The organism is Rhodococcus tukisamuensis NBRC 100609, assembly GCF_001894985.1.
GTDB classification, from domain to species: Bacteria; Actinomycetota; Actinomycetes; order Mycobacteriales; family Mycobacteriaceae; genus Rhodococcus_G; species Rhodococcus_G tukisamuensis.
Window position 1 is genome coordinate 1 of record NZ_BCXG01000006.1, and the last position, 56,229, is coordinate 56,229.

54 protein-coding genes and 3 pseudogenes (1 of these 57 only partly in view) are annotated in these 56,229 nt (G+C 70.5%); 26 read left to right on the forward strand and 31 right to left on the reverse strand.

Annotated features, from left to right (window positions below; genetic code table 11):
* The first annotated feature begins 292 nt into the window (after positions 1-292).
* Positions 293-2,836, forward strand: a complete 2,544-nt coding sequence (locus RT2_RS25040; RefSeq protein ID WP_169888224.1) for a beta strand repeat-containing protein — start codon at positions 293-295, stop codon at positions 2,834-2,836.
* 102 nt (positions 2,837-2,938) lie between these two features.
* Here the strand turns inward: RT2_RS25040 and RT2_RS08445 are convergent, their stop codons facing one another.
* Positions 2,939-3,121, reverse strand: a complete 183-nt coding sequence (locus RT2_RS08445) for a hypothetical protein (RefSeq protein WP_072844595.1) — start codon at positions 3,119-3,121, stop codon at positions 2,939-2,941.
* A 208-nt stretch (positions 3,122-3,329) separates the two neighbouring features.
* On the opposite strand from RT2_RS08445, the gene RT2_RS08450 reads away from it, so the two are divergent.
* From RT2_RS08450 to RT2_RS08460, 3 genes are all read left to right on the forward strand, one after another.
* The gene (locus tag RT2_RS08450; RefSeq protein WP_072844292.1) at positions 3,330-4,247 is read left to right on the forward strand and encodes a cutinase family protein; all 918 of its coding nucleotides are present in this window, start codon (positions 3,330-3,332) and stop codon (positions 4,245-4,247) included.
* Between the two features lie 127 nt (positions 4,248-4,374).
* Complete coding sequence (locus tag RT2_RS08455) at positions 4,375-4,668, forward strand: putative quinol monooxygenase (RefSeq protein ID WP_072844294.1); 294 nt, start codon at positions 4,375-4,377, stop codon at positions 4,666-4,668.
* A 137-nt stretch (positions 4,669-4,805) separates the two neighbouring features.
* The gene (locus tag RT2_RS08460; RefSeq protein WP_072844296.1) at positions 4,806-6,131 is read left to right on the forward strand and encodes a PucR family transcriptional regulator; all 1,326 of its coding nucleotides are present in this window, start codon (positions 4,806-4,808) and stop codon (positions 6,129-6,131) included.
* Here the strand turns inward: RT2_RS08460 and RT2_RS08465 are convergent.
* The 4 genes from RT2_RS08465 to lysX all read right to left on the reverse strand — a co-directional run bounded on the left by RT2_RS08465 (position 6,091) and on the right by lysX (position 12,160).
* A complete protein-coding gene (locus RT2_RS08465; RefSeq protein WP_245709080.1) occupies positions 6,091-7,176 on the reverse strand; it encodes an alpha/beta hydrolase in 1,086 nt (361 codons plus the stop codon). The two genes, RT2_RS08460 and RT2_RS08465, sit on opposite strands and share 41 nt — an antisense overlap.
* Positions 7,177-7,412: 236 nt before the next feature.
* A complete protein-coding gene (locus RT2_RS08470; protein ID WP_072844298.1) occupies positions 7,413-8,027 on the reverse strand; it encodes a histidine phosphatase family protein in 615 nt (204 codons plus the stop codon).
* Between the two features lie 9 nt (positions 8,028-8,036).
* Positions 8,037-8,789, reverse strand: coding sequence for a DUF998 domain-containing protein (locus tag RT2_RS08475; protein ID WP_072844300.1), 753 nt, complete (start codon positions 8,787-8,789; stop codon positions 8,037-8,039).
* Positions 8,786-12,160: a bifunctional lysylphosphatidylglycerol synthetase/lysine--tRNA ligase LysX gene (gene lysX, locus RT2_RS08480; protein WP_072844302.1), complete on the reverse strand. Its 3,375-nt coding sequence runs from the start codon at positions 12,158-12,160 to the stop codon at positions 8,786-8,788. The genes RT2_RS08475 and lysX overlap by 4 nt, the downstream gene beginning before the upstream one ends.
* 229 nt (positions 12,161-12,389) lie before the next feature.
* On the opposite strand from lysX, the pseudogene RT2_RS26325 reads away from it, so the two are divergent.
* Positions 12,390-12,809 (forward strand): annotated as a pseudogene (locus tag RT2_RS26325) (L,D-transpeptidase); the annotation flags it as partial.
* A 59-nt stretch (positions 12,810-12,868) separates the two neighbouring features.
* Positions 12,869-13,090, forward strand: a complete 222-nt coding sequence (locus tag RT2_RS08490) for an RNA-binding S4 domain-containing protein (RefSeq protein WP_072844304.1) — start codon at positions 12,869-12,871, stop codon at positions 13,088-13,090.
* Positions 13,091-13,175: 85 nt separating this feature from the next.
* On the opposite strand, the gene rraA is transcribed toward RT2_RS08490, so the two are convergent.
* The 6 genes from rraA to RT2_RS08520 all read right to left on the reverse strand — a co-directional run bounded on the left by rraA (position 13,176) and on the right by RT2_RS08520 (position 19,541).
* Positions 13,176-13,655, reverse strand: coding sequence for a ribonuclease E activity regulator RraA (gene rraA / locus RT2_RS08495; protein WP_072844306.1), 480 nt, complete (start codon positions 13,653-13,655; stop codon positions 13,176-13,178).
* 47 nt (positions 13,656-13,702) lie between these two features.
* Positions 13,703-14,092: a DUF5313 family protein gene (locus tag RT2_RS08500; protein WP_072844308.1), complete on the reverse strand. Its 390-nt coding sequence runs from the start codon at positions 14,090-14,092 to the stop codon at positions 13,703-13,705.
* A 97-nt stretch (positions 14,093-14,189) separates the two neighbouring features.
* Entirely contained in the window at positions 14,190-14,969 is a 780-nt protein-coding gene (locus RT2_RS08505; protein WP_245709082.1) for a MerR family transcriptional regulator, read from the reverse strand.
* A gap of 47 nt (positions 14,970-15,016) precedes the next feature.
* Complete coding sequence (locus RT2_RS08510; RefSeq protein WP_072844310.1) at positions 15,017-16,501, reverse strand: adenylate/guanylate cyclase domain-containing protein; 1,485 nt, start codon at positions 16,499-16,501, stop codon at positions 15,017-15,019.
* Positions 16,501-18,012, reverse strand: coding sequence for an adenylate/guanylate cyclase domain-containing protein (locus RT2_RS08515; RefSeq protein WP_072844312.1), 1,512 nt, complete (start codon positions 18,010-18,012; stop codon positions 16,501-16,503). The genes RT2_RS08510 and RT2_RS08515 overlap by 1 nt, the downstream gene beginning before the upstream one ends.
* A complete protein-coding gene (locus tag RT2_RS08520; RefSeq protein WP_072844314.1) occupies positions 18,012-19,541 on the reverse strand; it encodes an adenylate/guanylate cyclase domain-containing protein in 1,530 nt (509 codons plus the stop codon). The genes RT2_RS08515 and RT2_RS08520 overlap by 1 nt, the downstream gene beginning before the upstream one ends.
* A gap of 143 nt (positions 19,542-19,684) precedes the next feature.
* Here RT2_RS08520 and RT2_RS08525 point away from each other — a divergent pair, with 143 nt between their 5' ends.
* The 4 genes from RT2_RS08525 (at position 19,685) to RT2_RS08540 (ending at position 23,978) form a co-directional block, all read left to right on the forward strand.
* Positions 19,685-21,304 (forward strand): acyl-CoA synthetase, encoded by a 1,620-nt coding sequence (locus RT2_RS08525; protein ID WP_072844316.1) that lies wholly within the window; start codon positions 19,685-19,687, stop codon positions 21,302-21,304.
* 41 nt (positions 21,305-21,345) lie between these two features.
* Positions 21,346-21,939, forward strand: a complete 594-nt coding sequence (locus RT2_RS08530; RefSeq protein WP_072844318.1) for a hypothetical protein — start codon at positions 21,346-21,348, stop codon at positions 21,937-21,939.
* A gap of 38 nt (positions 21,940-21,977) precedes the next feature.
* On the forward strand, positions 21,978-23,531 hold the full coding sequence (locus tag RT2_RS08535; RefSeq protein WP_072844320.1) for a succinic semialdehyde dehydrogenase: 1,554 nt from the start codon (positions 21,978-21,980) through the stop codon (positions 23,529-23,531).
* Positions 23,532-23,660: 129 nt separating this feature from the next.
* Positions 23,661-23,978 (forward strand): SRPBCC family protein, encoded by a 318-nt coding sequence (locus RT2_RS08540; protein ID WP_083577202.1) that lies wholly within the window; start codon positions 23,661-23,663, stop codon positions 23,976-23,978.
* A 7-nt stretch (positions 23,979-23,985) separates the two neighbouring features.
* On the opposite strand, the gene RT2_RS08545 is transcribed toward RT2_RS08540, so the two are convergent.
* Entirely contained in the window at positions 23,986-24,420 is a 435-nt protein-coding gene (locus RT2_RS08545) for a protein-tyrosine phosphatase family protein (protein ID WP_072844321.1), read from the reverse strand.
* A gap of 11 nt (positions 24,421-24,431) precedes the next feature.
* Positions 24,432-25,298: an SDR family NAD(P)-dependent oxidoreductase gene (locus tag RT2_RS08550; RefSeq protein WP_072844323.1), complete on the reverse strand. Its 867-nt coding sequence runs from the start codon at positions 25,296-25,298 to the stop codon at positions 24,432-24,434.
* A gap of 198 nt (positions 25,299-25,496) precedes the next feature.
* On the opposite strand from RT2_RS08550, the gene RT2_RS08555 reads away from it, so the two are divergent.
* Entirely contained in the window at positions 25,497-27,137 is a 1,641-nt protein-coding gene (locus RT2_RS08555; protein ID WP_072844325.1) for a DHA2 family efflux MFS transporter permease subunit, read from the forward strand.
* A gap of 12 nt (positions 27,138-27,149) precedes the next feature.
* Here RT2_RS08555 and RT2_RS08560 read toward each other — a convergent pair whose 3' ends face one another.
* From RT2_RS08560 to RT2_RS08585, 6 genes are read right to left on the reverse strand one after another with little or no spacing between them, the layout of a single operon-like run.
* Positions 27,150-27,509, reverse strand: a complete 360-nt coding sequence (locus RT2_RS08560) for an MmcQ/YjbR family DNA-binding protein (RefSeq protein ID WP_072844327.1) — start codon at positions 27,507-27,509, stop codon at positions 27,150-27,152.
* A 32-nt stretch (positions 27,510-27,541) separates the two neighbouring features.
* On the reverse strand, positions 27,542-28,495 hold the full coding sequence (locus RT2_RS08565; protein WP_072844329.1) for a CopD family protein: 954 nt from the start codon (positions 28,493-28,495) through the stop codon (positions 27,542-27,544).
* Between the two features lie 5 nt (positions 28,496-28,500).
* Positions 28,501-29,028: a copper resistance CopC family protein gene (locus tag RT2_RS08570; RefSeq protein ID WP_072844331.1), complete on the reverse strand. Its 528-nt coding sequence runs from the start codon at positions 29,026-29,028 to the stop codon at positions 28,501-28,503.
* Positions 29,025-29,681 (reverse strand): YcnI family copper-binding membrane protein, encoded by a 657-nt coding sequence (locus RT2_RS08575; RefSeq protein WP_072844333.1) that lies wholly within the window; start codon positions 29,679-29,681, stop codon positions 29,025-29,027. The genes RT2_RS08570 and RT2_RS08575 overlap by 4 nt, the downstream gene beginning before the upstream one ends.
* 49 nt (positions 29,682-29,730) lie before the next feature.
* Positions 29,731-30,264, reverse strand: coding sequence for a hypothetical protein (locus tag RT2_RS08580; RefSeq protein ID WP_072844335.1), 534 nt, complete (start codon positions 30,262-30,264; stop codon positions 29,731-29,733).
* Positions 30,265-30,293: 29 nt separating this feature from the next.
* Entirely contained in the window at positions 30,294-30,914 is a 621-nt protein-coding gene (locus RT2_RS08585; protein WP_072844337.1) for a DUF6474 family protein, read from the reverse strand.
* 197 nt (positions 30,915-31,111) lie between these two features.
* On the opposite strand from RT2_RS08585, the gene RT2_RS08590 reads away from it, so the two are divergent.
* The gene (locus RT2_RS08590) at positions 31,112-32,707 is read left to right on the forward strand and encodes a TM0106 family RecB-like putative nuclease (protein ID WP_072844598.1); all 1,596 of its coding nucleotides are present in this window, start codon (positions 31,112-31,114) and stop codon (positions 32,705-32,707) included.
* A gap of 154 nt (positions 32,708-32,861) precedes the next feature.
* Here the strand turns inward: RT2_RS08590 and RT2_RS25785 are convergent, their stop codons facing one another.
* Both RT2_RS25785 and RT2_RS08595 read right to left on the reverse strand, forming a co-directional pair.
* Positions 32,862-33,008 carry a hypothetical protein gene (locus RT2_RS25785; RefSeq protein WP_169888227.1) on the reverse strand — a complete coding sequence of 49 codons (147 nt, stop codon included), beginning with the start codon at positions 33,006-33,008 and terminating at the stop codon, positions 32,862-32,864.
* 322 nt (positions 33,009-33,330) lie between these two features.
* Positions 33,331-34,098, reverse strand: a complete 768-nt coding sequence (locus tag RT2_RS08595) for an SDR family NAD(P)-dependent oxidoreductase (protein ID WP_072844339.1) — start codon at positions 34,096-34,098, stop codon at positions 33,331-33,333.
* A gap of 309 nt (positions 34,099-34,407) precedes the next feature.
* Here RT2_RS08595 and RT2_RS08600 point away from each other — a divergent pair, with 309 nt between their 5' ends.
* Both RT2_RS08600 and RT2_RS25365 read left to right on the forward strand, forming a co-directional pair.
* A complete protein-coding gene (locus RT2_RS08600) occupies positions 34,408-35,055 on the forward strand; it encodes a hypothetical protein (RefSeq protein ID WP_072844341.1) in 648 nt (215 codons plus the stop codon).
* Between the two features lie 1,615 nt (positions 35,056-36,670).
* Complete coding sequence (locus RT2_RS25365; protein ID WP_139191097.1) at positions 36,671-36,982, forward strand: hypothetical protein; 312 nt, start codon at positions 36,671-36,673, stop codon at positions 36,980-36,982.
* An 87-nt stretch (positions 36,983-37,069) separates the two neighbouring features.
* Here the strand turns inward: RT2_RS25365 and RT2_RS08610 are convergent, their stop codons facing one another.
* Entirely contained in the window at positions 37,070-38,503 is a 1,434-nt protein-coding gene (locus RT2_RS08610; RefSeq protein ID WP_072844345.1) for an FUSC family protein, read from the reverse strand.
* A gap of 58 nt (positions 38,504-38,561) precedes the next feature.
* Here RT2_RS08610 and RT2_RS08615 point away from each other — a divergent pair, with 58 nt between their 5' ends.
* On the forward strand, positions 38,562-39,056 hold the full coding sequence (locus RT2_RS08615) for a MarR family winged helix-turn-helix transcriptional regulator (RefSeq protein WP_072844347.1): 495 nt from the start codon (positions 38,562-38,564) through the stop codon (positions 39,054-39,056).
* A gap of 937 nt (positions 39,057-39,993) precedes the next feature.
* On the opposite strand, the gene RT2_RS08625 is transcribed toward RT2_RS08615, so the two are convergent.
* A complete protein-coding gene (locus RT2_RS08625) occupies positions 39,994-40,347 on the reverse strand; it encodes a TraR/DksA family transcriptional regulator (protein WP_072844351.1) in 354 nt (117 codons plus the stop codon).
* A gap of 452 nt (positions 40,348-40,799) precedes the next feature.
* Here RT2_RS08625 and RT2_RS08630 point away from each other — a divergent pair, with 452 nt between their 5' ends.
* Positions 40,800-41,495, forward strand: a complete 696-nt coding sequence (locus RT2_RS08630) for a hypothetical protein (RefSeq protein ID WP_139191098.1) — start codon at positions 40,800-40,802, stop codon at positions 41,493-41,495.
* Positions 41,496-41,858: 363 nt separating this feature from the next.
* Entirely contained in the window at positions 41,859-42,524 is a 666-nt protein-coding gene (locus tag RT2_RS08635) for a hypothetical protein (RefSeq protein WP_139191099.1), read from the forward strand.
* 62 nt (positions 42,525-42,586) lie between these two features.
* Here the strand turns inward: RT2_RS08635 and RT2_RS08640 are convergent.
* Positions 42,587-43,016, reverse strand: a pseudogene (locus tag RT2_RS08640) (TMEM165/GDT1 family protein); the annotation flags it as partial.
* 535 nt (positions 43,017-43,551) lie between these two features.
* On the opposite strand from RT2_RS08640, the gene RT2_RS08645 reads away from it, so the two are divergent.
* A complete protein-coding gene (locus tag RT2_RS08645; RefSeq protein ID WP_139191100.1) occupies positions 43,552-44,286 on the forward strand; it encodes a hypothetical protein in 735 nt (244 codons plus the stop codon).
* A gap of 82 nt (positions 44,287-44,368) precedes the next feature.
* On the opposite strand, the pseudogene RT2_RS25050 reads toward RT2_RS08645, so the two are convergent.
* Positions 44,369-44,633, reverse strand: a pseudogene (locus tag RT2_RS25050) (TMEM165/GDT1 family protein); the annotation flags it as partial.
* A gap of 60 nt (positions 44,634-44,693) precedes the next feature.
* Here RT2_RS25050 and RT2_RS08655 point away from each other — a divergent pair.
* Positions 44,694-45,539: a hypothetical protein gene (locus RT2_RS08655; RefSeq protein ID WP_139191101.1), complete on the forward strand. Its 846-nt coding sequence runs from the start codon at positions 44,694-44,696 to the stop codon at positions 45,537-45,539.
* 6 nt (positions 45,540-45,545) lie between these two features.
* Here RT2_RS08655 and RT2_RS08660 read toward each other — a convergent pair whose 3' ends face one another.
* From RT2_RS08660 to RT2_RS08675, 4 genes are all read right to left on the reverse strand, one after another.
* On the reverse strand, positions 45,546-46,250 hold the full coding sequence (locus RT2_RS08660; RefSeq protein ID WP_072844361.1) for a TMEM165/GDT1 family protein: 705 nt from the start codon (positions 46,248-46,250) through the stop codon (positions 45,546-45,548).
* A 266-nt stretch (positions 46,251-46,516) separates the two neighbouring features.
* Positions 46,517-47,044, reverse strand: coding sequence for a peptidase (locus RT2_RS08665; RefSeq protein ID WP_072844362.1), 528 nt, complete (start codon positions 47,042-47,044; stop codon positions 46,517-46,519).
* A 107-nt stretch (positions 47,045-47,151) separates the two neighbouring features.
* Positions 47,152-48,006: an SMP-30/gluconolactonase/LRE family protein gene (locus RT2_RS08670; RefSeq protein ID WP_072844364.1), complete on the reverse strand. Its 855-nt coding sequence runs from the start codon at positions 48,004-48,006 to the stop codon at positions 47,152-47,154.
* Positions 48,007-48,106: 100 nt separating this feature from the next.
* Positions 48,107-48,730, reverse strand: a complete 624-nt coding sequence (locus RT2_RS08675) for a superoxide dismutase (RefSeq protein ID WP_072844366.1) — start codon at positions 48,728-48,730, stop codon at positions 48,107-48,109.
* Positions 48,731-48,988: 258 nt separating this feature from the next.
* Here RT2_RS08675 and RT2_RS08680 point away from each other — a divergent pair, with 258 nt between their 5' ends.
* The 3 genes from RT2_RS08680 to RT2_RS25370 all read left to right on the forward strand — a co-directional run bounded on the left by RT2_RS08680 (position 48,989) and on the right by RT2_RS25370 (position 51,606).
* Complete coding sequence (locus tag RT2_RS08680) at positions 48,989-50,206, forward strand: acyltransferase family protein (RefSeq protein ID WP_083577255.1); 1,218 nt, start codon at positions 48,989-48,991, stop codon at positions 50,204-50,206.
* A complete protein-coding gene (gene msrA, locus RT2_RS08685; protein WP_072844368.1) occupies positions 50,155-50,865 on the forward strand; it encodes a peptide-methionine (S)-S-oxide reductase MsrA in 711 nt (236 codons plus the stop codon). The genes RT2_RS08680 and msrA overlap by 52 nt, the downstream gene beginning before the upstream one ends.
* Before the next feature lie 153 nt (positions 50,866-51,018).
* Positions 51,019-51,606, forward strand: coding sequence for an Rv1733c family protein (locus RT2_RS25370; protein ID WP_139191102.1), 588 nt, complete (start codon positions 51,019-51,021; stop codon positions 51,604-51,606).
* Between the two features lie 52 nt (positions 51,607-51,658).
* On the opposite strand, the gene RT2_RS08695 is transcribed toward RT2_RS25370, so the two are convergent.
* A complete protein-coding gene (locus RT2_RS08695; RefSeq protein ID WP_072844372.1) occupies positions 51,659-52,588 on the reverse strand; it encodes an LLM class F420-dependent oxidoreductase in 930 nt (309 codons plus the stop codon).
* A gap of 241 nt (positions 52,589-52,829) precedes the next feature.
* Here RT2_RS08695 and RT2_RS08700 point away from each other — a divergent pair, with 241 nt between their 5' ends.
* Genes RT2_RS08700 through RT2_RS08715 form a run of 4 tightly spaced genes read left to right on the forward strand, consistent with a single transcriptional unit; the run spans position 52,830 to position 55,884 of the window.
* Positions 52,830-53,174 carry a rhodanese-like domain-containing protein gene (locus tag RT2_RS08700; RefSeq protein WP_072844599.1) on the forward strand — a complete coding sequence of 115 codons (345 nt, stop codon included), beginning with the start codon at positions 52,830-52,832 and terminating at the stop codon, positions 53,172-53,174.
* Positions 53,175-54,185 (forward strand): DUF4328 domain-containing protein, encoded by a 1,011-nt coding sequence (locus RT2_RS08705; RefSeq protein ID WP_083577210.1) that lies wholly within the window; start codon positions 53,175-53,177, stop codon positions 54,183-54,185.
* On the forward strand, positions 54,182-54,946 hold the full coding sequence (locus RT2_RS08710) for a glycerophosphodiester phosphodiesterase (RefSeq protein ID WP_072844376.1): 765 nt from the start codon (positions 54,182-54,184) through the stop codon (positions 54,944-54,946). The genes RT2_RS08705 and RT2_RS08710 overlap by 4 nt, the downstream gene beginning before the upstream one ends.
* 23 nt (positions 54,947-54,969) lie before the next feature.
* Positions 54,970-55,884, forward strand: coding sequence for a DUF5926 family protein (locus tag RT2_RS08715; RefSeq protein WP_072844378.1), 915 nt, complete (start codon positions 54,970-54,972; stop codon positions 55,882-55,884).
* Positions 55,885-55,973: 89 nt separating this feature from the next.
* Here the strand turns inward: RT2_RS08715 and RT2_RS08720 are convergent, their stop codons facing one another.
* Positions 55,974-56,229, reverse strand: the 3' portion of a protein-coding gene (locus tag RT2_RS08720; protein ID WP_072844380.1) for a carboxymuconolactone decarboxylase family protein. It continues 203 nt past the right edge of the window; only the last 256 of its 459 coding nucleotides appear in the window; the start codon falls outside the window, past its right edge — the gene reads right to left on this strand; it ends in the stop codon at positions 55,974-55,976.

Genomic DNA, 56,229 nt, shown 5'->3' on the forward strand with positions numbered 1-56,229 from the left:
CTGAGCGTGGCTAGGTAGTGCCGCACGAGAGATGGAGTGCGCCGTCGGCAGACGGCCGTCGGCGCACTCCGTGGGTTCGATGTGCGGTACCGCGACATCATGGGCAGATGTCCAGATCGATCGGGTCGAGTGCCCAGAGCCTTCGAATCGTCCCGGTCATTCAGGTAGTACACGGCAATCACCAACGCCGCGTGGCGGCGAGGATCCGGAGATACCAGTGCGTCCATCGATACGTCGCGTTGCGACACCACTGACCGCGGCAGCGGCCGCCGCCGGTCTGATCATGCTGGGCGTGAGTCCGGCCTCGGCAGATCCGGGGTCGACCAGCAACCAGGGCTCGACCAGCAACCTCATCTACAAGAAGAGCGTGGTCGGGGGGACTGCCGGCGCCACCCTGCACCCCGGCGACACCGTGACCTACAAGAACGAGGTCATCCACAATGGCGGGGTCGAGCGTTACGTCACCAAGATCCGGGACATCCCGCCGGCCGGCTTCGTGTACCAGAGCGGCTCGGCGACCGGTACCGGTAGCGGTTCCTCCATCTCGCAGCAGGCCGACGGCAGCGTGTTGGCCACGTGCTCTGGTGGTTGCAGCTTCCTGGGCGGCGGATTCGTGGTCAAGAGTGGCCAGTCCCTGAATTACACGGTGACCTACAAGGTGCCGGCCGCCGCTCCTCTGGGTGTGTTCAACAGCGGCATGTTCTTCGACGTGTACACCTTTGGCAGTACACAGGGATTCAACCCGGCCAACGTGAACGTCGAGGTGGTCGCGCCGAACGTGGCCACCACGACAACGCTGTCGGCTCCCGCTCAGGCTGTCACCGGTACGCCGGTCGACCTGACGGCAAACGTCGGACCGGCCAACTCCGTCGGCACCGTGCAGTTCAAGGATGGTGGCGTGAACATCGGTTCGCCGGTTGCGGTTTCGGGTGGTGTGGCGACGTTGTCGCACACATTCGACACGGTCGGCTCGCACTCGATCACTGCGGCGTTCACTGCGGGCCCCGGATTTGTCAGCTCCACATCTACGGCTTCCGCGGTAACTGTTGCGGCTCCGGCTGTGGCGACCACGACGGATCTGGCGGTTCCCGCGGCTGCTGTCACCGGTACTGCGGTTGACCTGACCGCGACTGTCGGTCCGGCCAACTCGGTGGGCACGGTGCAGTTCAAGGACGGTGGCGTGAACATCGGTGCGCCGGTTGCGGTTTCGGGTGGCACTGCGACTCTGTCGCACACGTTCGACACGGTCGGGTCGCGCTCGATCACCGCTGAGTTCGTTGCGGGTGCCGGATTTGTCGGTTCGACGTCGGCGGCGCATGCGGTCGAGGTGTCGGCTCCGGCGGTGGCGACCACGACGGATCTGGCGGTTCCCGCGGCTGCTGTCACCGGTACTGCCGTTGACCTGACCGCGACTGTCGGTCCGGCCAACTCGGTGGGCACGGTGCAGTTCAAGGACGGTGGCGTCGACATCGGTGCGCCGGTTGCGGTTTCGGGTGGCACCGCGACTCTGTCGCACACATTCGACACCGTTGGTTCGCATTCGATCACCGCGGCGTTCACGGCTGGTGCGGGCTTCGTCGACTCGGTCTCTGCCGCGCAGGCGGTGGATGTTGCGGCTCCGGCGGTGGCCACCACGACGGATTTGGCGGTTCCTGCGTCTGCTGTCACCGGTACTGCGGTTGACCTGACCGCGACTGTCGGTCCTGCGGATGCGGTGGGCACCGTGCAGTTCAAGGACGGTGGCGTGAACATCGGTTCGCCGGTTGCGGTTTCGGGCGGCGTGGCGACGTTGTCGCACACGTTCGACACTGTTGCTTCGCATTCGATCACTGCTGAGTTCGTTGCGGGTGCCGGCTTTGTCGGTTCGACGTCGTCCGCGCACGCGGTCGAGGTATCCGCACCGATCGTGGAGACCAGCACCATCCTGTCGGCTCCGGCTGACGCCAAGACCGGCACGTCGGTCGATCTGACCGCGACCGTCACCCCGGCCACGGCCACGGGTTCGGTTCAGTTCAAGGACGGTGGCGTCGACATCGGTGCGCCGGTTGCGGTTTCGGGTGGCACTGCGACCCTGGCCCACACGTTCGACACTGTTGCTTCGCATTCGATCACCGCTGAGTTCGTTGCGGGTGCCGGCTTCAGCGGGTCCACCTCGGCGGCTTCGGTCGTAGACGTGACCGCTCCGGCCGCGGACACCACTACCGTCCTGTCGGCTCCGGTCGACGCCAAGACCGGCACGTCGGTCGATCTGACCGCGACTGTCACCCCGGCCACGGCCACGGGTTCGGTTCAGTTCAAGGACGGTGGCGTCGACATCGGTGCGCCGGTTGCGGTTTCGGGTGGCACTGCGACCCTGGCCCACACGTTCGACACTGTTGCCCAGCACAGCATCACCGCGGTCTTCAGCGGCGGTGCGGGCTTCAACGACTCGACATCCACGGCATCGGTCGTCGACGTGACCGCCCCGGCGGCGAATGACGTGGAGACCTCCACCACGCTCGACACGATCGGCAGCGTCGCGAAGGGCGACACGGTCGAGCTCAAGGCGACGGTCAACCCGGCCACCGCCAACGGCACCGTGCAGTTCAAGGTCGCCGGTGTGGCGGTCGGTTCCCCGGTCGCTGTCGTCGACGGCGTGGCGACCGCGTCGCACACCTTCGCCGATGCGGGCACCTTCGCTGTCACGGCGGAGTTCGTCGGTGCGGAGGGCTTCACCAATTCGGCCGCAGCGCCGCAGTCGGTGACCGTTCCGGGCGTCACCGATCCCGGTGACGGGACGGGCAGCACCGGCAGCCTGGACGGACTGGGCAGCCTCACCAGCATCTTCGGGTCCTGATCCGCGGGTGATCCGGGCGAAGTAGTACCGGCACCGAAGATGGAGTGCGCCGTCGACACACAGTCGGCGGCGCACTCCGGCGTGTACGGAGGCGAGCGGGGGCTAGACGCCGGCGGTCAGTGCGACGGCGAGGGGAACGACCGTCAGGAAGCACAGGGCGGCGACGAACAGCGCGATGACGCCGACGCGGTTCCAGCCTCCTCGGGCCCCGCTGGCAGCGGTAACCATCAGGACGAACCCGATGCAGACGGAACCAATTGTGACGATCACGGACATGTCCAGCATGTGGTGGATTCTGCCCGGTCGGCCCCGGTGCTCGACGTCCGGCCGCCCCTTCCAGCCGCCCCGGCCGGATGACAGTTCGGTCCGCCAGGCGAATGTCATATCTCTGAGGTAACTTCCCCTTACCGTTTGTGCATCATTTGGGTACGTCCGACGGCAGAATGGCACACGCCGCAGCCTGGATTCGGATATGAGTGAGGGGTCAGCTCCAATGCGCCTGAAGAAGATCGTTGCCGTCGCCGCTGCCTCCGCGGCCGCCGCCGGAATGTTGGCATCCGGTGCGGTGGCGCAAGCCGCACCCCAGGGCGAGTGCCCCACGATGTACGTCGTTGCCATTCCCGGAACGTGGGAGACCTCGACCGCGGCGGACCGGGCCCCGACACCGGGCATGTTGGCCGGGGTCACCGACCGACTCCGCGGGACGGACATCCGCACCGACTACGTCACCTATGCGGCCACGGCCTTCCCTTGGGAGGGGGATGTGTACGGCGCGTCGAAGAAGCAGGCCCACGACAACGCGCGCGGCATGCTCGAGGCGATGCAGCAGCGTTGTGGGGACACCAAGTTCGGGATCATCGGTTACAGCCAGGGTGCGGACGCCGCGGGTGATCTGGCCTCCGAGATCGGCACCGGCACGAGCACCATCCGCCCGGAGAAGGTCGCGGCCGTCGGCCTGCTGTCCGACCCGCGACGCTCCGCGAGCGACGCCCTGATCGGCCCCCGAGTGCCCGGCGACGGCGCCGGTGGCGCGCGGATCGGCGGCTTCGGTTGGATCAGTGACCGGACGGTGACCTTCTGCGCCGAGGGCGACCTGTACTGCTCCACGGAGGACGACGACTACGTGACCCGGCTGGCGGGCTTCGCCGCTCAGAACTCCGACGCGGGGTCCTCGGACACCCCGCGGTCAGGTGCCGAGGCCCGCGAAATCTGGAACGACCTGAACATGGCCGGCGGCATCCCCGCGCTGCAGGGCCAGTTGACCGATGACGCCAACGAGAAGCGGGTCGCGCAGCTCGCCCAGTTCTACGGGTCGGGCGCACACCAGACCTACCAGGGCTATGCCGTCGACAGTGCCGGCAACACGCCGGCCACCTGGCTCGCGACCTGGCTGCGGGACAAGGCCGCCTGACCCGCGGGGTCGGCTGCGGTCGGAATTCCGCAGCCGACAGCGGTGTCGATAGTCGAGACACCCAGCCCCGGTGCTGGATACGGTTGCTCGCGCTGCCGCGCGGCGGCCGTCAAGAAGGGAACACCAGATGTCTGATCTCCACGTAGTTGCCACGATCGTCGCGAAGGCCGGTTCCGAGGACGAGGTGCGGTCGGCGCTGTCGTCGCTGGCCGCGGCCAGCCGAGAGGAGGCCGGCTGCGTCTCCTACGACCTCTTCGAGTCCGCAGGTGCGCCCGGCACCTTCGTCACCGTCGAGATCTGGGCTGATCAGCAGGCGCTGCAGGCGCACGTGACGTCGCCGCACTTCACTGCCGCGGCCGGTTCGTTCGGTGCGCACCTCGCCGGTGCCCCGCAGATCCACACCTTGACGCCGGTCGCCTAGCCGAAAGGGCACCGTCCGGGGTGCTGATCTACTAGCGTGATCCCGCTCGGCCCGTTGCTCACCGGGTGGGCGCCGAGCGGGGCACGCGTCTGTGGCCGGACAGGGCCACATGACCGGGAGCGAGGAGGATCGCCGCCATGCGACTGTCAGGTGACTCGGCCTCGGCCGCCCGCGATCTGGTGCTGGCGCTGGCCTCGGTGATGGAGGTGCGGAGCGAGGAACTCCAGGCGCGGGTGATCGACCGGCTGACCTCCGAGATGGAAGAGGCGCGAGATCCGCTGATCGCGTCGATGCAGGCCGCCGCCACCATGGAGTCGATGGCGTCGATCCGCGAGATCCTGCAGGGCAGGTTGGAGGCTGGGCGCACCGATGCACCGGCGGCCGCGCTCGAGCACGTGCGGCGGCTCGCCCAGCGCGGTGTCGCCCCGTCCGCGTTGGAGCGGGCCAACCGGCTGTCCTCCGACACCGTGATGCGGTGGTGCTTCGAGCAGATGGAACTGCTCACCGATGACGCGGCGGTGATCGCCCAGGCCGCGGTGCTGATCATGACCGACTCCGCCGGCTACGCGGATCGGGTGGCTCACCAGTTGGCGAGCGCCTTCGAGTCCGAGCGTGAATTGTGGCAGCGCAGCAGTAACGCCGCCCGTGAGAGCTGTATCGGGCAGCTCCTCGCGGGCCGGGAGGTCGACGTGCACACCGCCGAACTCACCCTCGGGTACCGGCTGTCGCAGCGGCATCTGGCCATCGCGGTGTGGACCGCCGAGACGCAGTCCCGCGACGACCAGATGAAGTTTCTCGAGCGTTCGGTGGGCGCCCTCGCGGAGCGGCTCGGATGCGCCGGCCCACCGCTGGTCCTGCCCCGCGCCGACAACGAGGTGTGGGCATGGTTGCCCGTCGGGCCGTCGGCCGACATCTCGGTGATCGGATCGGTCGTGGCGGGCTGGGAGCGACTGGTCAAGGTCGCGGTCGGGGCGCCGGCGGACGGTGTGACCGGATTCCGGCGCACCCACCAGCAGGCGATGTCCGCGCAGGTGGTGGCCCAGAACTCGGCGCGCCCCGGCCCGCTTGTCGTCTCCAGTACGGATGTCGGGCCGATCGCCCTGATGTGTGCGGACATGCCGGCCGCGCGAAGTTGGGTGCGCGACGTGCTCGGCCCGCTGGCCGTGGAGGATGTCGCGAGCGAGCGCCTGCGCGAGACGATCCGCGTGTTCCTGGCCAACGGTTCGAGCTACACCGCGACAGCGGACCAGCTGAACATGCACAAGAACTCGGTGGTGTACCGGCTCCGCAAGGCGGAGGACCAGCTCGGACACAAGCTCCGCGACGGCCGCCTCGACCTCGAGGTCGCGTTGGCTCTGTGCCATTGGCTCGGCGCGGCGGTGCTCGGGGCGGGTCCGGACGGGCCCGCCCCGGCGCGGATGGCTAGTGGGCGGCACTCGCCGGTTCCGGCGTCGCCGTCCTGATGAAGTAGGCGACCTCCTCGATCGCCCGCTGCGCTTCCGGCACCAGGTCGGCCGCCGCCTGGAACACGTGCACCTGGTGGCGCCACACCTGGAGCTCGCAGGGCACGCCCGCCTCGGCGAGACGATCGGCCATCAGTTCGGAATCCGGCAGCAGCAGTTCGTGCGACCCGACCTGGATCAGCACCGGCGGCAGGCCCCGCAGGTCGCTGTCGACCGGGCACAGGCGCAATCGGTCGCGGCTCGACGCCGACCGGGAGTCGCGCAGGCCGGAGATCCGGGCGAGTTCGTCGAGCGCATTGCTCGGGAGCATGGCGTCGCGACCGGCATTGCGGTGTCCGGTCTTGCGGGCGGGGTCCATCTCGGTCAGCGGTGAGAGCGCCACGATGCCGGCCGGACCGGGCAGGCCCTGTGCGCGGATCGCGAGCGGGACCATGAAGGACAGGTAGCCGCCCGCCGAGTCCCCGGCGATCACGATCTGGTCGGGCCGGTAACCCTTGGCCAGCAGCCAGCGGTAGCCGTCGACCCCGTCGTCGACGGCATCGCTGATGCTGTGGTCGGGGAGCATGCGGTAGTCGACCATCAGCACGGGCGCCTGCGCGGCGGCCGAGATCCGCGAGACCAGACGCTGGTGGGTGCCGACCCCGCAGAACATGAATCCGCCACCGTGCAGGTAGAGGACGACGCGGTCGTCGTCGGCGCCGTCCGCTCGGAGCCACTGCGCGTTGCAGTGGTCGAGCAGGATGGTGTGGCTGCGGGTCCCCTCGATCGGTGGGTGGACCCGGGCGCTCACGTCGTCGAGGAACTTCATCGGCCAGGGCAGGGCCGACGCCTTCGCCCACATCGAGATGACCGGGCGGACCGTCATCCGCAACGTGTGGGCCAACAGGTGCGACTGCACGCTGGTGCTGCGGATGTCCTGGCGGTCCACCGTCGTCGGGAGGTGGCCCGGGAAGGGCGTCGCGGCGCCACCCATGAACGGCACTGCCGCCGCCCCGAACTCGCGGTTGCCGACATTGACAAATTCCACAACTTCATTGCTGGTCACGTGGGACATCCTTGGACTTCGCAGGGAACGCGATCGTCATCGGTGCGCATGGTGCGTTGTCGATTTGCGCGGTCGTTATGTGATGGCGGTCACTGGCATTCCCAAGGAGCGTAGGTCGGATCCCCAGGCCTGCCACCGGGCTGACCGCACGAGAATTCGCCCCGCGTCTGTACCGAGCGTCCAGTACGTGTGTACCGAGCGTCCAACTTCGGTACTTTTCGTCGTTTCCTGCCGGATTACGACGGCCGTCGCGAGGTCAGCAGGTCGCGCACGTGGCCGGTCTCGTTGACCGAGGCAGTTCGCGTACTGCCGTTGCGCGAGATCAGCACCCGCGTCACCGACGTGTAGTCGATCGGGAAGGTCAGCGGCCGTTCGAGCCCGAGCAGGTGCTGCAGGTACACGTTGATCACGCCGCCGTGCGCGAACACCGCGACGGTGTCCTCGTGGTGAGCGGCGTCGACGATGCGGCCGAACCCGGCCAGGACGCGGGCCCGGAAGGCCGGTTCGTCGACGAAGTCCGGTAGATGCCCCGCGAGAATCTGAGCGTAGGCATCCGGCGCGATGTCCTTGGCCTCGTGGATGGGGATGTAGTGCGAGCGACCGTGGTCGTACTCGGCGAGTCCCGGGTCGATGCCGACGGGCAGGCCGAGGGCCTCGGCCACCGGGGCCGCGGTGGCCAACGCGCGCCGCTGGGGGCTGCTGACCAGGGTGGAGACCTGGTACGGGGCGAGCGCCAGCGGCAGGCGCTTGGCCTGTTCGGTGCCCTCGGGCGTCAGCGCGGGGTCCGCGACGCCGTCGTCGGTGGCGAGGACACGTTCGGGCAGGGCATGTCGGACCAGGAGCAGTTGCACCAGGTCACCCTAGCCACATGGCGTTGAACGTTTCACGTGGAACCCTGTCCGTCGCTCCCATGCCGCGATCAGGGCCAGGTAGACGAGCCAGCCGGTGACCGCGACCAGTTGCAGGCGTTGGGCGTAGCCGAGCAGCCAGACCTCGTCCCCGCGGCCGTCCATGTCGATGGCGAAGAGTGTCCACGCGTTGCCGACCAGGTACGTCACCACCACCGCCAGCCCGCCCCAGCGGGTCCAGCGCGGCCAGTCGTAGCGGAAGGACGCGACGATGAAGGCGAACACCGAGACCGCGGCGGCGGTCGCGGCGATCGTGCTGGTCGAGGCGTGCAGGAAGCGGGACTCGTCGAGCAGGCCGGCCTGCTCGCGTGCCGCACAGGCGGCGCTGGCGTGGGCGGCGCAGTCCAGTGGCATCCGGGAGTCCAGGATCGTCGCGACGGCGAACACCCCGAGGCCGACCCAGCCGACTGTGGTCAGCGGCCGGCGCGGCCGCAGCCACAGCGCGAGCAGCGCCGCGGCGGTGAGCACGATGCCGGTCAGCAGGTCGCCGGTCCGGTAGAACAGGCCCCACGGCTGGTCCAGTGCGGCCAGTTCGCTGGCGTAGGCGCGGGACTGGTCGAGGTGCGAGCTCAGGAACCAGCCGAGCAGCCACGTCGAGTACAGCACCGGGCCGAGCGCCAGCAACGCCACCAGCAGCGTCCGCTCCCGGTGTCGCCCGTCGCGGTCGGTCGCCTCGACGGGTGACGCCGTGACACCGTCGGTCATTGGCGCGGCTTCGCCAGGGGGAACGCCAGGGTCTCGCGGATGCTGCCGCCGGTGATCAGCATGACGACGCGGTCCACGCCCATGCCGAGGCCGCCGGTCGGGGGCATCGCATGCTCGAGTGCCTGCAGGAAGTCCTCGTCCAGTTCCATGGCCTCCTCGTCGCCGCCCGCCGCCAGCATCGACTGCTCGGTGAGCCGTCGGCGTTGGTCCACCGGGTCGGTGAGCTCGCTGTAGGCGGTGCCGAGTTCGATGCCCCAGGCCACCAGGTCCCACTTCGCGGCGACGCCGGGGATCGTCGGGTGCGGCCGGGTCAGGGGCGACATCGAGGTGGGGAAGTTGGTGTAGAAGGTCGGGAACTCCGTGTGGTCCTCCACCAGGTGCTCGTACATCGCCTGCGCGACGGCACCGGCGTCGGTGCTCGGCTGGTGCGGGATCTGGTGTTCCTCGCACAGTCGGAGCAGTTCGCGGACCGGGGTGGCCGGGGTGACCGCGACGCCGAGCTTCTCGGTGACCGCGTCGTGCATGGTCTTGACGGGCCACTCTCCGGAGATGTCGACCTCGACCGGGGTGCCGTCGGGTCCGGGGCGCAGGATGACCTCCCGGCCGTGCGCGGCGACCGCGGCGGCCTGGATCAGCTCGCGGCACAGCACCATCATCTTCTCGTAGTCGCTGTGCGCCTCGTACGCCTCGAGGATCGTGAACTCCGGGTTGTGCTTGAAGTCGACGCCCTCGTTGCGGAACACCCGGCCGATCTCGAAGACCCGTTCCATGCCGGCCACGCAGAGCCGCTTGAGGTACAGCTCCGGGGCGATCCGCAGGTACAGGTCCAGGTGGTAGGCGTTGATGTGGGTGTGGAACGGCGCCGCGTTGGCCCCGCCGTGCACCTGCTGCAGGATCGGGGTCTCCACCTCCAGGTACTGCCGCTGCGACAGCGAGTCGCGCAGGGACTTCACCACCGCGCTGCGGGCGACGAGGAGGTCGCGGGCCTCCCGGTTGACGGCGATGTCGACGTAGCGCTGCCGCACCCGGGACTCCGGGTCGGACAGGCCCTTCCACTTGTCCGGCAACGGGTGCAGGCACTTGCCGTTCATCCGCCAGTCCGCGGCCAGCAGCGACAGCTCGCCCTTGCGGCTGCGGCCGACGGTCCCGCTCACCTCGATCAGGTCGCCGAGGTCGAACTCGGCGGTGAACGCGTCGAGCCGGTCGCCCACGGTGGTGCGGTCGAAGAGCACCTGGATGTCGCCGGACCAGTCCCGGACCACCGCGAACGCGACACCGCCGTACGAGCGGATCCGGATGATCCGCCCGGCCGCCCGAACCCTGGTGCCCTCCGGCGCACCGAGCGCCCCCGCGACGGTGTGGGTGGGTGGGTACGCGACCGGGTAGGCGTCGACACCCGCCGCGGTCAGCCGGTCCAGCTTGTCCATCCGCACCCGGACCTGCTCCGGCCGCCGGTGCCCGTTCTCGACGACCGTGCGGCCGCCGCTGCCGGCGCCGGTCGCGTTGGGCTCGTCGGGTGCGCTGCCGTCGGCGTGCAGCAGCCCCGTCGCCGTCAGCGCCGCGGGCACGGACTGGTGAGTTCCGGTGTGCTTGCTGATGTCTCGGCGGCCGAACCGGGGGAGGGTGACGAAGCCCTCCGCCACCGCGGAGGCCATGCCGACCTTCGGCAGCACCCGGTTGTCGGCGAAGCACAGGTATCGCGGTGCCCACTCCGGCTGGTACTTCACGTTGGAGCGGTACAGCGCCTCGAGCTGCCACCACTTGGAGAAGAAGAGCAGCACCGAGCGCCACACCCGCAGCACCGGACCGGCGCCGATCCGGGCGCCCTCCTCGAACACCGACCGGAACACCGCGAAGTTCAGCGAGATCCGGGTGATCCCGAACTTGTCGGCACCGGTCGCCAGTTCGGTGACCATGAACTCCATGACGCCGTTGGGGGACTGGGGGTTTCGGCGCATCAGGTCCAGTGAGGCGCCGGTGGTGCCCCACGGCACCAGCGACAGCATGCCCACCACGGTCTCCTCGGCGCCGTCGACCGCGGGGTCGGCCGGGGCGACGGCCTCCACCAGCAGGCAGTCGCCGTCGGTGGGGTCGCCGAGCCGGCCGAGGGCCATCGAGAACCCGCGCTCGGTCTCGGTGTCGCGCCAGGCGTCGGCGCGGGCGATCACCTTCGCCATGTCCTCCGGCGGGATGTCTCGGTGCCGACGGATCCGGGCGGTGATGTCGTGCTTGCGGATTCGGCTGACGGCCTGCCGGACCTGACGCATCTCGCGGCCGTGCAGGTCGAAGTCGCGGGTCTGCAGGATGGCCTCGTCGCCGAGTTGCAGGACGATGAGCCCGGCCCGGTTGTAGGCGGTGGCCCCGGCCTCGCTGGCGCCCATCACCGCCGGCGTCCAGCCGTAGGTGGAGGCCAGGTCCAGCCAGGCGTCCACCGCGTGCGGCCAGGCCTCCTCGTCCCCGATGGGGTCGCCGCTGGCCAGGCACACCCCGAGCTCCACCCGGTAGGTGACCGCGGCCTTGCCGCTGGGCGCGAACACCACCGCCTTGTCGCGCCGGGTGGCGAAGTACCCGAGCGAGTCGTCGCCGCCGGAGTGGGCGAGCAGCCCGCGCAGCGCCGACTCGTCCTCGCCGGTGAGCGCGTTCGTCGAGCGCTGCGACCGGAACAGCGTGATGACCGCGGCGAGCAGGGCCAGCGCGCCGAACAGGCCGAGCAGGGTGTTGACGAATCCGTGTGTGCGACCGTCGAACTGTTCGTTGTCGACCACGACGATGCCGGCGACGCGGTTGAGCGCCCACAGCAACCGCTGGTTCGGCGGCAGGGTCCCGGGGAAGAGTTCGACCAGGGCCCAGCCGAGCAGGGTGCCGACGGCGAGCCCGCCGACCAGCACGCCGAGGGCCTTCCACACCGCGCCGCGTCGCACCCGTGTGTAGAACTGTGGCCGCGCGGCGACGAGCAGGCCGATCACGACGAGGTGCACCACCAGCGCCACCCCGGCGTGCACGTTGCCCTCGGCGATCAGCACGGCCAGGTTCACCAGTGCGAACAGGGCCAGGTAGACGGTGAGCAGCCACCAGGCGATCCGCTTGCGGCTGGCCAGCGCCGCCGCGAGCAGCCCCAGCACCAGGGCCCAGGCGAAGCTGGTGTCGGGCGCGTCGAAGTAGTAGTTGTCGAGGTACTCGCGCGGCGTCCGGAGCAGGTACCGGAGCACGGGCGACAGGCTCCACGCGAACACCAGCGTCGCGTAGACCCCGAACACCACACCTGCGATGTGCGGGACCGCGGACAGCCTTCCGCCCCGTGCCCGCGCCAGTGGCCGGGCCGGCGGCACACTGGCGGCGACAGACGGTTCGATCGCGGTGCTCGGCGTCATGACATCCAGTGTGATGCCTACGACTGTGAGCCGCGGCTGTAAGCGGCGTGTCGAGCCGTTCTGTACGGTTTCGGCCCTGTTCCGGTGCCGGTCGGAGTGCTTGACTGGAGGGGTTAGCCGCGTCATCTCGAAGGGCGGTACCGCCATGGGGAGGAAGCGACACGGTGCGCGGGTTCTTCTCGCCGTTGCTGCGCTGGTGCTGTTCGAGGTCGGTGGGGCGGCGGGGGTGGCCTCCGCGGGGTCGAGAACCCAGGCCGGCGGCTCGGTGTCGGCCGTCGCCGACGTCTCGACGCATCAGTTCACGGTCAGCATCGGCGGGCAGGTGGTCAGGGTGATGCCCGCGTCGATGGGCAAGCCCGGACACGAGACGCCGCTCGGCACCTTCCACGTCATGGAGAAGTTCCGGGACATGGTGATGGATTCGTCGACCTACGGGGTGCCCGTGGACGCGCCGGAGGGCTACCGGCTCTACGTCGAGTACGCGGTCCGTCTCACCTCGGGGGGCATCTTCGTCCACGGCGCACCCTGGTCCGTCGACTCACAGGGATACGAGAACGTCAGCCACGGCTGCATCAACCTGAGCACCGAGAACGCCGCGTGGTTCTTCGAGAACGTCGAGGTGGGTGACCCCGTCACCGTCGTGGGTTGACGCGTCGCCGGCAGGGGGTCGCGCGGGCGGCGGGCCGGCATCCGCGGGAGGATGGGGGCATGTCCGAAACCTTCGACGTCCCCATCCGCGACGAGTCCATCCGGCTCGGTCAGTTCCTCAAGCTGGCCAGCCTCATCGAGTCCGGAGCGGAGGCCAAGGAGGTCATCGCCGACGGGATGGTCTCGGTCAACGGCGAGGTCGAGGTCCGCCGCGGCCGGCAGCTCAAGCGGGGCGACGTGGTGTCGATCGGCGAGACCAGCGCGCGGGTCGCCCACTTCTGAAGCCTTCGCGTCAAACGCCGAACGGGTGGTTACCGGGGTCGGCTCTCGGCCGATGCCCCGGCAACCGCCCGTTCGGCGGTAGCGCTCAGTCCTCCGCGCGGACGACGACGCCGTCGTGGTCGCTGTAGACCGTCTCGCCCGGGTTGAAGGTGACGCCGCCGAAGCTGACCGGGACGTTCTTCTCGCCGGAACCGGTCTGGGTGCTCTTGCGCGGGTTGGTGCCGAGGGCCTTGATGCCGATCTCGAGGGTGCGCAGGATCGCCGAGTCCCGCACCGCGCCGTTCACGATGACACCGGCCCAGCCGTTGCTCACGCCGCGTCCGCCGATGATGTCGCCGACCAGCGCGGTGTGGATGCTCGCGTCACCGTCGACCACCAGGACGCCGCCGTTGCCCGGCTCGCCCAGGGTCTGCTTCACCAGCAGGTTGTCCTGGAAGCACTTGATGGTGGTGATGCGCCCGGAAAACGTTGCGTGGCCGCCGAACTGGATGAACTGGGTGTCGCAGCTGCGGATCTCGGGGCCGATCTCGTCGGCCAGGTCAGCGGTCGCCACGGGCTCGCTCATGTGTTGTCCCCTTCGTCGGTGTGCCCGTACACCCTAGTTCGCGGGGCTCAGTTGTCGCCACGGCCATGGCGGCGTTCGTAGTCGTCGCGGGTGTCGGTGGCGCGGCGCTGCGCCTTCGCGTCGAGCAGTTCGGGGTCGAGGCCGTGACTGAGCAGGCGGTGGCGCCGGTAGATGTTCATCAGCGCGACCGCGAAGTACAGCACCGGGAACAGCAGCAGCGCCATCATGGCGAGCGGGATCCACCGCTCACCGGGGATGAGCAGGTAGAACGCCGCGAACAGCGGGATCAGCGGGATCGTGAAGCGCAGCACGTACCGCGTCATAGCCCCGGGCCCGACGAGGTCGTTTCGCACCCAGTCCTGCATGGACTCGGGCAGGACGCCGCCGAACAGGTACCGGAGGTACTGGCCGAGGTTGGGTTTGCGCTGGTCGGGCATCTTCCCAGGGTAGGACCTGGCGGGTGATCCACGTCCGCCGACCCGGACGCGGAGGTACCGATCCCGGGTCGGCGGACGTGCCCGGCACGACTGATCGCTACTGACCGTTGCGGGCGGCGTTCGCCACGATCACGTCGTGCACGTACTGCGCGAGGCCGGGTGCGATGTCGTCGTAGTGCTTGCGGAACCTTTCGTCCGACACGTAGGTCTGGGCGATGCACACCTGCATGTCGTAGCCGCAGTCGTAGTGTCGCCGAATGCCCGCGAGGTGCCGCTCGGCCAGGGCCGCCGCCCGGTCGGCGCCGGCGGGAACGCCCTCGGTCAGTGCCGCGGCGAGGTCGGCCTCGAGCGCGTCGGCCTCCGTCTTGATCTGCTGCCAGTCGGCCTTGCTGAACTTCGCAGATCGGGCCTGCGACTGCTTCCAGGCATCGGTCTCACCCCAACGCTGCTCGGCCTCGGCGGCGTACTCCTCGCCCAGCCAGTCGTCGCCGAAGATCTCCCGCTGCTCCGCGGGGGTCAACTGAATTCCCATCGTCTGTGCCTCCATCAACTTCTCTACGGCTGCGGCCATCTGGTGCAGGCGATCAATCCGTTGTTCCAACAACTTTCGCTGTCGCCGTAGGTGCGCCATCGCATCGACGGACGGATCGTCGAGGAGAGCCGAAATCTCCTCGAGGGGGAATCCGAGCTCCCGGTAGGTCAGCACCCGGTGTAGTCGCTCGACATCTGCCCCCGAGTAACTGCGGTAGCCGGACGGCGTCCGACCGGACGGCGCGACCAACCCGATCTCGTCGTAGTGGTGCAGTGTTCGCACGCTCACTCCGACCAGCCGGGCAACCTCGCCGACCGTCAGCCTGGACTCCCTGTTCTCGCTCACACCGGAGACGATGCAGCCTCCCGTCGCGTGAGGGTCAAGTGGCGCCGTCAATGTGCATTCCGCCGCTGCCGGGCGTTGCCGACGCTGAGCGCGGCGCGGAGCAGTCCGGGGGCGCGCTTGGCGGTACGGAGCACGGCGCGGTCGATCATGCCGAGGCTCGGCGGGTTTCGGGGAACGGTCCGCGTCGGGTGATCGGTGCCGGCGAGCGCGTAGAGGGGCCAGCTCCCGGGTATGCCCTTCAGTTGTCGTTCCCCACGGTCGGTGAACGACAACCCCGAACCCACGACGAGGTCGCGGACGGCGCGCGAGACCAGCACCTCGCCGGGACCGGCGTCGGCCCTGATCCGGGCGCCGGTGTGCACGGTCATCCCGGTGATCTCCGGGCCGGCGCGCTCGACCGGGCCGGTGTGGACCCCGGCCCGGACCTCGATGCCCAGCGCGTGCGCGCCGAGGCAGATCTGCCGGGCGCACCGGACCGCGGCCACCGGGCCGTCGAAGGTGCTGAAGGTGCCGTCGCCGGTCACGTTGACCACTCGTCCGCCGGCCCGCTCGACGGTGTCCCGGACTTCGCGTTCGTGGGTGGCACGCAGGGAGGCGTATTTCGAATCGCCAATGTGGGCAAGGACTTCGGTTGATCCGACGATGTCGGTGAACAGCACCGCGGCGAGGAACCGGTCCGCGTCGGCGGGGCGGTGCGCGCCGGTGGCGACCTCCTCGACGTGGTCGAGGACCGGTGTCCACGCCTCGCCCAGCGAGGCGCCCGGCGGGGCTGGTGGGAGCAGGTGGAACCGGCCGTGTGGGATCAGGTCCGCGACATGGCGGGCGGCGGCCCGCGGGACCGGGCTGTCGGGGACCAGCAATACCCGGGCCGGACACTGGACCGACGGCAGCACCTGCGTGTAGTCGAGTCGGAAGATCCACTCGAGGTTGGCGCGCGCGGTGGCCGGGGGCGCGGAGCAGCGCTCGAGCAGCGCCATCAGCCGCCGGTTGTAGGGCGAGTCCACCGCCGGGTCCCACAGTGCCGTGCTGTTTCCCGAACCCCATGTCTCGGCGGCTGCGCGCCACCCCTCGACGTACCGCGCCACCTCGCCCGGGTCCCAGCCGGAGGGTGGGTGGTCTGCGTCGACGAGGCTCTCGGCGAACGGCTGGATCAGCACGAGCCCGGTGACCCGCTCGGGCTCGCGTGCGGCGAGCAGGCAGAGCGCGGCGCAGGTGCTGGCGACGCCTACCAGCGTGGCCCGCTGTATCCCGACCTGGTCCATGACCGCGAGGACGTCGCTGACCTGCTCGTCGAGGGTGGGCACGTGGTCGACGGGGTCGGACAGGCCGAGGCCACGACGCTGGAAGTGCACGGTTCGGCCGAAGGTGGACCCGCGTTCCATCAGGTAGTGGATCTGCGGGTCGGTCCACAGCAGGTCGAGGTGCATGTTCAACTCGAAGAACCACACCACGTCGAGGTCCCCGCCGCCCATCACCTGGTACGCGAGCGCGCTGCCCTCGCGGTCGACGTACTGGACCTCCGGGGAATCCATCAGTCCAGGTTAGTCGCCGTCCCGCGGCGGCGGGAGGTTCGCCGCTGCGCCGCGTTGGCGACGGTGGCGACGGTGCGCAGCAGCCGCGGGGCGCGCCGGGCCAGGCGCAGTACCGAACGGTCGAACATGTTGGGACTCGGATGGTTTCGTTCCAGCAGCGGGGTGGGGAGGATCGTGTCGTCGAGTGCGTACAGCGACCACCGGCCGGGTACGCCCTTGAGTTCGTGGAGGTCGCGGTCGACGAAGGAGAGCCCGGATCCCGCGACGAGGTCGCGGACGGCGCGCGAGACCAGCACCTCGCCGGGACCGGCGGCGGCGCCGATCCGGGCGCCGGCGTGCACGGTCATCCCGGTGATCTCCGGGCCTGCCCGTTCGACCGGGCCGACGTGCACGCCGGCCCGGACCTCGATACCCAGCGATCCGGCGCCGCCGCAGATTCGATGGGCGCACCGGACCGCGGCCACGGGGCCGTCGAAGGTGCTGAAGGTGCCGTCGCCGGTCACTTTGACCACCCGTCCGCCGCCCTGCTCCACCTCGTCACGGACCTCACGTTCGTGCGCGGCGAGCAGTGCGGTGTACTTCGAATCACCTATGCGGGCAAGGACTTCGGTGGATCCGACAATGTCGGTGAACAGCACCGCGGCGAGGAACCGGTCCGCGTCCGTCGGGCGGTGTACTCCGGTGGCGATCTCCTCGACATGGTCGAGGACCGGTGTCCACGCCTCGCCCAGCGAGGCACCCGGCGGGGCTGGTGGCAGCAGGTGGAACCGGCCGTGCGGGATCAGGTCCGCGACGTGCCTGGCGGAGCGTCGGGGGACGGGGCTGTCGGGGACCAGCAACACGCGCGTCGGACACTGGATGGACGGCAGTACCTGGGTGAAGTCGAGTCGGAAGGTCCACTCGAGATGCGTGCGCGCGGTGGACGGGGGTGCGGAACAGCGCTCGAGCAGTGCCATCAGCCTGCGGTTGTAGGGCGAGTCCACCGCCGGGTCCCAGATCCCCGTGCTGTTTCCGGACCCCCACGTTTCGGCGGCCGCGCGCCACCCCGTGACGAATCTTTCGACCTCTTCCGGGTCCCAGCCGAAGGGCGGGCGGTCCGTGTCGAGGAGGCTCTCGCCCAACGGTTGGACGAGGACCAGGCCGGTGACGCGTTCGGGTGCCCGGGCGGCGAGCACGCTGACGGCGGCGCAGGTGCTGGCCATGCCTACCAGCGTGGCCCGCTGTATCCCGACCTCGTCCATGACCGCGAGGAGGTCGCTGACCTGCTCGTCGAGGGTCGGCACCCGGTCGACCGGGTCGGAGAGCCCGAGCCCACGCCGCTGGAAGTAGGTGGTCCGCGCGAAGGTGGATCCGCGTTCCATCAGGTAGTGGACGTGCGGGTCGGTCCACATCAGGTCCAGGTGCAGGTTGAACTCGAAGAACCAGACCACGTCCAGGTCCCCGTCGCCCACCACCTGGTACGCGAGCGCACTGCCCTCGCGGTCGACGTACTGGATCTCCGGGGGATCCATCAGTCCAGGCCGGTTGCCGTTCCGCCACGGCGGGGGGTCCGCCGCTGCGCCGCGTTGGCCACGGTGGCGACGGTGCGCAACAGTCGCGGGGTGCGCCGCGCCATGCCCAGCACCGTGCGGTCGATCATGTTGGGGGTAGGCCTCTTTCGTGCGAGCGGGAGAGTCTCGGGTTCGCCGTCGAGTGCGTACAGCGACCACCGCCCGGGTACGCCTCTGAGCTCGTGGAGGCCGCGGTCGACGAAGGACAGCCCGGACCCCACGACCAGGTCGCGGACGGCGCGGGACGCGAGTACCTCACCAGGGCGGGCGGCGGCCCCGATCCTGGCGCCGACATGGACGGTCATCCCGGTCAGCTCCAGGCCGGTGTGCTCCACCTCGCCGGTGTGCACGCCGGCGCGCACCGCGATGCCCAACGCGGTCGCCGACCGGCAGATCCGTTCGGCGCACCGGAGCGCGGCGGCGGGGCCGTCGAAGACGCTGAAAGTGCCGTCGCCCGAGACGTTCACGAGGCGCCCGCCGGCCCGATCGACCTCGACCCGGACCTGCCGTTCGTAGGCCGCGCGCAGGTCGCGGTACGCCACGTCACCGATCAGGGCCAGCGTCTCGGTGGAGTGCACCACGTCGGTGAACAGCAGCGACGCGAGGAAGCGGTCCGCGTCGGCGGGGCGGTGCATGCCGGTCGCCGCCTCCTCCACGTGCTCGAGGACCGGCATCCAGGCCTCGCCGATGGACGAACCCGGGGGAGCGGGTGGCAGCAGGTGGAACCGGCCGTGCGGGATCAGGTCCGCGACGTGCCGGGCGGCGCCGCGCGGCACGAGGCTGGCCGGGGCCAGCAGCACTCGCGCCGGGCACTGGACCGATGGCAGCGCCCGCGAGTAGTCGAGGCGGAAGACCCACTCGAAGTGGGCCCGGGCGGTCGCCGGGGTGGCCGAGCAGCGCTCCGACAGCGCCATCAGGCGCCGGTTGTGCGGGGTGTCCACCGCCGGATCCCACCTGGCCAGGGAGGCCCCGGTGCCCCATTCGTTGCCCGCGCCGCGCCACCCGGCGATGTAGCGGGCCCGGGACGCCTCGTCCCAGCCGACCGGCATCCGGTTGGTGCCGAGCAGGCTTTCCGCGAACGGTTGGATCAGCACGAGGCCGCGGACCCGGTCGGGTGACCGGGCCGCCAGCATGCACAGGGCGCCGCAGGTGCTGGTGACGCCCACCATGGTGGCGTGCCGGATCCCGACCTCGTCCATCACCGCGGCGACGTCGTCGGCCTGCTCTTCGAGGGTGGGCACGTGGTCGATGGGGTCGGACAGTCCCACGCCCCGGCGCTGCAGGAACGTGGTGCGCGCGAAGGTGGTGCCGCGCTCGAGCAGGTAGTTGATGTGCGGGTCCGTCCACATCAGGTCCAGGTGCTGCGCCACCTCGAAGAACCAGATCACGTCGCGCCGCGTCGAGTCCCGGGCCTGCTCCGACTCGCCCACCACCTGGTACGCCAGCGCATGACCGTCACGCTGGACGTACCGGGTACCCGGCGGATCCATTTCCCCAGCGTAGTACCGCCACTCGTGAGCGCGGGTAAGTGATTCGACGGCAACAGTTTTGACTCGGCGGCGACGGGGTACGTGTTAGCTTCGCGAACAATCTCTTGTGCTCTCTGTTGTTCTTGTGAAGTGAGGAACCAGGCGTGACGTTGAACATTGCCGATCTCTACGAAGCCGTCGCGGACGCGATCCCGGACAGGGTTCCGTTGATCTTCGGGTCGTCCGTGCCGGGTTCGGGGCAGCTGGACGTGCAGCGTCGCAGCTACCTCGAGCTGGACCGGCGCGCGAACCGCCTGGCACACCATCTGCAGTCGATCGGCGTGCGGCCCGGCCAGCACGTCGGCATCCACATGCGCAACTGCATCGAGTACGTCGAATGCCTGTTGGCCTGCCTGAAGATCCGGGCCGTGGCGATCAACGTCAACTACCGCTACACCGACGCCGAGCTGGTCTACCTCTACAACAACTCGGAGGTCGTGGCGCTGGTGGTCGAGTCCGACTACGTGCCGACCGTGGCCGCCGCGCTGCCGCAGTGCCCCGGGCTGGCGCACGTGCTGGTGGTCGGTGAGGCGGGCACCGACCTGGCGGGCGTCGACGTCCGGGCCTACGAGCCGGCACTGGCGGCGCAGTCGGACGGACGCGACTTCGCCCCGCGCAGCGCGGACGACCATTTCGTCGTCTACACCGGCGGCACCACCGGCATGCCCAAGGGCGTGGTGTGGCGGCACGAGGACTTCTTCTACGCGGCCCTGTCCGGCGCGAACCTGGCGGGGCCGCCGCGGCGATCCGTCGGCGAAGTGGTGGACGCCGCGGTCGCGAACACGAATCCGACTGTGCTGATGCTGATTCCGCCGCTCATGCACGGCGCCGCGATCTATTCCCTGCTCACCGCGTTCCTGTCCGGCGCGCCGCGCGTGCTGGCGCGCACCTTCGACCCCGAGCAGGTGCTGCGCCTCGTCGAGGCGGAGTCGATCGCCGGCATCACCGTCGTCGGCGACGCCATCGCCGGGCCGATCGCGGACGCCGTCGCCGAGCACGGCTCGCGGTACGACCTGACGTCGCTGAAGCTGATCGGTTCCGGCGGTGCGCTGTTCTCGCCCGCGCTCAAGGACCGGCTGCGCGAGATGCTGCCCGGGCTCGTGGTCAAGGACGCTTTCGGCGCCTCGGAGTCCGGCAACGACGGGGTGGTGGAGTTCGGCGCCGACGGAACCAAGCGGATCCGGTCCAACCCGAACATGCTGCTGGTCGACGAGCGGAACCGGGTGCTCGACGCGGACTCCGCGGAGCCCGGCTTCATCGCCCGCCGCGGCCACGTCCCGCTCGCGTACTTCGGCGACCCGGACAAGACGGCCGCGACGTTCCCCACCGTGGACGGGGTGCGGTTGGCGGTGCTCGGCGACATGGGCCGGCGGGAGGCGGACGGGACGATCGTGCTGCTCGGCCGAGGCTCGACGTGCATCAACTCGGGCGGCGAGAAGGTGTACCCCGAGGAGGTGGAGCTGGCCCTCAAGACGCACCCCGCGGTGCTCGACGCCCTGGTCGCCGGCGCCCCCGACGCCCGGTTCGGCGAGAAGGTGGCCGCGGTGGTGGCGCTGCGGGACGGGCACGAGGACGTGGACACCGCCGAGCTCGCGGAGCACTGCCGGGCCCACGTCGCCGGGTACAAGATCCCGCGGTCGATCGTGGTGGTGCCGGCCGTGCTGCGCTCGCCGAGCGGCAAGGCGGACTACCGCTGGGCCAAGGAGACGGTCGCGCAGGCCTGACCCGCGGCCCGGCGGTGTGGCCGCCGAGTACGGTCGGTTGTGTGCTGATCTGGTACGTCAGTTACGGGTCGAACATGTCGATCGACCGGCTGGGTTGCTACCTGCGGGGCGGTCGCCCCGCCGGTGGTCGGCGCACCCAACCCGGCGCGCGCGACGGCCGCGCACCGCGGGAGTCGGCGCCGGTCCTGGTGCCGGGCCGGGTCTTCTTCGCCGGTCGGTCGCGGGTGTGGGGCGGCGGCCGGGCCTTCTACGACCCGGACGAGGCGGGCCGGGTCGCGGCGCGGGCGTACCTGCTGACCGCGGAGCAGTTCGACGACGTGCGGTCCCAGGAGCCCGAGTGCTACGACAGGGTGCTGGAGCTGGGGCGCCGCGGCGGGCTCGCGATGCGCACGTTCACCTGCCGGGCCCGGGGGTCGACGGCGGTGCACACGGCCCCGTCGCCCGCCTATCTGCGGGCACTCGGCGCGGGCCTGCAGGAGGCCCACGGCTGGGATGCCGGGCAGGTCGCGGACTACCTCGCGGCCGCTGTTTCGTGGAACCGGCCGTCCCCGGTGCCCGCGTCGTCGCGGTCGCCCGGGACGCCGTGGCTGTTTCTCGGCTGCCCTGTGATGCGGGCCACCGACCAGGTAGGTTGACGTAACTCGAAGAAATACTCACCAGTAGGGGTGCGAAAATGCCTGCTCCGTCCGCCGCAACGTTCGCGCGGCTTCTAGAACTCGTCGCGATCGAAGATGCCGCGAGCCGGCCGACGCGGCCCGTCGTCGAGGCCTTCACCGGCCGCGAACTGGCGACCATCCCCGTCGGCACCGCCGAGGACGCGACGGCCGCGGTCGCCCGCGCCCGGGTCGCCCAGGTCGCCTGGGCCGCGCGTCCCGCCGAGGAACGCGCCCGGATCTTCCACCGCTACCGCGACCTGGTGCTGGCGAACCGCGACGCGCTGATGGACATGGCGCAGGCCGAGACCGGCAAGTCGCGCGCCGCCGCACAGGAGGAGGTCCTCGACATCTCGATGACCTCGCGTTACTACGCCCGCACGGCACCGAAGGCGCTCGCGCCGAAGCGCGTGCAGGGCATGCTGCCGGGCCTGACGAAGACCGTCGTGCGGCACCACCCGAAGGGCGTCGTCGGCGTCATCTCGCCGTGGAACTACCCGATGACCCTCGCGGTCTCCGACGCCATCGCCGCGCTGCTGGCCGGCAACGCCGTGGTGATCAAGCCGGACAGCCAGACCCCGTACTGCGCCCTGGCCTGCGTCGACCTGCTGTACCAGGCGGGCCTGCCCCGCGACGTGTTCGCCGTGGTCCCCGGCCCGGGCTCCGTGGTCGGCACCGCGCTCGTCGAGAACGCCGACTACCTGATGTTCACCGGTTCCTCCGCCACCGGCCAGCTGCTCGCCGAGCAGGCCGGCCGCAGGCTGATCGGCTTCTCCGCCGAGCTCGGCGGCAAGAACCCGATGATCGTCACCAAGGGCGCGAACCTGCGCGAGGTGGCCGACGCCGCCGTGCGCGCCTGCTTCTCGAACTCCGGCCAGCTGTGCATCTCCATCGAGCGCATCTACGTCGAGCAGCCGGTGGCGGACGAGTTCATCCGGCTCTTTGGCGAGCGGGTCAAGAAGATGACCCTCGGCGCCGGCTACGAGTTCGGCATCGAGATGGGCAGCCTCGTCTCCGAGGCGCAGGTCAAGACGGTCTCCGGGCACGTCGACGACGCCGTGGTCAAGGGCGCGACCGTGGTCGCGGGCGGCAAGGCTCGCCCCGACCTCGGCCCGCTGTTCTACGAGCCGACGGTGCTCACGGGCGTGACGGACGAGATGGAGTGCGCGCGCAACGAGACGTTCGGGCCGCTGGTGTCGATCTACCCGGTCGCGCACGTCGACGAGGCGATCCGCCTGGCCAACGACACCGAGTACGGCCTCAACGCCAGCGTGTGGGCGGGCACCAAGGCGGAGGGCGAGGCCATCGCCGCGCAGGTCCGCGCCGGCACCGTCAACGTCGACGAGGGCTACGCCCCCGCCTGGGGTAGCACGGCCGCACCGATGGGCGGCATGGGCGTCTCCGGTGTCGGTCGCCGGCACGGCCCCGACGGCATGCTCAAGTACACCGAGTCGCAGACCATCGCCACCACCCGGGTGCTCAATCTCGGTGGGCCGCGCGGACTTCCGCCGAAGCTGTGGGCAAAGGCGCTGGCGCCGTTTATCAAGGTGATGCAGTACCTGCCCGGGCGGTGACCGTGGACCGCGCGAGCGTCCGGATCGAGGCCGCGCCGTCCGCCGTTTGGGACGTCGTCACCGACATCGCCGGCTTCGGCCGGTTCAGCCCCGAGAACACCGGCGGGCGCTGGACCGGCGGACAGCCGGTTGACCGTCGGGGCGACGTTCACCGGCGGCAACCGGCACGGTCTGATCCGCTGGACCACCCACTGCACGGTGGTCGACGTGGTTGCGGGGCAGAGGTTCTCGTTCGAGGTGGACGAGTCCAAGGCGCGCTGGACGTACCTGGTGGAGCCGTCGGGAACCGGTACCCGGGTCACCGAGACCCGGGAGATCTACGGAACCCCCGCCCTGCAGGTGCGTCTGGTGCAGCGGTCGACGCTGATCGGGCGCAACCGGAATGCGCTGATGCAGTCCGGCATGCAGACCACCCTCGCGCGGATGAAGGGGTACCTGGAGCGCTGACGTGGGCTCAGGCCGATGGGAACCGTGCGACGTAGCGACGCTGCCACGGCGTCTCGACGGCGTGCGGGGAGTACCGGTCCCGGACGAAGGCCACCGCCTCGCGCGCGGGCACGCCGTCCAGCACGGCCAGGCACGCGAGCGCGGTGCCGGTCCGGCCGCGTCCGCCGCCGCAGGCGACCTCCACCCGCTCGAACTCGGATCGGCGCCACGCCTCGCGCAACGCGTGGTGCGCGACCGCGGGGTCCGTGGGCAACCAGAAGTCCGGCCACCGGATCCACCGGGTGTCCCACGGCTGGGCGGCCGGTGGGCGGCCGAGCAGGTAGAGCCCGAACTCGGGCGGTGCGCCGTCGGGCAGGGGTCGACGGAGGCCGCGTCCGCGGACGAGTCGTCCGGAGGGCAGCCGCAGCAGCCCGGAAGTGCTTGCGTCCCACGTGGAATTCATTCGCGGCGGCCTCAGATCCCGGCGGTGAACCGCTGGTTGCGGCCCGCGTCGGCAGGTGCGAGGTTGACCGCGTCGACGAGGCCGACGAGCCGCCCGATCAACGGCGCGACCCGCCGGGGGCGGTCGACGATCGCGTCGCAGATCACCCGCCCGCCCTGCGCGGCGGTCAGCGCGGCGGTCTTCGCGTACCTCTCGTTCGGCGTGATCATCTCGGTGCGCACCAGCGGCATGTACACCGAGGTGAAGCGGATGTTCTCGTCGAGCGTCTCCGCCTGGAAGGACCGGGAGACCTCGTCCAGGGCGGCCTTGGACGCGACGTACGCGCCGTACCCGGGTCCGCCGGTCAGGTTCGCGAGCGAGAGCACGTTGACCACCTGACCGAAGCGGCGCTCCCGCATCCCGGGCAGGAAGGCGAGCAGCAGCCGGACGGCGGCGATGTAGTTCAGCTGCATCGTCCGTTCGAAGTCGTGGATCCGGTCGTAGGACTGCTCCAGGGACCGCCGGATCGACCGCCCCGCGTTGTTGACCAGGATGTCGACTCGCCCGTGGTCGGCGAGCACCTGCGCGGTCGTCGCGGCGACCGCATCCAGGTCGCTGAGGTCGCACGGGTACACCGCGGCCGTGCCCCCGCGCGCGGTCACCGTCGCGGCGACCTCCTGCAGTTCCGGGGCCCGCCGCGCGACGAGCAGCACCGTCGCGCCGGCCGCGCCCAACTCGAGTGCGGCGGCCCGGCCGATCCCGGACGAGGCCCCGGTGACGAGGACGACCCGTCCGGCGACGGCGTCGGCCAGGGAGGGACGCCGGCGCCGGGACCGGAACGGCGAACCCGTGTCGAGTGCATGCCTGACCCTGAACAACCATTCCCATGTCGAGGACATGGTTCCGGAGCTTAGGGGCCGGCGCCGGCGCCGGTGCCGGAACTCGAGTCTCGCCCGCCGGCGCGCGTCCCCTCCATCGAAAGGTGGAAATTCGGTGACGACCGGCGGTTCGGACCTGCCGAGTCGGGCCGGGCCTGGTGGAATCGAGACGGTCCCGAAGTCGTTCGGTGACAGATGCTTCGAGCCTGGAGGTCAGCGATGTCGACCGATTCCACCGAGATCGACACCGGACCACGGGCGGACCGCCGCGCCTGGATCGGGCTCGGCGTCCTCGCCGCCGGCCTGTCGATGATCGTGGTCGACGGCACCATCGTCGGTGTCGCGTTGCCGGTGATCATCACCGACCTGAACCTGGACCTGACGGACGCCCAGTGGGTCAACAGCGTCTACTCGGTGGTGTTCGCCGCGCTGCTGCTCACCGCCGGACGGCTCGGCGACCGGCTCGGACGCCGCCGCATGTTCATCGTCGGCGTGCTGCTGTTCATGACCGGCAGCCTGATGGCCGCCGCCGCGGGCAGCGCCACCTCGCTGATCGTGGCCCGGGTGGTCCAGGGCGTCGGCGGCGCGTTCGTCCTCCCGACCACGCTGTCGAGCGTGAACGCCACCTTCAAGGGCAAGGACCGGATCGTCGCGTTCGCGGTGTGGGGCGCCGTCATCTCCGGCATGGCGGCGGTGGGTCCGCTGCTCGGCGGCTGGCTGACCACGTACTTCACCTGGCCGTGGATCTTCATCGTGAACATCCCGATCGGGATCGCCGTGATCATCGGCGCCCTGTTCGCGGTGCGGGAGACCCGCGCCAAGATCACCGAGCCGGGCCTCGACGTGGACGGCCTGCTGCTCAGCGCGATCGGCTTCGGCGGCGTCATCTTCGCCCTGATCGAGGGGCAGAGCCTCGGCTGGTGGAAGCCGATCGCGCCGTTCAGCGTGTTCGGGATCGAGTGGCCGCAGGACGCGCCGGTGTCGGTGGTCCCGGTCGTCGGCGCGATCGGCGTGGCGGCCCTCGTGCTGTTCGTGGTCTGGGAGCGGCACCGGGCCCGCGGCAGCCACCGCTCCGCGATCCTCGACCTGACCCTGTTCTCGGTGCCGACGTTCACCTGGGGCAACCTGACCGCGCTGGCCGTGGCGATCGGCGAGTTCGGTCTGCTGCTGGTGCTGCCGCTGTTCCTGGTGAACGCGCTCGGCCTGACCACGATGGGCGCCGGTCTGGTGCTGGCCGCGATGGCGCTGGGCGCCTTCGCCTCCGGCGCGGCGGCCCGGCACGTCGCCGCCGCATTCGGTGCGCCGAAGACCGTGATCCTGGGATTGGCGCTAGAGGCGGTGGGGGTGGCCGTGGTCGCGGTGTTCATCTCCTCCACGGTGTCCCCGTGGCTGCTGGCGGTGCTGCTGGCGGTGTACGGCGCCGGGCTGGGGCTGGCGTCGGCGCAGCTGACCGGGACGGTGCTCGCCGACATCCCCACCGAGAAGTCCGGGCAGGGGTCGGCCACGCAGAGCACCGTCCGTCAGCTCGGCGCCGCGCTGGGCTCCGCGATCCTGGGTGCGGTGCTCTCGATCTCGTTGGCGCAGAACCTCACCGACCGTCTCGAACCGGTCACCGCGGTACCGCCGCCGGTGCAGGAGCAGCTGGTCACCGCGACCCGGGACTCGGCCGGCGGCACCATCTCCGGTCTGCGTGAGCAGGGCGAGCAGGGCAAGCTCGGGCCGGCCGGGCCGGAGGTCACCACCGCGCTGTCGGAGGGCTTCGGCGACTCCACCCGCACCGCGCTGTTCGTGGCGTCCGGGTTCCTGGCGCTAGGACTGGTCAGCGCGACCGCGCTCAACGCGCGCTCGCGCCGGGACTAGCTCGCGCCGGGACTAGGTGGCCTCGGAGTCGCGGTCGTACGCCGCGATCACGCGCTTCGGGGCGGTCAGCCGCCAGGCCTCCTCGACCACTTCGGCCAGCTCCTGTGGGTCCACCCGGGCCAGCACCACGTCGATCCAGCCCCACCGGCCGAAGAACGGCGCCACCAGGAACACGTCCGGGTTCTCGGCGATCAGCGCGGCCTGGTCGTCGCGGGTGGCCTTCAGGCACACCGTCGGGGCGCCGTACCCGACGAGCCCGAACATCTTCTTGCGCACCCGGAAGGTCGGCTGGTCGCCCCAGTTGGCGACCACCACCTCCTCGGCCTCGGGTAGGGCCAGCATCAGCGTGCGTGCGTCGCGCTCGGTGGGCATGGTTCCTTTCTAGCCCCGCCCACCGACACCGGTCAGGCGGTCGTGGCCAGCGCCGCGGCCAGGCCGAAGGCCACCGACAGCGCCAGCACCTCCACCGTCGCGCGGCGCAGCGACTCCTCGGCCGGGGTGCGGTGTGCGCCCGCCGCCGGCACCCAGGTGCGACGCCACCACCAGCCGAGCCCGGCCAGCGCGACCAGTGCCACGGCCTTGGCCAGCACGATCCGCCCGTACCCGGTGTCGACCAGGGCGCCGGGACCGCCGAGCCGTACCGCGGCGTCCACGGTCCCGGTCACGGCCAGCGCGGCCACGCACCGCCACGCCAGGGTGGAGTAGCGCGGCAGCAGCAGCGCCCAGCCGCCGCGACCGCGCACCAGCATCGCCATCGCGACCAGCGGACCGAGCCACAGCGCGGCGGCCAGCACGTGCACCGCCACGAACGCCGACCCGAGGGTCTGCGCCGACATGTGCCCGGTCACCGGGCGGGCGGCCAACGCGAACCCGGCCAGCACCGCCACCGGCACCGGCGACCACGGCGCGCCCAGCCGGAACGCGACGGCCGCGAAGACGGTGGTCGCGGCGGTGCAGGCCAGCGCCGCCGCGCCGATCTGTCCGGCACTGATCTCCCCGACGAACCGGCCGAACGCGGCGGCGGGCAGCACGCCCGGCGCCCGTTCCGCGGTCTCGGCGGCCGCGGACACCAGCAGCGCCGCCTCGGCCACCGACCAGGCGCCGGCCAGCGCCGCCACCGGACGCCACAGGTCGGCCCGGGGTACCACCGGCCGCCGGTCCCCGCGTTGGAGCCATTCCAGCGCCGCCAGGCCGAGCACCGTGGAGCCGAGCAGCACCGACAGCAGCCGGATCGCGCTGGACGGGTCCGGGCCCGACGGCGTCGCCAACAGCCAGGCGAGGCCGACGCCGGCCAGCCCGGCGGGCCCGGCGAGCAGCAGCCACCGCGGACCGGTCCGCGGCGCGCCCGCCCGGCCCATCGAGGTCAGTCCTTGGCGGGCCGGCGCAGCATGAACGCCAGCCCGCCCGCGAACACCACCACGGCGGCCGCGATGAACGGCCACAGCGGCAGTCCGTCGGAACTGTCGTCGGAGCCTTCGGCCGCGGCGCCGCCCGGCTTGGGGCCGGGGGTACCGGTGCCGGGCTCGGTCAGGGTGAACTTGCTGGTACCGCTCACCGGGTGCCCGTCCGCCGAGGTGATCCGGTAGGCGATCGTGTACTCCCCGACGGGGCCGAGCGGCCCCACCGGCACGCTGGCCGTCTGGCCCTGGACCGTCGGCTCGCCCTTCGACCACAGGTTGCCGTCCGGGCCCACCACGGTGAGCGTCGCGAAGCTGGACTGCGGGGGCTCGTTGAACGTCAGCGTGACCTGGTCGGGTCCGGTGGCCACCGAGGCCCCGTTCTCCGGGCTGGACGCGGTCACCGCCGAGTGGGCGGCGGCGACGCCCCCGCCGAGCAGCGCGGCGAGAACAGCGAGCAGTGCGACCGCGAGGACGCGGATCCGGGCGCTCATGCCCGACGGCTTCGGACGGTGGCGCCGATGCCGAGGGCCGCGCCCAGCGCGCCGAGCACCAGTCCGGCGCCGCCGAGCCAGCGGGCGGTGGTGTCCACGGCGGCGTCGGGCTCGTCGCCCGTCGAGGTGCTCGCGCCGTGCGAGCCGTCACCCTCCTCGGCCGCGGCCAGGGTCAGGCTGGGGGTGGGCTTGTCCGGCTCCGCGCCGTCGGGGCCGGGCTGCTGGTTCCAGGAGACGACCTTGCCGTCGCTGTAGGTCTGCACCGCCGGGAAGGACACGGTGTCCTCGCTGGGCAGCGGGCCCGCGGACAGCAGGAACTGCTGGAACTGGCCGGGGCCGACGGCCACGCCCGGGTCCGCGGTCCAGGTGACCTCGGTGGCGGCCTGGGTGGCGGGGTCCTTGACGACCTGCGAGGTCCAGCCCGGCATCGGCTCGGTCCGGGCCGACTTCAGGCCCGGCAGGGTGACGGTCAGCTTGGTGGTGCCCGCGGTGTCGGACTCGGTGGGCACCTTGAAGGTGAGCACCGTGTAGCCGCCCTGGGCGGCGCCGGGTGCGCTCACCCCGACGTGGGCCGAGGCGACACCGGAGCCGAGCAGCAGCACGCCACCGGCCGCGCCGGCCGTGACGAGGGCACGTGAAAGGGAGATGTTCATCTGTGTGGTTGTCGTTTCTACTCGGGAGGAAGACCTGGGGGAGTGGCGGCTAGGCGCGTGCCGCCGCGGGCGGTCCCCGTCTCGAGATGGCGAAGTCGAGCAGCATCGGCCCGGCGGCGCCCACCCCGGCGGCGCGAATGGCGCCGGCGGTGGCCCGCGGCGGTGCCGGGGTCGGCCGCAGCAGGGCCCGCAGCACCCGGGTGATCGGCCCGTACAGCCGTTCCGCCGCGCGGATGAGGGTCGCGCACACCACCGTGGCGGCGGCGTGCCCGAGGACCATCGACAGCCCGCGCGGGGACAGGTCGGCGCCGGCGTGCTGATGCGCTAGCGCGGTCGACAACGCGAGGTGCCCGACCAGCTGCCCGCAGGCCAGCGCGCCGAGCAGCGCGAGGACGCCACCGCCGCGGATGCTGCCGGTGAGCGCGCCGACGCCGGCGCAGCCCAGCACCAGCAGGGTCAGCGCCGCGGTGGACGGGAAGCCGCCGCCCCCGAAGCCGTGCCCCGCCACGGCCATCGCCGCGGTGAGCGCCCCCACCGCGGCGCCGCGCATGCGGGCCGTGGGGGTGGTGCGGGGGGCGGTCATCGGTTTCGGGGGTCCTGGTTCGGCTTCGGTCAGCGCACGCCGAGGCGTGCCAGCAGGTCGGCCTCGACGCCGTCGAGCTCGGCGGCGATCGCGTGGTGCGCGGCCCGGCGGCGCGGCGTCGGCATCTGCTCGGCCGCCCGGACGGCGGTGCTCAGCTCGGTCAGCCGGCCGCGGATCGCGGCGGTGAACGCGACGGTCTCGGCGTCGTTGAACTGCGCGGCGATGTCGTTGGCGGAGCGCTCGGCCCCCGCGATCCGGGCGCTGAGCTGGGCGCCGTGCCCGGTGTAGGTGCCGAGTTCCTCCGCGGCGATGCCCATCTTCGCGGCCCGCTGCTGGTCGAGCTGGCCGCGCACCACCACCGCGCCGCGGTAGATCAGGGGGGCGAGCACGGGGGTGAGCAGCCGCGCGATGCCGATGTACTTGCGGACCTGGCTGACGCTGAGCTTGCCCCCGCGCTGAGCCGCCTTCTCCTGTGCCTTCAGCGCCGAGATCTGAGCCTTCTCGATCTTCTTCGTGGACTTCGAGTCGGACTTCATCTTCTTGCGGTCGTTGCGGGCACCGAGCTTGGCCTCCATCTTGGCCTTCGTCTTGAGTGCCTTCGCCTCCGCACGGCGGGTCGCGCGTGTCTTGCGTTTCCGGAACAAACCCATGCGTAGAGCCCCTCGTCTCGGGTGCGCGAACACCGGCGCGCGTGTCCGCTACAGCGTATCCGCGACACCGCCCGGCGCGGCGGGGGCATGGCGCCGCGGTGAAGCGATGCGGCTTGTCGGTGCGGCGGACCATAATCTCTTTCATTGTGATTTCTTCGCAAGACCCGCAGGACCAGCCGCAGGCGGCCGTCGCCGAACTGCCCCCGCCCACGCAGGGGCAGTCACCACCGGTGCTCATCGACCCCCGCGCGCTGACGAGCTGCCGGCACCGCGTCCACCTCGACGCGGCGCACCCGGCGGCGGTCGCGTCGGTCCCCGAGGACGTCGGCGTCCAGCAGCGCCGCGAGGCGGCCCGCGCGCACCGCGAGGCGATGCGGCAACGGCTGATGGACGCGGACGGACTGCGCTGGGTGGTCGTCGACCCGGCCGCGCCGGCCCGGGAGCGGGCCGCGGCCACGCTGGCAGCCTGCGCGGACGGCGCCGACCGGATCTGGGGTGCGGTGCTGCCGCTGGAGTTCGACACCGGCCGGCGCGGCCGCGCCGAGCTGCTGGTCCGCGACGCCGAGCGGGGCGGCTACTTCCCGGTGATCGTGGTCAACCACAAGGTCACCGACCCGGGCAGCGGCGCGGTGACCTCCGGCCTGGATGCCTGGGAGCCCGCGGTCGACGAGACCCGCAAGGTGCGCGCGCAGCTGCGCGACCAGTTCCGGCTCGCGCAGCTGTACCGGATGCTCGAGCGCCGCGGCCACGCCAGCCCCGCGATGCTCGGCGGTGCCATCGGGTACGGCGGCGAGTGCATCCTGGTGCACGACCTGGCCGCGGTGATGGACCAGTACGACGAGCGGTTCGCGGACCGGATCGCCGTCGCCCGCGGCGAGCTCGCCACCGTCCCCTCGCAGATCGGCGAGTGCCGGTCCTGCCCCTGGTGGGACGCGTGCAAGGCGGAGCTGACGCAGGCGCGTGACGTGAGCCTGGTGGCGTCGGGGTCGCGGGCGGACGTGCTGCGCGCGGCCGGTGTGGACACCATCGACGCGCTGGCCGCCTGGGACGGGCCGGCGCCGGAGGACTGGCAGGGCAACGGCTTCGCCGACTCCGTGGTGATCGCGCGCGCGTGGCTGGCGGGGGTGCCACTGGCGCGCCGGCACGAGACGGTGACGGTGCAGCGCGCCGACGTCGAGGTGGACGTCGACATGGAGAGCTACCAGGAGCACGGCGCCTACCTGTGGGGCACGCTGCTCACGGAGGGCGGGGTCACCGAGCCGTACCGCCCGTTCGTCACCTGGGACCCGCTGCCGACACGGGACGAGGCCCGCTCCTTCGCCGAGTTCTGGAACTGGCTGACCGGAACCCTCGAGGCGACGCTGGCGCAGGGGAAAACCTTTGCCGCGTACTGCTATTCGCGTGCGGCCGAGGACAAGTGGCTGCTGGACTCGGCGACCCGGTTCGCCGGGATGCCGGGGATCCCCACCGTCAAGCAGGTCCGGACGTTCATCGACGGCCCGCACTGGGTGGACATCTACCAGGCGGTGGGCGAGCAGTTCGTCTGTCCGAACGGCAAGGGGCTCAAGAAGATCGCGCCGGTGGCCGGGTTCAACTGGCGGGACGCGGAGGCCGGTGGCGAGGCGTCGATGAGCTGGTACCGGGAGGCGGTCGGCTACGACGGGCAGCCGAACCTCGACCAGCGCGAGCGGCTGTTCGTCTACAACGAGGACGACGTCCGGGCGACAAAGGTGTTGCGGGAGTGGATGACCGAGCGCGCGGAGGCCGAGATTCCGCTCGCGTCGGAGTTGTGAGCGTCAGCTGTTCCAGTTGACTGCGCTACGGCGATCGGGATGTTGCGGCATCTCGGACATTCCGGAAGCAGGGGAGGGCACCTTGCTCTACGGTGCGCGTCGGGGGGTCCGGTGGATCTGGGCGCCTGTCGTCACACTGTGAACAGGGGAGTTTTCAATGTCTCGAATCATGGCGCGCCGCGGCGCGCGCCTTGTTGTTGCCGCTGCGTTGTTCGGTGGTGTTCTGGCTACCGGTGGGGGCACGGCGTCGGCGGCGGAAGCCCCGCCCGTCGTGCTCGGTTCCGTGGATGGGGATCTGCATCTGGGCTCCAGCGAGGGGGGATGTCTGATGAGGCAACCTCCGATTTGCTCCTATCGCTCCGTCGGGGTGCTGGAAATATTGTTCGGAGAGACGGCATTCCGACATACGACGTTCGGTTCTTAGTCGGTTCGCTGCTTGGACGCGTTCAGGTTTCAGGCTTGAGGGCTTGAACGCCGGCCGGGGACTCCCGGGTGGATGGTCCGCGTGACACGTTCCGACGACACGCTCGATCGATGCGAGTCGGTCCGCCGAGGAGGCGGCATCGGTGCGGTTGTGGAGACGGGTGTCGTCCGCAACCGCACCGATGGGCGAAGGGCCTTCTCTAGCGCGGCGCCATGCGCAGGGCGCCGTCCATGCGGATGGTCTCGCCGTTGAGGTAGTCGTGCTCGACGATCATCTGCGCGAGCTGCGCGTACTCGTCCGGACGGCCCAGGCGGGACGGGAACGGCACGCCGGACTCGAGGCCCTTGCGGTACTCGTCGGTGACGCCGGCGAGCATCGGGGTGTCGATGATGCCGGGGGCGATGGTGTTGACGCGGATGCCGAACTGCGCGAGGTCGCGGGCGGCCGGGACGGTCATGCCGTGCACGCCGCCCTTGGACGCCGAGTACGCGATCTGGCCGATCTGGCCCTCGAACGCCGCGACGGAGGCGGTGTTGATGACCACGCCGCGCTGGCCGGTGGCGTCGACGGCGTCGGTCTTGGCGATCGCGTCGGCGGCCAGGCGCATCACGTTGAAGGTGCCCAGCAGGTTGACGGTGATGACGGTGCGGAACAGCTCGAGGTCGTGCGGGCCGTTCTTGGACAGGATGCGGCCGGCCCAGCCGACGCCGGCGCAGTTGACGACGGTGCGCAGCGGCACGCCGGAGGCGACGATCTGCTCGATCGCGGCCTGGACCTCGTCGCCGCTGGTGACGTCCGTGGGGATGAGGGTGACGCCGGCCGGGACGCTGTCGCCGGCCCGCTCGATGGACTGGGCCAGGTCCAGCCCGAAGACGGTGGCGCCTGCGTCGGCGAAGCGCTTCGCGGTGGCTGCGCCGAGGCCGGATGCCGCACCGGTGACCAGTGCCGCGGTTCCCTGGAGTTCCACTGTTCGATCCTCTTTTCTGGCGGCCACCGTTGGCCAGCCGGTAGTGACCTGAACGATAGCGCCTTGCCCCGAGTCTGGTTAAGGACGGTTCACCGAAAGGTGCGGTCGGGGCGCCGATCCGGCCGGGCGAAGTCTTTGTGTACAACGCTTGACCTGCGGAGACGTCGATTTCCTGTTTCGGTGCCCGGGCGGGCGTGCGGTCCCTGTGCTCTGGCCGGTCGGGGCGTCTGCCCGCCACTCATTGAATGGAGTCCTCCTGTGCGAACAAGCTCGACATTGTCGAAGAGTCGGATCCGGCGGGGTGCGTCAATGCTCGCCGCGATCGCGATCGCGGTCGTTGCCGGCGGGCTGACGGCGGGCGTCGGGACGGCAACGGCGGCCGGGTCCGCCGACCTCTGGTACTTCCTGCCGCTCGTGTCCGGCTCGGTTGATCTACCCGGATGCCCGGGCGACTTCTACAGGTACGCCGCGCCGAAGCAGGCGGGGGATGTCACGGCGCAGAAGACCGTCATCTCCCCGGCAGTTCCAGGATCCTCGTTCGAGAGCCTTGACTGGTTCGAGGTCGCGGGCAATGAGACCAAGAATGTCCAGCGTGTCACCGACTACCCGCCCTCGGCGGCGTACAAGCTCAGGTCTGTCCGGATCCAGTGGCGGGAATTGGATACGGGTGAACTCAGGACGGAGACCCAGCCCCCGACGTCCATCGACCGGCAGACCGGAGCGGTGACGGTCACGGGGAACTGGCCTGCCAGAGACGACGCGTTCCGTCTGGGCAACCCGGGTTTCCTCTTCGAGTACGACGTTCCGTGGACGGTCGAGATCGGATCGGTCCAGGAGAGCGGCGTCGGGTTCACCGCCACCGGGCTCGCACCCCAGGACTGGCCGGTGATGGATGGGGCCGGCCTCGAGATTGTCGAGGGCCCCGCCATCTGCCGCTACCGCTCCGGTAATCAGTGAGGCGGCGGGCACCCGGATTTTCGGATGGCCGCCGCGGGTAGCGCATCCAACCGCTCCGTACTGATTGCGCGGCTGCACTTCTCGCAGTCGCCGTACCTCGTCATTGACCGCTCTCTGCTCCGCGGCGCTCGGGCACTCGGCGGGGTACGGCGACTGCTGCGGAGTCATTCGCCAGGTTGCCCCGAACCGCACCGTGAAGTGTCGAGCCGCTGGGTGCCGATTGGACGCCCGGACTACACGCGCACCCCGTAGCTTCCGGTGTCGATCCCCTTTGCGTTCAACGCCATTGACTCGCAGATGATGATCACCGAATTTATCTGTAGGGAAATGGATTTCGCTCTACGATGGCCCGGTCGGGGGGCGTTCGATCAGTGTGGCGACCCGTCCCCAAACCTCGAACGAAGGAACCGAATGTTTCGAACGTTGGCGCGCCGTGGCGCGTCCGCTCTTGTCGCGGCGAGCAGTTCGGCCGCCTCGAAGTCACTGAGCCAGCGCCCTTCCCCGTCGCCGAGCCAGGTGTCCCGGCTCTGCTCGGTGGCGGTCTGGCGCTAGGGGCGGGCTCGGCGTCGGCCCAGGAGTTCCCAGGCGGAGTGATCGGCTCCGTCGGGGACCTAGGTGCCGGTTCCGTGCTCGGCGCAGGGATTGCGAGCGGCTCCATCGACCCTGCCGATATCTGGACGGGGTGTCCGTCTGTCCAGTTCGGTTGCCCCATCCCCCTCCCGACCAGCGCAGAGGTATTGAGTGCCTGGTTGCGGGGGATCCCTCCGGAAATCGCATTTCCCAAGGGGGAGCCGAGGGAGTACGTGGGTAGCTGACCAGTTCCACCAGGGTCAGTAAGCAGGTGGGCCGGACCTGCGGGCACGACCCCGACCACCGCGCCGATCAGGGTGTCCAGCACCCCCGGGACGGCGACCTCCGGGGGATGGGAGTGCCCAGCGGGGCCATCGGGTGACCGCCGGAGAGGTCAGCGCGTGGTTCTTGACCGCTGGGAGTTCGGCGAGCACCTGCGACGCCACGATTCGCCTGCTGGTAACTCCGGGTGGCCGCAACGAATCGAAATTGGCGCCGTCCGGACCGCACTCGCACACCGTAGCTTCCGGTGTGGATCCCCTTTGCGTTCAACGCCATTGACTCGCAGATGATGATCACCGAATTCATCTGTAGGGAAATGGATTTCGCTCTACGATGGCCCGGTCGGGGGGCGTTCGATCAGTGTGGCGACCCGTCCCCAAACCTCGAACGAAGGAACCGAATGTTTCGAACCTTGGCGCGCCGTGGCGCGTCCGCTCTTGTCGCGGCGGCTCTGCTCGGTGGCGGTCTGGCCGTCGGCGGGGGGCCGGCATCGGCCGTGGAACTCCCAGGCGCTGCGGGTGCGGAGGGGAGTACCGGGTCGACATCATGGTTGCCTGACGAGGTCGCGCAACGGTTGCTCCGGACGTGCACGCCCAATGACCTTCCCCCCCGTCTCACGTGCTGGGAGCCCCGGGCGTACGAGTACGTCGATGCCGGAGACTTGGGGATCGGGCTCCAGAGCCCGAAGGTAGTAGCACCCCAGGGCGATGCCGCATACGACGTCTGGGTCTACCGGGATCGTGAATCCAGTGGTGATTCGGCGTTGGCCGTCACGAGCGTCACCCATCAGCCGCCGAAGGGGTTCGAGTTCGTCGGAGCGGAGTATTCGAACCTCAAGGTCGCGCCGTTGAGCTGGACCGTGACGTCGGATCCCGCAACAGGGGCTGTCACTCTGACGGCACCGCCGGGGGGTTGGGCGATGGATCAATACATCAATTTCCGCTTCAAGTACAAGGCGGGCGACGCGCTGCGCGGCGCAGATGGTGATCACGGCGCCACCTTCACCGGTACCGGGGTTTCGCCCACGGGCGATTGGCTGGTGACGGGAAACACGCGGGTTCAGCCCGACAGTTAGGAGTCCGGCAGTGGCGGATCCTGATCGGTTCGTCCGCCCGGTTTGTCACGCCCGGGTGGCCGCGACCGGCCTGTATGGCCGGCGCGGTCATCCCGCGGTCGGTGAATGGATCGACCGCCGCAGGGTGATTGCCGCGATCACGACCCCGACCACCGCGCCGACCAGCGTGTCCAGCACCCGCGGGACGGCGATGTCCGGGGTGATCGGGGTGCCCAGCCCGACCATCAGCAGGGCCATCGGGGTGACCGCCAGCGAGGTCAGTGCGTAGTTCTTGACCACCAGGAGTTCGGCCAGCACCTGCAGCGCCACGATCGCGACGACCGCCTGCCAGTAACTCAGGGCGGCCGCGATGAGAACCGCCGCGATCGCCGCGCCGCCGATGTTGCCGAGTAGTCGGGCGATGGCGCGCTGCACGGTGTGGCTGAAGGTGAGCCCCTGCATGGCGGCGATGGCGCCGAGCGACGCCCACAGCGGGTGTCCGAGGCCGCCGGCCGCGGCCACCCAGCCGGCGAGCGCCGACGCCACGGCGATGCGCGCGCCGTTCGCGAGGAGTCCGCACGAGCGCAGCCGGCGCACCCCGTCTGCCAGGAACCCGCCGACCGGGGGCAGCTCCGGCGCGTCGTCCGGTGAGGGAATAGCGATGCGACGCTTGACCTTACGGAGCTCACGCTCGTGCGTGGCGACCCGGTGCAGGCGGTCGGCGCCACCGTCGGTCAGCCAGCGCTCCACCGCGCGGTCGGCGTCGGCGAGCAGGGCGATGAGGTCGCGGGCGTGGGCGGTGCTCTGTTCGCCGCGGGCGCTGACCGCGACCACCTCGCGGGCGTGGGCGAGGGCGCCGCGGGCCGCGGCCGGGTCCCGAGGTCCGGGGCCGTCGAGCCCGGCGACGGCGGCCAGTGCGCGGGCCGTCGCCAGGCGGGCGGCGCCCATCGGCAGGAACGCGGCGGGCGCCAGGGCGGCGGCCCATCCCACCAGGACGCCGGCGAGGACCGCGAGGGTGATCGCCGCGATGTCCGCGGCCGTGTGGGTGTAGCCGATGGCGGCCATGGCGGCGAAGACAAAGATGACGGCGCCCGGGCCGGTGATCCGGAACGCGCCCAGGACCAGCGAGGCGAGGCCCGCGGCCGCGGACAGCAGGGCGATCTGCCAGCCCGCGGTAAGGCCGGCGGCACCGGCGACGGCCCCGAGCGCGACGAACGAGACCAGGCTGACCCCGACGACGGCCAGCTTCGCGGCCAGCCTCGGGTACGGCTCGTGCCGGGCAAACGCCGAGGTCAGTGCGCCCAGGGCGGCGACCCCGGCCAGCGTGGGTTGCCCGAGCAGGCCACCCGCGACGAGCGTCACCGCGGCGGCGATCCCGACCCGCACGGAGGGCGCCACGGTGGCGTCGGCGGGACGGACCTCGAGGGCGCCGCGCCAGGCGGCGGCAGACACCGCGTGCGCCAGCGCGGCGCCGGACCGGCGCAGGTGGCCGGGTCGGGTGGTGGGAGTGGTGGGGGAGTCGGGCACCTGCCCAGGGTACATATATTTCACTGGTAAATTAAGTGTGAAATAGAATTGGGCTCGTCGCTACGATGTGCGCATGGGTGCCACCGATGACGACTTCGTGGACCGTGTCCGCGGCGAGTGGGCCCGGGCGTACCCGGCCGCGGACATGTCCCCGGTGGAGGTGATCGGCCGGATCAGCCGGATCGGCGCGCAGGCCCTGGCCCGGCTCGATGACATGCTGGCGCCGAGTGGGGTCACGCGGGCGGAGTTCGACGTGCTGGGGGCGCTCGCCCGAAGCGGACGGCCGCTGCGGGCCAGCGAGGTCACCGCGGTGACGATGGTCAGCGGCGCCGCCACCACCAAGCACGCCGACCGGTTGGTCGCACAGGGGCTGGTGCGGCGCCGGCCGTACGAGCGCGACGGCCGGGTGGTGCTGCTCGAGCTGACCGACGCCGGCCGCACGCTGGTGGACGAGCAGTTCCCGCGGCGCCTCGAACTGGACCGGCAACTGCTCGCCGGGCTGGACGAGGGCGACCGCGAGACCCTCTCGGCGTTGCTGCGACGGATCTCGGCCGTCGCCGATCGCTGAGCGGGCTCACCCCTCTGTTGCGTATGACGCTGTGGCCTGCGAGCGGTGATCATCGAATTCGACTGTGGGGTTGGGTTTTTCACCCAATTCTGGCGCGGTCGGGGGGCGTCCGATTGCAGTGGGGCCTGGTCATCGCAAGGCGGATGGGGTATTTCCATGTCAAGAACTCTGATGCGCCGCGATGCATCGATCCTTGCCGCCGCGGCGGTCGTCGCCGGGGGGGCTCACTGTCGGGACGGGCACCGCGAGCGCCGTTTGTCAGTCCCGTGCTGCGCGGCCGACGGATATCCGATCATTCACGGAACCGCTCGGTCTCGAGTCGATTGGGCGCCAGTGCTGCCGGGGGCTCTCGAAATCTGCGCGGGAACTGTCGACGTGTTGCGGCGCGTCGTGATGGAGGTATCGCCGGGTGAAGTGTGGAGGTACAGCACTACTTTCCACCTGAGCGATGGTCCGGACAGGAACCTGACGAAGGCGTCGATCATTTGCCGACCGGGTTCGCGATGACGGGCGTCGAAGTCAGTCGCTTGGGGCTACGTCGACGGCGTGTACCAGCGCCCACCGGTGGAGGCGGGCCACGCCGCTCAGGATCCGGCCATCAGTGCCGTCACGATCACACCTCCGGGCGAGGGGCGGCCCATTCCGCACTGGACCGGCAACACGGATCCGGAACTCGAGGTGGGTGTCGCTTGTCGAGTCCCCTTGTTCGTCAGGGACGGTGACGTCGTTACCTCCGGTGTCACGTTCGAGGCGACCGGGCTGACCGGAACCCGGGGATAGCCGCCGATGGACGGGGCGTTGACCGAAATCTACGGCCCGTACGAAGATGCCTTCGGCAGTTCCGGTTCCTGATGAGCCGGGGGTGGTCGTGGGCCCTCGGCGGTCGCGGCCACCACCTCGACTGCCGCCCGGAGTTGCGCTGTCCGTCGCCGACGGGTCAGGCGCACCCGATGCACCGCCGGGCGCCGGGCAGGGCCTCCAGCCGCTCCCGGCCGATCGGGTCACCGCACCTCTCGCAGATGCCGTAGGTGCCTGCATCGAGGCGCCGCTCGGCCTCGGCGAGTTCGTCCAGGTCCCGGCGGGCCTCGGCGAGCAGCGACGCGGCCTGGGCGCGTTCGAACGCAACGGTCGCGCCCTCCGGGTCGTGCTCGTCGTCGTCGGTGGTCAGGTGCGATCCCTCGATGATTTCGGCGAGCCGGGCGGTGAGGAAGTCGATGCGGTGCGCCGCCTCGGCGCGGCCAACGGTGATCCGCTGACGCGTCGAGGCGGTGCCCGATTCGTGAAGCGTCATGCCTGGTTCAACATGACGCAGCACGGTTCTGTTACCAGGTGCCCGATGGTCGTCAGGGCGTGCGGAAGCCGGTTCAGTTCGTAGTGCAGGATCGGGGTTCTTTCGACGCGGGCCCGGGCGTACGGACGAAGGGGGCGCGGCCGCCCACAGGTCTCCGTTCCGGCCGACGGATCCGCTCGTCCGGCGCGGCTGTCGCCCGACTGGAGCTCTCGCCTCGACGGACAACTGGATGCCCTCGTCGCCGCGTGGCGGCACCCGTGGCGCGGGAGGTGCGGGTGGAATTGTGGTGAAGCGAGTCCCCGCCTTCCGGAGCGGCGTTGAACGTTGCGGCCTGCGAAAAGTGATCATCGAATTCGACTGTGGGATGTACTTTTTCGCTCTACCCTGGCCTGGTCGGGGGGCGTTGGATCGCAGTGACGCCCGGTCATTGAACGTCGGAATGGGGAAACGCCTTGTCCAACAACATGATGCGTCGTGGTGCATCGATTCTCGCCGCCGTGGCGGTGGCAGCCGGCGGCCTTGCGGTCGGTGCGGGTACCGCGAATGCAACGGGAAGTTCGGGGCCGGGAAGCTCTGCGCCTCCTTGCGCCCCCGAGGGTGCTCAGCTCGCTTGCGACGACGGGCAGTTCTACGAAGTCGAGAAGGCCGGCAATATTCGGCTGGCCTACCACGGTCCCGACGAGGCCGTACTGGGTCAAGAGATCGCGTTTACATCAGAGTTCGAAGCCGGGGACAGCGACTACCAGGATGTCCAACCTGAGGTAGCCATTGCGAGCGTCACTCACCACGCGCCGCGAGGTTTCGAATTCACGGGGGCCACGGTTACCGCCGCGAAGTACGAGTTGTATCCAGCCACGTCCGTCTTCACGCCCCTGGAAGCAACCGTCGTGGTGGATCCCGTCACAGGTGATGTCACGGTCACTGCGCCCGCCGGTGGCTGGGCGGCCCCGAAGACCGAAACAAACAACGGCATCCTCACCGGCACTGTCGTCGTCAAATTGGCATACAAGGCGACCGAGTTGGTTTCCGATGGCACCAGCGGTGTCACGTTCACCGGCACGGACGTCCCGGCGTCGGAGGGGTGGATGGCGGCGGGGACCACGAAGGTAGTCCCTGTGGATCTCGGCGGGTTCGGCAGCTTGAGTTAGCGACAGCCACCGCCACGCCACCGATGGGTGGCGTGGCGGTGGGCGCACTGGCCGTGACATCAAAGTGGCTTGGCGGGGACGTGGTGGCGAGTTCCGTTCCGGCGCCGGCGGGCCGGGGGTTCCGGATTGTGAAAGTCGTGGGCGCCGCGGCGGCGAGGGGAGCCTGTGTCCCGAGGTCCGTTCGGAGCGGTGTTTAACGCTTTTACCTGCGCAAACTGGTCTTCCGATTCCTCGATGCCGAGGCCGGACGCGCCATTGTCTTGGCGGGCTGTCGGGGTGGGGGCGGGCACTGGGTTCGTCGGGTCCCCGGCACGGAGGGAGTTTGTGTCAATGGGTGGACATCTTGTGCGTAAGGGTGGCGCGGTGCTCGCGGCGCTGGCGATCGTGGCGGGCGGGGTCACGGTGGGTGTGGGAGGCGCGGGGGCGGTGTCGACAGGCAGCACCGGAGTACCGCAGTGTGACCCCTACGGTGGCGCCCAGGTGGCTTGCGACAACGATACGTTCTGGGCCGCCGAGCAGAGGGTCGGCGACTTCAGAATGAGCTTCGCTGGTTCCGATGAGCTGGTGGTGGGTCAGAATGCCTGGCTGAGTGCCAGTTTCTCTGTCGGCGATGCTGGACCCCAGGCCTCCCTCCCCGATGCCGCGGTGACGAACGTGACGTTCCATACCCCGAAGGGTTTCGAATTCGTCGGAGTTTCGCTGTACTCCTACACACCCAACTTCTATCCGGAGCCGACTATCTGGACGAGCCCGGACTCGACCGCAGTGGTGGACCCCGTCAACGGCGATGTCACGGTCACGGCGCCCGCCGACGGCTGGGCCGTCGCGACCAGGGAGAATGGCGCGGGAAGCATCGTCTCCGGCCAGGTCACGGTCCGCGCAGCCTTCAAGGCGACCGAACTCGTCGCCGACGGCACCAGCGGGGTCACGTTCACCGGCACCGGCGTCCCGGCGTCGGAGGGGTGGATGGCGACGGGGGCCACGCAGGTCATCCCCGTGGATCTCAGCGGGTTCGGCAGCCTGGGTTAGCGATCGCCACCGCCGCGTCGCCCACGGGTGACGCGGCTCCGGCGGACCCGCCGTTGACCCCGCTAACTGTCGAGGGGTTCGCGAGCCCCCTCGGTGGGTACGGCGACTGACCGCCGGGACCGCACGTAGTGCACTCCACCCGCCGCCGCGGCGACCGCGAGGATCACGCCGGCGGCGATCGGGCCGGCCGGGGAGCCGGGGAACAGGCCGTCGAGCAGCAGCATCACGCCGAACACCAGAAACAGGGTCGCGGCCGCGAGCTGGATGAACCGCTCGGGCAGGTGCCTGCCCAGGACCGCGCCGACGATCGCCAGGGCGTCGGCGGCAACCATGCCGATCGTCGAGCCGATCCACACGCCCACCCAGTCGTTGTCCGCCGCGAGGGTGATGGTCGCGAGCATCGTCTTCCTCGCCGAGTTCGGCGAGGAAGAACGCCGAGGCAACGGCCAGGAACGCCGAGGTGCCGACCCGCGCGGCCTTACGTGCAGTGTCACCGACGCCGCTCGCAAGGCTTCGTTTCCGGTGGATGACTCCACCGGACCCGGGTGGTCAACGCTTCGGCCGGCGAGCTATGGCCATCAAATTCCGTTGTGGAATAAGGTATTTCGGCATACTGTGACGCAATCTGGGGGCAGGGCTGGCCATTGGTCAGGCGCAATTCGGGTAGGGGTCTTCGCGTCGACGTTCGCCAGCGGCCACCCGTACGTACGATGGCCGCGCGCTACCGGTCGAGGGGTTTGTGAGCCTCTTCGTCCGGTAGCGCGGACTCGTCGGGGCGGCTCCCAAGCGGGCCCCGCCGGCCGTGGTGGCGCCTGGTGTAGCGGGGGTGGGCAGCCCGCCACCGCCACCGCCGCCGCCACCGCCGCCGCCACAGGTGCGCCGACCCGCGAATCGTTTGACGCTTTGAGCTGCGAAAAGGTGTTTCTGTCGTTTTGTGATGGTGGTCTGTTCTGCCCCTTACGCTGGGCGGGCATTTGGGGGTGGGCGAGGGGTCGGCCCTGTCAAACCGTTGAAGGAGACGTTGTTGATGGGTGGACATCTGATGCGTGCGGGTGGGGCGGTGCTCGCGGCGCTGACGATTGCTGCGGGTGGGATGACGGTGGGGGTCGGAACCGCGGGAGCAGCTTCAAGCAGCGGTCACTGGGACACGCACTGCCCGCCGCCCTACCTCGGATGGCCCAGCAGCGCAGAGCTATTGACGCCCTGCGACGGTCAGGAGTTCGGTTCCGTTGTGAAGGTCGGGGACACCTATCTGGGCTACTACGGACCCGACGGAGCCGCACCGGGTGAGGAAGTGAAGTTTCGGATGTGGTTCTCTCTCGAGTATCCCCTCGACTCCAACCCCACCCCCGATGTCTCGCAACCAGACCGGGTCATCACCACCGTCACACACCATGTTCCGCGCGGCATGGAGTTCCGGGCAGTCGAGGTGACTTCGGGGTCGCGGCGGTTGGACCAGACCACTGCGGTCGATCCGGTCACCGGGGATGTCACGATCACGGCGCCCGGCGACGGCTGGGTGATTCCGAACGACGCGACACTCAACACGATCTACATGACAATGACCTACCGGGTCACCGAGGTGGGTGAGGACGGCACCAGCCGGATCACGTTCACCGGCACGGACTCCCCGGTGTCGGGGAAGTGGGCGGCGACGGGGAACACCAGGTCACACCAGGAGTTCATGGAGGGACCGTTCGGGAGCGCGTCGCTCGGAATCACCGCGCTCGTCGGCGCCGTGCTCGGGGACACGGGTTCCTGATTGTTTTCACCGGTCGAGGGGCTCGCGTGACTTCCTCGACCGGTGGTGCGGCAGTTCGCCGTGACCGCACCCAGCGGACTCCGCCGGACATGGCGGCGACCGCGAGTATCGAGCCGGCGGCGACCATGCCGACCGTCGAGCCGACCCACACCGCCCACCCAGTCGTTGTCCGCGGCGAGGGCGATGGTCGCGAGCATCGTCTTGTCGCCGAGTTCGGCGAGGAAGAACGCGGACGTGACAGCCAGGAACGCGGGGGTGCCGACGCGGGTGGCCTTGCTCCCCTCGTCCTCGTTGAGGCTGTTGCCACGCAGCGTCCAGGCCGCGAACCCGAGGAACGCGACGCCCGCCGCCGGCGATGCTGATCAGGTTGGTCGCCCGGACCGCGCCGGTGTCGTGGCGGTTGTGATGTGACGTTTAACGCCGTGAACTGCGCAAAGACTGCGGTTTGGTTTCGCGGTGACGAGCCAGACAGATCACCTACAGTCTGCGGGAGGGCGGGAGAGGGGGTGGGCATCGGGCTCGTCGGCCTCCCGCCGCGGAGGGAGATCGTGTCAATGACAGGAAGTGATCAGCAGATTCGGCTGCGGCGGGGTGTGTCGATGCTCGCCGCAGCCGCGGTCGTTGCCGGTGGGCTGACCGTGGGCAGCGGTACTGCTGTGGCAGAAGCGGGATCGGCCGACTTTCTTCCGGCCTTCGTGGGGCTCGTGCCGATGTTGGCGGCGGGTTCCGTGGATGCGGAACTGCCCTACTGCGACCCTCGGTACACCCGTGCAGTTCGGGAGTTCGAGGGCATTACGGCGAACAACGATGTCAAGGCCACGGCATATCCCGGTGAACTCATCCAATCGACGATCAACATCGAATCGGTCGACAATGCGAGATCCGTCGAACGAGTCACCGCGTACCTGCCGGCGGGGTCGTCATTGGCGTCCATCGACGTGTCGTCGTACGACCCGGTGAACCGTTGGTGGAACAGGTGGCCCGATCCTGCGACGTCCGTCGACAAGAAGACCGGGGCGGTGACCGTCACGGGTAGCTGGCCGGTACCTACTCGCGTCATCGTCGAGTACATCGTCCCCGTGACGGCGAGGATCGGATCGGTGCTGAGCGGTGGCTTCGGGGTCACCGTCACCGGTCTCGCGCCCCGGGACTGGCCGGCGCTGAGTGAGAACAGCACCACGGTCGGCGACTGGTGCGAGTACGAGCCCGAGCCGGTGACGCCCATGCCGGGGGGCGGCAGCTCGGCTTCCTGAGTGCTCCTACCGGTCGAGGGGCGTGCGAGTCTCCTCGACCGGTTCGGGTCGGGCGCCCCGGGACCGCACCCGGTGCACGGCACCCGCGAGCGCGGCGACCGCGAGGATCGTCGCGGCGGCGATCGGGCCGGCCGGGGAGCCGGGGAACAGGCCGTCGAGCAGCAGCATCACGCCGAACACCAGGAACAGGGTCGCGGCCGCGAGCTGGATGAACCGCTCGGGCAGGTGCTTGCCCAGGACCGCGCCGACGACGATCGCCAGGGCGTCGGCGGCGACCATGCCGATCGTCGAGCCGATCCACACGCCCACCCAGTCGTTGTCCGCCGCGAGGGTGATGGTGGCGAGCATCGTCTTGTCACCGAGTTCGGCCAGGAAGAACGCCGACGCGACCGCCAGGAACGCCGAGGTGCCGACCCGTGCGGCCTTGTTCTGCTCGTCGTCGGTGAGGCTGTCGCCGCGCAGCGTCCAGGCCGCGAAGCCCACGAACGCGATGCCGCCGACGATGCTGATCAGGTTCGTCGGCAGGGCCGCGCCCAGGTAGTGGCCGACGGCGACCGAGACCAGGTGCACCACCGTGGTCGCGGCGGTGATGGCGCCGATCACGACCCACCACTTGTAGCGCAGGGCGAACGTCATGGCCATCAGCTGGGACTTGTCGCCGAGCTCGGCGACGAAGATGACGCCGAAGCTCAACAGCAGGGCGGCAAGCACGTGGATCCTCCGTTTCGTTCGATTCGGAGGATGTTGGGGACCTTCCTCCGGCCTCCGACGCGGGTGCGTCGACGGCCGAAGGTCTCGCCCACCGGCGGTGCCGGTCCGGGCAGCCGGGCATTGGCCGATGCTCGGCGCCTGCCAGTATGTCGACTGCTCGATTGGGGGCTACTCCCCTTCGTTGCTGTCGAGCCTACCGGCGACTCTGCGAAACCACAAAGCGCACAACAAGTTTGGGAAGCCAAACTTTGAACTTCCGGGAGGGGTCAGGCGGCGAGCAGCATCGCCAAAACGGCGGTGTCGGGGTCGCAGTTCGGGTCCAGGCTCACCCGGCTGACCATCGAGGTCACGGTGCCGTCGGGCTCGGCCTCCACCCAGGCCGCCCGGTGGTCGAGCCCCAGGTACGGCAGCCCCGGCAGCAGGACGCAGCCCGACGCCGCCCCCACGCACTCGGGCAGCGACGGCAGCGTCTCCGACGGCGGGTGCAGCATCAGCAGCGCCGGCGGCTGGTGGTCCGCGAAACAGCCCGGCGTGACCGCGGACTTGCCGATCACCGGACCCTCGGCGACGACCAGGCCGACCATGTCCGGTGCGGGGTTCTCCGGGAGCTCCTCGTGGGCACCGAAAACCGTTGAGGTGGAAAGTAGTCCGGGCACCGACGCGATGCGCACGGTGAACACCAGCAGCTGCGCCCACTCCTTGGTGGTCTCCGGCCACCGGCCCGAGATGACGAACCCCCGCAACGAACCCGCGGAGTGGAAGGGCGAGACTCCGATGTACTCGTTTCTGCTCATGCCCGCCCCCTCGATCCCGGATCGCGCACCCGGGCCATGCCCGGCTACTTCCAGGATGCGCCGACCGCGGCAACCAGACAACTCGGGCGCCGCGGCGGGGATTTCGCTCAGTACTGCGTCGCCGGCACCTCCACCCGGAGCAGCCGGATCGCACCGGACCGCTCCGCCTCGGCCTCCTCCGGGATCGGGGTCTCGCAGGTGCAAACGAACAGGTCGCGGCCGTCGGCGCCGCCGAGTGCCACCGCGTGGGAGTCGAACACCACCAGCCGGTCGGTGACGACCCCGGCCGCGTCGACCCGCAGCACCTCGCCCCCGGACGGCGACGCCACCCAGATGCCGTCCTCGGCGTCGATGGCGAGCCCCTCGGGGGCGATGCCGGTCTCGAACTCGGCCAGCACCCGGCGCTGGGCGAGGCTGCTGTCGGGTTCGACGGTGAACGCGGTCAGGCGTCCGGGTGTCGAGCGGGTCTCCGCGACCACCAGGGTGCCGCCGTCGGCGGTCACGACCATGCCACTGGCGAACATCATGTCGGTGGCGACCGCGTGCACGGTGCCGTCGGGCTCGACCATCGCGAGGTCGGCGGGCCGCGGCGGGGCCGGGGGAGTGCTGTCGTCGCCGCTGTTGCCCACGTACGCGCGGCCGCGGCGGTCCACGCACATGTCGGTGAGGTGCCAGACGGCGATGCCGGAGAGGTCGGCGTAGACGGACAGCGCGCCGCCGGGGTCCCGGCACAGCACCAGCCGGTCGCGGGTGGAGGCGATCAGGAGGCGGCCGTCGGGCAGGAATCCCAGTCCCGCGGGGCGGCCGGGAACCTCGGCCACGGTGTTCAGGGCGCCGGTGGCGGGGTCGTACGCGAGCACTTCGCCGGCGTGGGTGTCGGAGAACCACAGGTGGCCCTCGTGCCACTGCGCGCCCTCGGGGAACGTGAGTCCTTCGACGAGTGTGTCCGCGGTCACAGTCACGCTCTCAACAATACGACCACGGCGGCCGAACGACCCCACCGGAAACGACTCCGCCGCGACCCGGACGAGCGGGACGCGGCGGAGTCGGTGACGGCTGTGACTAGACGATCAGACCGGCGGTCTGGGTGCGGGCGCGGTCGAAGCGCGCGGACACGTCGGCCCAGTTCACGATGTTCCAGAAGGCGTTGACGTAGTCGCCCTTGACGTTCTGGTAGTCGAGGTAGAAGGCGTGCTCCCACATGTCGAGCATGAGCAGCGGGGTCAGGCCGATGGAGATGTTGCCCTGCTGGTCGTACAGCTGGACGATGATCAGCCGCTGGGCGATGGAGTCCCAGGCCAGGATGGACCAGCCGGAGCCCTGGATGGCGTTGGCGTTGGCCGAGAAGTGGCTGCGGAACGCGTCGAAGCCGCCGAACTGGTCCTCGATCGCGGCGGCCAGCTCGCCCTCCGGCTTGTCGCCACCCTCGGGGGAGAGGTTGTTCCAGAACACCGAGTGGTTGGTGTGGCCGCCGAGGTGGAAGGCCAGGTTCTTCTCGTGCAGGTTCACGACGGGCGCGAGCGTGTCGGACGCGCGCAGCTCCGCCAGCTTCTCGAGGGCCGCGTTGGCGCCGGCGACGTAGGCCGCGTGATGCTTGCTGTGGTGCAGCTCCATGATCTTCGCGGAGATGTGCGGCTCGAGTGCCGCGTAGTCGTAGGGCAGTTCAGGCAGCGAGTAGACAGACACGGGGGTCCCTTCCTTACGGGCGCGCGAACGCCCGGTGTGTACCTTGCTTTGGTGCTTCTGGGTTGTAACCCAATCCCATTCGTACACCGTCCGCAACCGCCGCCCGCGGTCGGGAGCACCCGTGCGGCGGCGTCGGGGCCGGTCAGTGACGCGGGAGACATCGTCCGGGATTCGTCCAAGAGATGAACGGAACCTTAAACTCTGGCGGTGCCCCGACAGCAACAGGTTCTCGCGACGGCGCCCGCGCCGGCCTCGCGGATCAACTTCGGGGGCGCAAACCTTCTTCGGGCACTGGCGGTCCTCGCCGTCCTCTACTCGCACATCTCGCTGTACCTCATCGACGACCTTGGCACCGGCTGGTGGCTGATCGACGTCGTCTACGAGACCCTGGTCGACGACGGCGGGCTCAACCAGCACCTGTCCTTCCTGGGCGTCGCGGTCTTCATGATGCTGACCGGTCTGATGCTCACGGCCTCGGCGGCCCGGCAGACCCCCGGCCGCTTCCTGTTCAACCGGGTCGGTCGGCTGCTGCCCGGGCTGTGGGTCGCGATCGCGCTGGCGGTGGTGCTGGTGCGGCTCGGCGTCAACGGCATGTTCAGCCCCCAGGACACGGTCACCAACTCGCAGGTGGCACTGAGCTTCGTGCTCGGCGGCTTCTTCCTCAAGCCCGAGGTCGCGGTGCTGGGCGTGGTCTGGACGCTGGTGGTGCAGGTGATCTTCTACCTCTACCTCGCCGCCGCCCGGCCGCTGCTGCGCGCAGTCCCCGTCGCGGTCCCGATCCTCGGCTCGGTGCTCTGCGCGCTGGTCCTGCTCTACAACCAGTTCGTGCCGCAGCCGTACTCGGTGCCGATGCTCGGCAAGGTCGCTGCCACCCTGCCTGCGCTGTTCATCGGACAGATCATCTACCTGGGCTGGGCGCGGCTGGCGTCGTGGCGCTGGGTGGTGGTGGCGATGATCGCGCAGTTCGAGGTGGTGCGCCTGGCCACCGACATCCGGGTGTACTGGTCGGGCGACCGCTACCTGTGGACGATCGTGGTGGTCACGGCGGCGGTGCTGGCCCTGGCCCGGTTCGACGGGGCGGCGGGGCGGTGGCCGGTGGTGCGCTGGGTCGCCACCCGCAGCTACGCCATCTACCTGCTGCACACCCTGATCCTGTACCGGGTCTACGAGCTCACCGTGGGGCACGTGGGCAAGACCGGCGCGGTGCTGGCGTTCCTGCTGGTGACCGCGCTGGCGTCGGAGGCGATGTACCGGTTCGTGGAGGTGCCGGGCGGGCGTTGGGTGGGCGACCTCGCCGCCCGGATCTGGGGGCCGCGGTCGGCGACCGCCGCGGCGGCCGGTCCCGAGCCGTCGGCGGGTCTCGAGTCGTCCGTCGGCGGCGAATCGTCCGGGGACGCCCGGCCGACCGCGAGTAACATCGCAGCATGTCCTGGTATGACGACATCCTCAGCCACGCGTCTGCAAAATCCCACCTGATCTCCGCGGACCAGGCGCTGCCCGGTCGGCAGGATCCGATGCCGGTACCCGACGCACACTTCGTCAACGGTCACCCCTTGGTGTCCCCGTTCCCGGCCGGCATGCAGACCGCGGTGGTCGGGATGGGCTGCTTCTGGGGCGCGGAGAAGGAGTTCTGGCAGCTCGCCGGGGTGTACAGCACCGCCGTCGGGTACGCGGGCGGATACACGCCGAACCCGACCTACGAGGAGGTCTGCTCGGGGCGGACCGGGCACACCGAGGTGGTGCTGGTGGTGTTCGACCCGAAGGCGATCTCCTACGCCGGGGTGCTCGCGCACTTCTGGGAGAACCACGACCCGACCCAGGGCATGCGGCAGGGGAACGACCAGGGCACCCAGTACCGGTCGGCGATCTTCACCACCGACGAGTCGCAGGCTTCGACCGCGCGCGCGACGGCCGAGGTGTTCGGGGCGCGACTGTCCGAGGCGGGATACGGGGCGATCACCACGGAGATCGCGCCGCTCGGCACGTTCTACTACGCCGAGGGCTACCACCAGCAGTACCTGGGAAAGAACCCCGGCGGCTACTGCCCCGTCCATGCGACGGGCGTCAGTTGCCCGGTCGGGTTGCTGCCCCAGGACGAGGTGCCGGCGCAGACAGACATCCTGCCGCCGCAGTGACCTGAGCCCGACATACTCGATCCGTTCCGATTCCGCATGAAATGTGACGGTGCCCGCAGGTACTTGATCTTGGTCTCACCACGTACGACTGTGGAGGACAGGAGTCCCCGTCGGGGCAGTGTCCAGAGGTGAGGGCCGGGTCGGATGTCGCAGGTGGTGCACGGGAGGCTGTCACTGGCCCTGGTCATGCTGCGGCGCGAACCCGGTTCGTTGGTCCGGCGCTCGGATCGGCTCGAGGCGGCACTCACGGTCGGACTGGTGATGCTGGGGATCGTGCTGGTCCCGGTGGCCGTGTGGCTCGGTGTCCGAACCGACGAGAACCAGCGCGCGTTGGCGCAGCAGCAGGCGCACGACCTGCGTCAGGTCACCGCCACCACACTCGAGGACGCGGGCGGCTGGCGGGCGGGCGCGGACCTCGAGACGGCCTCGCTCGGCACGGTCCCGGCGACGTGGGACTGGCGTGAGCGCACGCATCGCGGCGACCTCACGGTGCCCGCGGGCACGCCCGCCGGCTCGCCGGTCGAGATCTGGGTCGACCGGTCGGGTGCACGGGCGGCGGAGCCGGTCACCGAGGCCGGTGCCGCCATCTCCGCGGTGACCGTCGCGGTGTTCGGCTGGGTGATGGTGATGCTGCTGGCCGGGGCCGGCGTGGCGATCGGGACCGGCATGCTGAACCGCCGCCGCGACCTGCAGTGGACCCGGCAGCTGGAACGCTTCCTGGGCGACGCCCCCGCCCACTGACGCCCCCGACCACAGACGCCCCCGCCGACCGACGAGCGGGGGCGCCTCGGGTTCAGCGCAGCTGCGGAAGCACCTCGGTGGCCACCAGTTCCAGGTGGTCCAGGTCGTCGAGGTCGAGGGTCTGCAGGTAGATGCGGGTCGCGCCGAGCTCGCCGTACCGGCCGATCTTGTCGACGACTTCCGCGGGCGAGCCGGCGGCCCCGTTCTCGCGCAGCTCGGCCACCTCGCGTCCGATCCGCCCGGCCCGTGCGGTGACCTCCGCCTCGGTGCGGCCGCAGCACAGCACCAGGGCGTTGGAGTAGACCAGGTCGGCCGGGTCGCGGTCGACGGCACGGCAGGCCTGACGCACCCGCTCGAACTGGGTCGCGGAGTCCTCCACCGAGGCGAACGGCAGGTTGAACTCGTCGGCGTAGCGCGCGGCCAGCGCGGGGGTGCGCCTCTTGCCGAGGCCACCCATCACGATCGGCGGGCCCTCGGGGCGGTGCGGCTTGGGCAGCGCGGGCGAGTCCAGGATGCGGTGGTGCGCGCCGTCGTAGGAGAACTTCTCGCCGACCGGCGTGCGCCACATGCCGGTGACCACGGCGAGGGTCTCCTCGAGCTTGTCGAAGCGTTCCCCGACGCCGGGGAACGGGATGCCGTAGGCGAGGTGTTCCTCCTCGTACCAGCCGGCGCCGAGACCGAACTCGACGCGGCCGCCGCTCATCGCGTCGACCTGTGCGACGGACACCGCCAGCGGACCCGGGTGCCGGAAGGTGGCGGAGGTGACGAGTGTGCCGAGTCGGATGGTCGAGGTCTCGCGGGCGAGCCCGGCCAGGGTGATCCAGGCGTCGGTGGGCCCGGGCAGGCCGTCGACGTTCATCGCCAGGTAGTGGTCGGACCGGAAGAACGCCCCGTACCCGAGCTGCTCGGCCGCCTGCGCGACCCGCAGCAACTGCTCGTAGGTGGCGCCCTGCTGTGGTTCGGTGAAGATTCTCAGCTCCATGCCGTCCAGGGTGCCGCACGTCGGTTGTCCCCACCCATTTACGTAGGGTTGTTCACTATCTGTGGACAAGCCTGTGGAAACTGTGGATAACTCGGTGGACAACCTGTGGCCTGAGTCACATATTTCGCAAATGTCATGGTAGACCCTGTGGATATCCCCGTCTCGGGTTGATCCCCAGGGTGTGCACAACCTTCTCGGAGTCGGCCGCCGCGGCCGCCGCGAACGTGACAAGATCGACTGTGTGAGCTTTGGTGACGTGCCCTCTGTCGAGGTGGGCGAGGTGCCCGCGGATCCCTACGACGCCGCGGTCCTGTTGGACGTGCGCGAGGACTACGAGTGGGCGGACGGTCATGCGCCCGGCGCGTTGCACATCCCGATGGTCGACGTCCCCGCCCGACTGGACGAGATCGACATCGACGCCGAGGTGTACGTGGTGTGCCGGCAGGGTGGTCGGTCGATCCAGGTGGTCGCGTACCTCAACCAGATCGGTTACGACGCCGTGAACGTCTCCGGCGGGATGGTCGCCTGGCAGCACACCGGGCGGCCGCTCACCGCGGACGACGGCCGCTCGGCGAAGATCTACTAGATGAGCGCCGTCCAGGTCTGTGTCCGGTGCGCTGCCCGATGGCCGGTGGCCGGCCGGCCATCGCAGTGGTGCCCGCGCTGCCACGGGGTGCTGCTGTCCCCGACCGACCCGGCCCGCCCCGAGCCGCCGTCGCGGCGCAACTTCCGCTGGGTCGCCCGCCGTCCCGGCGCGGCGGCCCGGCGACCCGCGGCGGGGGCCGGGCAGGGGGCGGCCGACCCCTCGCCGCCGTCGTACCGCGAGATGCCCCGGTGGGGCCTGCTGGACCCGCCGCCCGTCGAGCCCGAGGAGCCCGGGTACGGGCGTCAGGAGCGGATGGCCGACCTGGCCCCGACGCTGCTCGTCACCGCCGCCGTGCTGTTCGCGGTGGCCGCCCTGGCCGAGCTCTTCCGCTACGGCCTGCTGCTGCGCAACCGGACCACCCTGATCGACCCGACCGTCCTCGCGGTGTCGGACGGACTGGTCGGCGCGGCCGGCGTGATGGCGCCGCTGCTGGCGCTGGCCGCGGCCGCGGCCTCGGTGGCGTGGTTGCTGCGGACCCGCGCCGCCGGTTACGCCGCGGCCGGTCGGAGCGATCCGCGTCGGCCCGCGTGGCTGGTCGCCGGCTGCCTGGTGCCCGGGGTGAACCTGGTGCTGCCCGGGGTGTACCTGCACGAGATATCCGACCGGAACCCCAAGACCCGGAACCTGATTCGGCTGTGGTGGGGGCTGTGGGCGAGCAGTGGCGTGCTGCTGGCGGCGAACCTGCTGTGGCGGTCGCACGACTCCGTGCAGGCACAGGCCAACGGGGTGCTGCTGGCCGCACTCGGTGACGTGGTGGCCGCCGCGGTAGCGGTCGCGACGCTGGCGGTGATGCGCCGCGTGGACGGGCTCGATCTCGCCGGGCGGCCGCGGACCCTGACCCGCTGGGTGGTCGCGGTGCCCGAGGCGTCGCCGGCCGACGGCGTCGCGGCGCCGGACGATGCACCACCCGTCGCGGCCGAACCGGTCCTGGCGGAAGCGGGCGCGCGGTGAGCCCGGACCGGCGTGGCCCCCTCGTCGTCGCGCACCGCGGCGCGTCGGCCGCCCGGCCCGAGCACACCCTCGCCGCGTACGAACTCGCCCTCGAACAGGGCGCCGACGGGCTCGAGTGCGACGTCCGGCTCACCCGGGACGGCCACCTCGTGTGCGTGCACGACCGCCGGGTGGACCGCACCTCCTCCGGCACCGGGCTGGTCAGTGAGATGACGCTGCAGCACCTCAACGCGCTGGACTTCGGCACCGACGGCGAACCAGCCGGGCTGCTGACCCTCGCGGAGCTGATCACCCTGGTCCTCGACTTCCGCGACCGGCCGACCAAGCTGTTCATCGAGACCAAGCACCCGGTCCGGTACGGGGGCCTGGTGGAGAGCAAGCTGCTGGCCGAGCTGTCCCGGTTCGGGCTGTCCGCGCCCGCGTCGGCGAGCCACTCGCGGGCCGTGGTGATGTCCTTCTCGGCGAGTGCGGTGTGGCGGGTCCGGCGGGCGGCGCCGCTGCTGCCGACGGTGCTGCTCGGCGAGGCGTCGCGCTACCTGGGCGGCGGCGCGGCGACCACCGTCGGCGCCACCGCCGTCGGCCCGTCGATCAAGTCCCTGCGCGAACACCCCGAGTTGGTGGACCGGGCCGCGGCGTCGGGCCGGGCCACCTACTGCTGGACCGTCGACGAGCGCGAGGACGTGGAATTGTGCCGCGACCTCGGGGTCGGCTGGATCGCCACCAACCATCCGGGCCGTACCAAGGAGTGGCTCGCGCGGTAACACGGGCGTGTAGGTTTCCGGACGTGGGTAAGAGCAAAAGAAACAGTGGTCCGAAGCCCGACAGCAACCGCGCGGCCAAGCTCGCCGAGCGGCGCGCCGCCCAGGAGAGCGCCGCGGCGACAGTGGTGTCCCGGCCGTTCGAGGGCCTGGCCGCCGAGTGCGATCTCGTCGCGATGCGCGAGTTCGTCCCGTCCGCGACCGCGCCGTTGCCGATGACCGGTGCCGACCGCGCCGTCGTGGTCGCGACCGTGCTGCCCGGCGCCGTTGCAGCCCTGGTCCGGGACGAGACGGACTCCGCCACCGGCTTCGTCGGCATGCAGGTGCAGGCGCACTCCGCGGACCTCGGGGCCGACCTCGTGGCCGCCGCGTCGTGGGCGGCCACCGCCACGCCCGGCGAGTCGCTCACCGCCGCGACCGTCGGCGCCGACGGCCCGCGCCTGGCCGACGTGATCGATGCGGGCGCGGCCCTCGACATCACCGTGTACCAGGACTTCAACTGGTGGATCCCGGAGGGCGTCACGCCGGCACCGGAGGTCGCCGCTACCGTCGAGCGGGCCAACGAGGTGATCATGCCGTCCGCGCGTCTCGACGCCGACGGCGTGGTCGCGGCCTGGTGGGTCGACGCCGGCGAGAAGGCCCACCTGCGCTGGGTGCGCCCCGAGGACGAGGACCAGCTGATGCTGGCGCTGGCCCGGGTGCACGCGTCCGGCGGACTGCACCTCGGTGAGGGCTCGCGCTACGCGGGTTCGTTCCGGACGCACGGCCTGCTGGTGCCGGTGTTCGACCTCGACCGCGAGAAGCACGCCCAGGAATGGGCCTCGGCCACCGCGGAACTCGGCGACCGCCTCGCGCAGGCGCTGGCCGTCGACGCCCCGCTGACCTCGGAGGAGCGGCGCAGTCGCGACGGCCTGCGCGGTCGCCAGATCACGCTCCGCTGACCCGACACCACGAAAGCCCGACGGGCGCCGCTACGTCCTCCGACGCGCGGCGCCCGTCGTGCTTTCCGCACGGTGCCGTCCGGCCGCCCTCAGCGGATCGGGGGCGTGCGCCGGGTGGTGACCGCGATCCGGTTCCAGGCGTTGATGGTGAGGACGAGGCCGATCAGCTGCGCGAGCTGGCCGTCGTCGAAGTGGGCCGCGGCCCGGTTGTAGACGTCGTCGGGCACGAAGCCGTCCGTCAGGACCGTCACGGCCTCGGTGAGGGCGAGCGCGGCCCGCTCCTGCTCCGTGAACAGGCCCGGCACCTCCTCCCACGCGTTGAGGAGGAAGAGCTTCTGCTCGCTG

Bases quoted from the DNA above. Each gene is read 5' to 3' on its own strand.
- RT2_RS08570 (WP_072844331.1), bottom strand. From the start codon at position 29,028: ATGAGCGCCCGGATCCGCGTCCTCGCGGTCGCACTGCTCGCTGTTCTC.
- RT2_RS08600 (WP_072844341.1), top strand. From the start codon at position 34,408: ATGCTCGCCGCGATCGCGATCGCGGTCGTTGCCGGCGGGCTGACGGCG.
- msrA (WP_072844368.1), top strand. From the start codon at position 50,155: ATGTCCTGGTATGACGACATCCTCAGCCACGCGTCTGCAAAATCCCAC.
- RT2_RS08450 (WP_072844292.1), top strand. From the start codon at position 3,330: ATGCGCCTGAAGAAGATCGTTGCCGTCGCCGCTGCCTCCGCGGCCGCC.
- RT2_RS08560 (WP_072844327.1), bottom strand. From the start codon at position 27,509: ATGCCCACCGAGCGCGACGCACGCACGCTGATGCTGGCCCTACCCGAG.
- RT2_RS08565 (WP_072844329.1), bottom strand. From the start codon at position 28,495: ATGGGCCGGGCGGGCGCGCCGCGGACCGGTCCGCGGTGGCTGCTGCTC.
- RT2_RS08550 (WP_072844323.1), bottom strand. From the start codon at position 25,298: ATGTCCTCGACATGGGAATGGTTGTTCAGGGTCAGGCATGCACTCGAC.
- RT2_RS08445 (WP_072844595.1), bottom strand. From the start codon at position 3,121: ATGCTGGACATGTCCGTGATCGTCACAATTGGTTCCGTCTGCATCGGG.
- lysX (WP_072844302.1), bottom strand. From the start codon at position 12,160: ATGACGCCGAGCACCGCGATCGAACCGTCTGTCGCCGCCAGTGTGCCG.
- RT2_RS08490 (WP_072844304.1), top strand. From the start codon at position 12,869: ATGTCCGAAACCTTCGACGTCCCCATCCGCGACGAGTCCATCCGGCTC.
- RT2_RS08535 (WP_072844320.1), top strand. From the start codon at position 21,978: ATGCCTGCTCCGTCCGCCGCAACGTTCGCGCGGCTTCTAGAACTCGTC.
- RT2_RS08510 (WP_072844310.1), bottom strand. From the start codon at position 16,501: ATGGATTCCCCGGAGGTCCAGTACGTCGACCGCGAGGGCAGCGCGCTC.
- RT2_RS08500 (WP_072844308.1), bottom strand. From the start codon at position 14,092: ATGCCCGACCAGCGCAAACCCAACCTCGGCCAGTACCTCCGGTACCTG.
- rraA (WP_072844306.1), bottom strand. From the start codon at position 13,655: ATGAGCGAGCCCGTGGCGACCGCTGACCTGGCCGACGAGATCGGCCCC.
- RT2_RS08610 (WP_072844345.1), bottom strand. From the start codon at position 38,503: ATGTACCCTGGGCAGGTGCCCGACTCCCCCACCACTCCCACCACCCGA.
- RT2_RS08545 (WP_072844321.1), bottom strand. From the start codon at position 24,420: ATGAATTCCACGTGGGACGCAAGCACTTCCGGGCTGCTGCGGCTGCCC.
- RT2_RS08455 (WP_072844294.1), top strand. From the start codon at position 4,375: ATGTCTGATCTCCACGTAGTTGCCACGATCGTCGCGAAGGCCGGTTCC.
- RT2_RS08520 (WP_072844314.1), bottom strand. From the start codon at position 19,541: ATGGATCCGCCGGGTACCCGGTACGTCCAGCGTGACGGTCATGCGCTG.
- RT2_RS25785 (WP_169888227.1), bottom strand. From the start codon at position 33,008: ATGCAGATCCCCATCCACGGAACCGAGCACGACGGGCGGGGCTTCCGC.
- RT2_RS08705 (WP_083577210.1), top strand. From the start codon at position 53,175: ATGAGCGCCGTCCAGGTCTGTGTCCGGTGCGCTGCCCGATGGCCGGTG.
- RT2_RS08645 (WP_139191100.1), top strand. From the start codon at position 43,552: ATGGGTGGACATCTGATGCGTGCGGGTGGGGCGGTGCTCGCGGCGCTG.
- RT2_RS08555 (WP_072844325.1), top strand. From the start codon at position 25,497: ATGTCGACCGATTCCACCGAGATCGACACCGGACCACGGGCGGACCGC.
- RT2_RS08615 (WP_072844347.1), top strand. From the start codon at position 38,562: ATGGGTGCCACCGATGACGACTTCGTGGACCGTGTCCGCGGCGAGTGG.
- RT2_RS08575 (WP_072844333.1), bottom strand. From the start codon at position 29,681: ATGAACATCTCCCTTTCACGTGCCCTCGTCACGGCCGGCGCGGCCGGT.
- RT2_RS08475 (WP_072844300.1), bottom strand. From the start codon at position 8,789: ATGACCGACGGTGTCACGGCGTCACCCGTCGAGGCGACCGACCGCGAC.
- RT2_RS08665 (WP_072844362.1), bottom strand. From the start codon at position 47,044: ATGAGCAGAAACGAGTACATCGGAGTCTCGCCCTTCCACTCCGCGGGT.
- RT2_RS08580 (WP_072844335.1), bottom strand. From the start codon at position 30,264: ATGACCGCCCCCCGCACCACCCCCACGGCCCGCATGCGCGGCGCCGCG.
- RT2_RS08625 (WP_072844351.1), bottom strand. From the start codon at position 40,347: ATGACGCTTCACGAATCGGGCACCGCCTCGACGCGTCAGCGGATCACC.
- RT2_RS08585 (WP_072844337.1), bottom strand. From the start codon at position 30,914: ATGGGTTTGTTCCGGAAACGCAAGACACGCGCGACCCGCCGTGCGGAG.
- RT2_RS08515 (WP_072844312.1), bottom strand. From the start codon at position 18,012: ATGGATCCCCCGGAGATCCAGTACGTCGACCGCGAGGGCAGTGCGCTC.
- RT2_RS08695 (WP_072844372.1), bottom strand. From the start codon at position 52,588: ATGGAGCTGAGAATCTTCACCGAACCACAGCAGGGCGCCACCTACGAG.
- RT2_RS08460 (WP_072844296.1), top strand. From the start codon at position 4,806: ATGCGACTGTCAGGTGACTCGGCCTCGGCCGCCCGCGATCTGGTGCTG.